Source organism: Micromonospora sp. TSRI0369 (assembly GCF_001905625.1).
Lineage (GTDB): Bacteria > Actinomycetota > Actinomycetes > Mycobacteriales > Micromonosporaceae > Micromonospora > Micromonospora echinospora_A.
In genome coordinates, this window is sequence record NZ_LIVU01000003.1 from 115,343 (window position 1) to 173,013 (window position 57,671).

At 73.0% G+C, this 57,671-nt stretch carries 41 protein-coding genes (2 of these 41 running past the window's edge); 30 read left to right on the forward strand and 11 right to left on the reverse strand.

The window, feature by feature from the left end:
- From AMK25_RS09530 to AMK25_RS09555, 6 genes are all read left to right on the forward strand, one after another.
- Positions 1-634 carry the 3' end of a type I polyketide synthase gene (locus AMK25_RS09530; RefSeq protein ID WP_073827817.1) on the forward strand. The gene continues 10,319 nt to the left of window position 1, outside the view, so 634 of the gene's 10,953 nt are visible here — the last part of the coding sequence; its start codon lies off the left edge, out of view; the stop codon is at positions 632-634.
- A gap of 36 nt (positions 635-670) precedes the next feature.
- Positions 671-5,665, forward strand: coding sequence for a type I polyketide synthase (locus tag AMK25_RS09535; RefSeq protein ID WP_073827818.1), 4,995 nt, complete (start codon positions 671-673; stop codon positions 5,663-5,665).
- A 46-nt stretch (positions 5,666-5,711) separates the two neighbouring features.
- On the forward strand, positions 5,712-15,206 hold the full coding sequence (locus AMK25_RS09540; RefSeq protein WP_073827819.1) for a type I polyketide synthase: 9,495 nt from the start codon (positions 5,712-5,714) through the stop codon (positions 15,204-15,206).
- A gap of 25 nt (positions 15,207-15,231) precedes the next feature.
- A complete protein-coding gene (locus AMK25_RS09545; RefSeq protein ID WP_073827820.1) occupies positions 15,232-20,700 on the forward strand; it encodes a type I polyketide synthase in 5,469 nt (1,822 codons plus the stop codon).
- 87 nt (positions 20,701-20,787) lie between these two features.
- Positions 20,788-21,840, forward strand: coding sequence for an ABC transporter ATP-binding protein (locus AMK25_RS09550; RefSeq protein ID WP_073827821.1), 1,053 nt, complete (start codon positions 20,788-20,790; stop codon positions 21,838-21,840).
- Positions 21,837-22,676, forward strand: a complete 840-nt coding sequence (locus AMK25_RS09555) for an ABC transporter permease (protein ID WP_030498870.1) — start codon at positions 21,837-21,839, stop codon at positions 22,674-22,676. Before AMK25_RS09550 ends, AMK25_RS09555 begins: the two co-directional genes overlap by 4 nt.
- A gap of 109 nt (positions 22,677-22,785) precedes the next feature.
- Here the strand turns inward: AMK25_RS09555 and AMK25_RS32965 are convergent, their stop codons facing one another.
- From AMK25_RS32965 to AMK25_RS31870, 3 genes are all read right to left on the reverse strand, one after another.
- On the reverse strand, positions 22,786-25,605 hold the full coding sequence (locus AMK25_RS32965) for a helix-turn-helix transcriptional regulator (protein ID WP_073827822.1): 2,820 nt from the start codon (positions 25,603-25,605) through the stop codon (positions 22,786-22,788).
- Between the two features lie 512 nt (positions 25,606-26,117).
- Entirely contained in the window at positions 26,118-28,973 is a 2,856-nt protein-coding gene (locus tag AMK25_RS09565; protein ID WP_073827823.1) for a helix-turn-helix transcriptional regulator, read from the reverse strand.
- 469 nt (positions 28,974-29,442) lie between these two features.
- A complete protein-coding gene (locus AMK25_RS31870; RefSeq protein ID WP_143194718.1) occupies positions 29,443-29,757 on the reverse strand; it encodes a hypothetical protein in 315 nt (104 codons plus the stop codon).
- A 497-nt stretch (positions 29,758-30,254) separates the two neighbouring features.
- Here AMK25_RS31870 and AMK25_RS09570 point away from each other — a divergent pair, with 497 nt between their 5' ends.
- On the forward strand, positions 30,255-31,628 hold the full coding sequence (locus AMK25_RS09570) for an AMP-binding protein (RefSeq protein WP_073827824.1): 1,374 nt from the start codon (positions 30,255-30,257) through the stop codon (positions 31,626-31,628).
- Between the two features lie 42 nt (positions 31,629-31,670).
- Here AMK25_RS09570 and AMK25_RS09575 read toward each other — a convergent pair whose 3' ends face one another.
- Entirely contained in the window at positions 31,671-32,168 is a 498-nt protein-coding gene (locus tag AMK25_RS09575) for a cold-shock protein (RefSeq protein WP_073827825.1), read from the reverse strand.
- A 156-nt stretch (positions 32,169-32,324) separates the two neighbouring features.
- Here AMK25_RS09575 and AMK25_RS09580 point away from each other — a divergent pair, with 156 nt between their 5' ends.
- A complete protein-coding gene (locus AMK25_RS09580) occupies positions 32,325-32,987 on the forward strand; it encodes a 4'-phosphopantetheinyl transferase family protein (protein ID WP_073827826.1) in 663 nt (220 codons plus the stop codon).
- Here the strand turns inward: AMK25_RS09580 and AMK25_RS09585 are convergent.
- The gene (locus AMK25_RS09585; RefSeq protein ID WP_073827827.1) at positions 32,984-34,396 is read right to left on the reverse strand and encodes an acyl-CoA synthetase; all 1,413 of its coding nucleotides are present in this window, start codon (positions 34,394-34,396) and stop codon (positions 32,984-32,986) included. The two genes, AMK25_RS09580 and AMK25_RS09585, sit on opposite strands and share 4 nt — an antisense overlap.
- Before the next feature lie 199 nt (positions 34,397-34,595).
- On the opposite strand from AMK25_RS09585, the gene AMK25_RS09590 reads away from it, so the two are divergent.
- The 6 genes from AMK25_RS09590 to AMK25_RS09615 all read left to right on the forward strand — a co-directional run bounded on the left by AMK25_RS09590 (position 34,596) and on the right by AMK25_RS09615 (position 39,221).
- Positions 34,596-35,261: an HAD-IA family hydrolase gene (locus AMK25_RS09590; RefSeq protein ID WP_073827828.1), complete on the forward strand. Its 666-nt coding sequence runs from the start codon at positions 34,596-34,598 to the stop codon at positions 35,259-35,261.
- Positions 35,262-35,564: 303 nt separating this feature from the next.
- Complete coding sequence (locus AMK25_RS09595; protein ID WP_073827829.1) at positions 35,565-36,506, forward strand: ABC transporter ATP-binding protein; 942 nt, start codon at positions 35,565-35,567, stop codon at positions 36,504-36,506.
- Positions 36,503-37,240, forward strand: coding sequence for an ABC transporter permease (locus tag AMK25_RS09600; protein WP_073827830.1), 738 nt, complete (start codon positions 36,503-36,505; stop codon positions 37,238-37,240). Before AMK25_RS09595 ends, AMK25_RS09600 begins: the two co-directional genes overlap by 4 nt.
- 253 nt (positions 37,241-37,493) lie before the next feature.
- Positions 37,494-37,736, forward strand: a complete 243-nt coding sequence (locus AMK25_RS09605; RefSeq protein ID WP_030498879.1) for a DUF5988 family protein — start codon at positions 37,494-37,496, stop codon at positions 37,734-37,736.
- Positions 37,737-37,756: 20 nt separating this feature from the next.
- Positions 37,757-38,137, forward strand: coding sequence for a VOC family protein (locus AMK25_RS09610; RefSeq protein ID WP_064445437.1), 381 nt, complete (start codon positions 37,757-37,759; stop codon positions 38,135-38,137).
- Positions 38,138-38,657: 520 nt separating this feature from the next.
- Positions 38,658-39,221, forward strand: a complete 564-nt coding sequence (locus AMK25_RS09615; RefSeq protein ID WP_073827831.1) for a dihydrofolate reductase family protein — start codon at positions 38,658-38,660, stop codon at positions 39,219-39,221.
- Between the two features lie 469 nt (positions 39,222-39,690).
- On the opposite strand, the gene AMK25_RS31875 is transcribed toward AMK25_RS09615, so the two are convergent.
- A complete protein-coding gene (locus AMK25_RS31875; RefSeq protein ID WP_143194719.1) occupies positions 39,691-39,990 on the reverse strand; it encodes a hypothetical protein in 300 nt (99 codons plus the stop codon).
- 11 nt (positions 39,991-40,001) lie between these two features.
- Positions 40,002-40,877: an alpha/beta fold hydrolase gene (locus tag AMK25_RS09620; RefSeq protein WP_241826308.1), complete on the reverse strand. Its 876-nt coding sequence runs from the start codon at positions 40,875-40,877 to the stop codon at positions 40,002-40,004.
- 85 nt (positions 40,878-40,962) lie between these two features.
- On the opposite strand from AMK25_RS09620, the gene AMK25_RS09625 reads away from it, so the two are divergent.
- A complete protein-coding gene (locus AMK25_RS09625; protein ID WP_073827833.1) occupies positions 40,963-41,523 on the forward strand; it encodes a CGNR zinc finger domain-containing protein in 561 nt (186 codons plus the stop codon).
- 65 nt (positions 41,524-41,588) lie between these two features.
- On the opposite strand, the gene AMK25_RS09630 is transcribed toward AMK25_RS09625, so the two are convergent.
- Positions 41,589-41,777 carry a response regulator transcription factor gene (locus AMK25_RS09630; protein ID WP_241826309.1) on the reverse strand — a complete coding sequence of 63 codons (189 nt, stop codon included), beginning with the start codon at positions 41,775-41,777 and terminating at the stop codon, positions 41,589-41,591.
- A gap of 108 nt (positions 41,778-41,885) precedes the next feature.
- Positions 41,886-42,518: a hypothetical protein gene (locus tag AMK25_RS09635; protein ID WP_241826310.1), complete on the reverse strand. Its 633-nt coding sequence runs from the start codon at positions 42,516-42,518 to the stop codon at positions 41,886-41,888.
- 398 nt (positions 42,519-42,916) lie between these two features.
- On the opposite strand from AMK25_RS09635, the gene AMK25_RS09640 reads away from it, so the two are divergent.
- Genes AMK25_RS09640 through AMK25_RS09665 form a run of 6 tightly spaced genes read left to right on the forward strand, consistent with a single transcriptional unit; the run spans position 42,917 to position 47,500 of the window.
- Positions 42,917-43,219: an urease subunit gamma gene (locus AMK25_RS09640; protein ID WP_073827834.1), complete on the forward strand. Its 303-nt coding sequence runs from the start codon at positions 42,917-42,919 to the stop codon at positions 43,217-43,219.
- Positions 43,216-43,611 carry an urease subunit beta gene (locus AMK25_RS09645; RefSeq protein WP_073827835.1) on the forward strand — a complete coding sequence of 132 codons (396 nt, stop codon included), beginning with the start codon at positions 43,216-43,218 and terminating at the stop codon, positions 43,609-43,611. The genes AMK25_RS09640 and AMK25_RS09645 overlap by 4 nt, the downstream gene beginning before the upstream one ends.
- Positions 43,608-45,311 carry an urease subunit alpha gene (locus AMK25_RS09650; protein ID WP_073827836.1) on the forward strand — a complete coding sequence of 568 codons (1,704 nt, stop codon included), beginning with the start codon at positions 43,608-43,610 and terminating at the stop codon, positions 45,309-45,311. The genes AMK25_RS09645 and AMK25_RS09650 overlap by 4 nt, the downstream gene beginning before the upstream one ends.
- Complete coding sequence (locus tag AMK25_RS09655) at positions 45,311-46,003, forward strand: urease accessory protein UreF (RefSeq protein ID WP_073827837.1); 693 nt, start codon at positions 45,311-45,313, stop codon at positions 46,001-46,003. The genes AMK25_RS09650 and AMK25_RS09655 overlap by 1 nt, the downstream gene beginning before the upstream one ends.
- On the forward strand, positions 45,993-46,763 hold the full coding sequence (gene ureG / locus AMK25_RS09660) for an urease accessory protein UreG (RefSeq protein WP_083664689.1): 771 nt from the start codon (positions 45,993-45,995) through the stop codon (positions 46,761-46,763). Before AMK25_RS09655 ends, ureG begins: the two co-directional genes overlap by 11 nt.
- Positions 46,763-47,500 (forward strand): urease accessory protein UreD, encoded by a 738-nt coding sequence (locus AMK25_RS09665; protein WP_073827839.1) that lies wholly within the window; start codon positions 46,763-46,765, stop codon positions 47,498-47,500. The genes ureG and AMK25_RS09665 overlap by 1 nt, the downstream gene beginning before the upstream one ends.
- Here AMK25_RS09665 and AMK25_RS09670 read toward each other — a convergent pair.
- Positions 47,487-47,963: a MarR family winged helix-turn-helix transcriptional regulator gene (locus tag AMK25_RS09670; protein ID WP_073827840.1), complete on the reverse strand. Its 477-nt coding sequence runs from the start codon at positions 47,961-47,963 to the stop codon at positions 47,487-47,489. The genes AMK25_RS09665 and AMK25_RS09670 overlap by 14 nt on opposite strands.
- Before the next feature lie 96 nt (positions 47,964-48,059).
- Here AMK25_RS09670 and AMK25_RS09675 point away from each other — a divergent pair, with 96 nt between their 5' ends.
- The 8 genes from AMK25_RS09675 (at position 48,060) to AMK25_RS09710 (ending at position 56,271) form a co-directional block, all read left to right on the forward strand.
- A complete protein-coding gene (locus tag AMK25_RS09675; RefSeq protein WP_073827841.1) occupies positions 48,060-49,145 on the forward strand; it encodes a substrate-binding domain-containing protein in 1,086 nt (361 codons plus the stop codon).
- A gap of 442 nt (positions 49,146-49,587) precedes the next feature.
- Positions 49,588-50,793, forward strand: coding sequence for an urea ABC transporter substrate-binding protein (gene urtA, locus AMK25_RS09680; RefSeq protein WP_225980764.1), 1,206 nt, complete (start codon positions 49,588-49,590; stop codon positions 50,791-50,793).
- A 76-nt stretch (positions 50,794-50,869) separates the two neighbouring features.
- On the forward strand, positions 50,870-51,757 hold the full coding sequence (urtB, locus tag AMK25_RS09685) for an urea ABC transporter permease subunit UrtB (RefSeq protein WP_073827843.1): 888 nt from the start codon (positions 50,870-50,872) through the stop codon (positions 51,755-51,757).
- The gene (urtC, locus tag AMK25_RS09690) at positions 51,754-52,890 is read left to right on the forward strand and encodes an urea ABC transporter permease subunit UrtC (RefSeq protein ID WP_073827844.1); all 1,137 of its coding nucleotides are present in this window, start codon (positions 51,754-51,756) and stop codon (positions 52,888-52,890) included. Before urtB ends, urtC begins: the two co-directional genes overlap by 4 nt.
- Complete coding sequence (gene urtD / locus AMK25_RS09695; RefSeq protein ID WP_073827845.1) at positions 52,887-53,663, forward strand: urea ABC transporter ATP-binding protein UrtD; 777 nt, start codon at positions 52,887-52,889, stop codon at positions 53,661-53,663. The genes urtC and urtD overlap by 4 nt, the downstream gene beginning before the upstream one ends.
- Positions 53,663-54,355 (forward strand): urea ABC transporter ATP-binding subunit UrtE, encoded by a 693-nt coding sequence (urtE, locus tag AMK25_RS09700; protein WP_073827846.1) that lies wholly within the window; start codon positions 53,663-53,665, stop codon positions 54,353-54,355. Before urtD ends, urtE begins: the two co-directional genes overlap by 1 nt.
- A 178-nt stretch (positions 54,356-54,533) precedes the next feature.
- Positions 54,534-55,601, forward strand: coding sequence for a lytic polysaccharide monooxygenase auxiliary activity family 9 protein (locus AMK25_RS09705; RefSeq protein WP_073827847.1), 1,068 nt, complete (start codon positions 54,534-54,536; stop codon positions 55,599-55,601).
- Between the two features lie 94 nt (positions 55,602-55,695).
- Complete coding sequence (locus AMK25_RS09710) at positions 55,696-56,271, forward strand: hypothetical protein (RefSeq protein WP_073827848.1); 576 nt, start codon at positions 55,696-55,698, stop codon at positions 56,269-56,271.
- 110 nt (positions 56,272-56,381) lie between these two features.
- Here AMK25_RS09710 and AMK25_RS09715 read toward each other — a convergent pair whose 3' ends face one another.
- Positions 56,382-56,981: a TetR family transcriptional regulator gene (locus tag AMK25_RS09715; RefSeq protein ID WP_073827849.1), complete on the reverse strand. Its 600-nt coding sequence runs from the start codon at positions 56,979-56,981 to the stop codon at positions 56,382-56,384.
- 129 nt (positions 56,982-57,110) lie between these two features.
- On the opposite strand from AMK25_RS09715, the gene AMK25_RS09720 reads away from it, so the two are divergent.
- On the forward strand, positions 57,111-57,671 hold the beginning of the coding sequence (locus AMK25_RS09720) for an alkane 1-monooxygenase (RefSeq protein WP_073827850.1). It continues 621 nt past the right edge of the window; 561 of the gene's 1,182 nt are visible here — the first part of the coding sequence; the start codon lies at positions 57,111-57,113; the stop codon falls past the right edge of the window.

Here is a 57,671-nt window from a genome sequence, read left to right on the forward strand (position 1 = left end):
CGGGACGCTGCGCGGGCAGGCGGAGACCGGCACCCTCGCGCCCATGCTCCGGGCCCTGGTCCGGGTGCCGCTGCGACGCTCCATGGACGCCACCGGTGCCCGCTCCGGCGGGGTGCAGCTCGGCCGGCGGCTCGCCGGCCTGGCCGCCCCGGAGCGGCTCAAGGTGGTGCTCGACGTGGTACGCGCGAACATCGCCGCTGTCCTCGGCCACGCCGGCTCGGACGCGGTCGACCCGAACCGGCTCTTCACCGACCTGGGCTTCGACTCGCTCACCGCCGTCGACCTGCGCAACCGGCTCAACAGCCTGTCCGGCCTGCGGCTGCCGGCGACGCTCGTGTTCGACTACCCGACGCCGACGGCGCTCGCCGAGAAGCTGACGAGCGAGATCGCCGCCGACGCGGCGCCCTCCACCCAGCCGCTCTTCCAGGGCATCGACACGGTGGAGAGCCTGCTCACCGCCATCCCGCTCGACCCGGCGGCCCGCGCCCGGTTCACCGCCCGGATGCAGGACCTGCTCGCCAAGGCGTCCGACCTGGCGGCCGGGCCCGCCGTCGAACCGGACCGGCCAGACCTCGACTCGGCCAGCGACGACGAGATCTTCGACTTCATCAGCAAAGAGTTTGGAATCTCCTGAGATGACCAACCTTCGGATCGAGGCAGGGGCCACCCGATGAGCGACGACAAGCTGCGGTACTTCCTGAAGCGGGTGACAGCCGACCTGCACGACACCAAGCGCAAGCTGCAGACCGTCGAGGCCCGCGACCAGGAGCCGCTGGCCATCGTCTCGATGAGCTGCCGCTTCCCGGGTGGCGTGCGGTCGCCGGAGGACCTGTGGGAGCTTGTCGCCGACGGCCGGGACGCGCTGACCGAGTTCCCGGACGACCGGGGCTGGGACCTGGAGGCGCTCTATGACCCCGACCCGAACAAGCCGGGCAAGAGCTACACCCGCATCGGCGGGTTCCTCGACGGCGCCGGTGACTTCGACCCGTCCCTGTTCGGGATCTCGCCGCGTGAGGCCCTCGCGATGGACCCGCAGCAGCGGCTGCTGCTGGAGACGTCCTGGGAGGCCGTCGAGCGGGCCGGCATCGACCCGCTGTCGCTGCGCGGCAGCTCCACCGGTGTCTTCGTCGGGCTGAGCACCTCGAACTACGGCATGGGTCTGCCGAACGTGCCCGAGGGCGTCGACATGTACATCGGCACCGGCAACACCACGAGCGTGGCGTCCGGCCGGATCTCGTTCACCCTCGGCCTCAACGGCCCGGCCGTCACCGTGGACACCGCCTGCTCCTCCTCGCTGGTGGCCCTGCACCTCGCCGTGAACGCCCTGCGCCGCGGCGAGTGCGACCTGGCCATCGCCGGTGGCGTCACCGTCATGGTCACCCCCGGCGTGTTCGTCGTCTTCTCCCGGCAGCGCGGCATGTCCGTCGACGGCCGGTGCCGGGCCTTCGCGGCCGGCGCGGACGGCACCGGCTGGGGCGAGGGCGGCGGCGTGCTCGTCGTGGAGCGGCTGGCCGACGCCGAACGCAACGGCCACCCGGTCCTCGCCGTGATCCGGGGCAGCGCCCTCAACCAGGACGGCGCCTCCAACGGGCTCACCGCCCCCAACGGCCCCTCTCAGCAGCGGGTCATCCGCCAGGCCCTCGCCAACGCCCGGCTCGGCTCCGCCGACGTCGACATGGTCGAGGCGCACGGCACCGGCACCACCCTCGGCGACCCGATCGAGGCGCAGGCGCTCATCGCCACGTACGGGCAGGACCGCCCGGCCGACCGTCCGCTGTGGCTGGGCTCGGTGAAGTCGAACATCGGCCACACCCAGAGCGCCGCCGGCGTCGCCGGGCTGGTCAAGATGGTGATGGCGCTGCGTAACGGCGTCATGCCGGAGACCCTGCACATCGACGAGCCGTCCCCGCACGTGGACTGGACGGCCGGGGCGGTCTCCCTGCTCACCGAGTCCAAGCCGTGGCCGGAACTGGACCGCCCCCGCCGCGGCGGCGTCTCCTCCTTCGGGGTCAGCGGCACCAACGCCCACGTCATCCTGGAGGAGTACCGCCCGCGCGTCGCCGAGGCGGCGACCGTCGACGGCGGGCAGGCGGACGGGACCGGCGCCGTCGAGCCTGCGCGCCGGCCGGGCCTGGTCGCCTCGGACGTGACCCTCTGGCCGGTGTCGGCCCGGTCGAGGACCGCCCTGGGCGGGCAGGCGGCCCGGCTCGCGGACTTCCTGCGCAGGCGCGGCGAGATCGATCCGGCGGCGGTCGGCTGGTCGCTGGCCACCACCCGCTCGACGTTCGACCACCGTGCCGCCGTCGTCGGGTCGACCGCTGACGAGCTGCTGGCCGGGCTGGACGCCCTCGCCGCCGGCCAGCCGGCGGGGAACCTCGTCACCGGTACGGTCACCAGCGCCGGCGCAGGTCCCGTCTTCGTGTTCCCGGGTCAGGGGGCGCAGTCGGCGCGGATGGCGGCCGGGCTCGTCGGTCGTACGCCGGTGTTCGACGCGAAGCTGGCCGAGTGCCAGCGGGCCCTGGCGCCGTACCTCGACGTGGACCTCGTCGCGGTGTTGACCGGTGACGACGGGTCGTGGCTGGAGCAGGTCGAGGTCGTGCAGCCCGTGCTGTGGGCCGTCGGCATCGCCCTGGCGGCCGTGTGGCGCGCGGCGGGCGTCGTCCCGGACGCGGTGATCGGTCACTCCCAGGGCGAGATCGGCGCGGCCTGTGTCGCCGGGATCCTGAGCCTGGAGGACGCCGCGAAGGCAGTGGCGTTGCGGTCGCGGGCGCTGACGGTGCTGCGGGGGACCGGGACGATGGCGTCGATCGACCTGTCGGCCGACGCGGTCACCGAGCGCCTGGGGGAGTTCCCGGGCGTCGGCGTCGCTGCCGTCAACGGGCCGTCCACCGTCGTGGTGTCCGGCCCGCCGCAGCCCGTGGCCGACCTCGTGCAGGCGTGCCAGGCGCAGGGCGTCCGCGCCCGGCTGATCCCCGTGGACTACGCGTCGCACTCCGAGGCCGTGCGGCAGGTGGCCGAGCAGCTCCGCGCGGACCTGGCCGGCGTCACCCCGCGGGCCGGCCACACCCGGCTGGTCTCCACCCTCACGGGCGAGTGGGCTGACCCGCTCACCATGGGTGCGGAGCACTGGTACGACAACCTGCGGCAGACCGTGCAGTTCGACGCCGCCGTCCGTACGGCGGTCGCCGCCGGGCACACCACGTTCGTCGAGATCAGCCCGCACCCGGTGCTGACGATGCCGGTCACCGCGATCCTCGACGACACCGGCGCGAGCGGGCACACCCTGGGCAGCCTGCGCCGGGGCGACGACGACGCGACCCGGCTGCTGACCAACCTCGCCACCGCGTACGCCGTCGGCCTGCCCGTCGACCTGGCGGACGTCCTCGCCGAGACCGAGGTCGCGCCGCTGCCCACGTATGCCTTCGACCACCAGCGGTTCTGGCTCGACGGCAGCGGCGGGCCCGACCTGGAGACCCTGCTGTCGGGCATGAGCGGCGACCCGGGCGACGCGGGCTTCTGGGCCGCCGTCGAGAGCGGGGACGTCACGGCCCTCGCCGAGACCATCGCCACCGAGGAGACCCCGGCACACGAGGTTCTCGACGCGCTGCTGCCGGCCCTGCCGATGCTCACCTCCTGGCGCCGGCAGCGGCGCCGGCAGGCCGACATCGACAGTTGGCGCTACCAGGACACCTGGAAGCCCCTGACCGGCGTCGCCAACCGGGGCATGGACGGCACCTGGGTCGTGGTCATGCCGACCGGCGACATCATCGAGCCCTGGCAGGACGCCTGCGTCGAGGCGATCGCGGCGGCCGGCGCGACGCTCGTGCCGGTGGCCGTCTCCACGCCCGACGTCGACCGCGACCAGTTCGGCAAGCTGCTGCAGGAGGCGCTCGCCGCCGCACCGGGCGGCGACGCCACCGCCGACGTCGCCGGCGTGGTCTCGCTGCTCGCCTTCGACGAGCTGGCCCACCCGCTGTACCCCTCCGTGCCCGGCGGCTTCGCCGCCACCGTCGCGCTCTTCCAGGCCCTCGGCGACATCGGCCTGCGCGCGCCGATGTGGAGCGTCACCTCCGGCGCCGCGTCGGTAGGCATGGCCGACCTGCTGCGCGCCCCGGCGCAGTCGCTGGTCTGGGGCTTCGGCCGGGTCGCCGCGCTGGAGCACCCGCAGCGCTGGGGCGGCCTCGTGGACCTGCCCGAGGCCGTGGAGGACCGCTGTGCCGACCTGCTGGTCGCCGCCCTCACCACCGCCGGGGACGAGGACCAGATCGCGGTACGCCCGAGTGGCCTGCTCGCCCGCCGGCTCACCCGCGTCCCGCTCGGCGACAGTCAGCCCGCCAACCCGTGGCAGCCGTACGGCACGGCGCTCGTCACCGGCGGCACCGGCGCGCTCGGTGGGCACGCCGCCCGCTGGCTGGCCCGCAGCGGTGTGGAGAACATCGTCGTCGTCAGCCGGCGGGGCATGGCCGCGCCCGGCGCGCAGCAGCTCGTCGACGACCTCACCGCGCTGGGCGCCCAGGCCACAGTGGTCGAGTGCGACGCCTCCGACCGCGACGCCCTGGCCGAGCTGATCGAGGCGATCCCCGCCGAGTACCCGCTCACCGCGGTCGTGCACGCCTCCGCGGTCCTCGACGACGCCATGATCAACGACATCCGGCCCGAGCAGATCGAACGGGTGCTGCAGGCCAAGGTCGACGTCGCGTACAACCTGCACGAGCTGACCCTCGACCACGAGCTGTCCGCGTTCGTCATGTTCTCGTCCTTCGCCGGCAGCGTGGCCAGCTCCGGCGTCGGCAACTACGCCCCGAGCAACGCGTTCCTCGACGCGCTCGCCCAGCACCGCCGGGGCCTCGGCCTCACCGCCACCTCCGTCGCCTGGGGGGCGTGGGCCGGCGGCGGCATGGCCGACGGGCCGCTCGGCGAGCTGCTGCACCGCCACGGCGTACCCGAGATGACCCCGGAGGCGGCGATCACCGCGCTGCACCAGGCCGTGGACCATGGAGAGGCGTTCCTCACCATCGCCGACATCGCCTGGGAACGGTTCTCCGTCGCGTTCACCGCCACCCGGCCCGGTCCGCTGATCAGCGACCTGCCGGACGTCCGGCGGCTCGCCGCCGCCGAGGCGATGGGCAGCGTGGAGGCCGGCGACGGCCCGGAGTCGTTGCGGGAGCGGCTCGCGGGGCTGCCCGCCGCCGAGCGGTTCGCCGTGCTGCTCGGCCTGGTCCGTGGCCAGGTCGCCGCTGTGCTCAACTACCCGTCCGCCGACTCCGTGGACGAGCATCGGGCGTTCCGGGAGCTGGGCTTCGACTCCGTCACCGCCGTCGAGCTGCGTAACCGGCTCGGCGCGGCCACCGCCGTGGCCCTCCCGGTCACCCTGGTCTTCGACTACCCGACCCCGACGACCCTGGCGGAGTACCTCTACGCCGAGGTCGCCCACGACGACGTGGTCACCCCGAACGCGCTCCTCGACGATCTGGACCGGATCGCCGAGGGCCTCGACGTGGTCGCCCGGGACGAGGCGGCCCGGGTGCGGGCCACCGTACGCCTGCAGGCGATGCTCTCCCGGCTCGGCCAGGACAGCGGTGGCGCCGACATCGGCCGGCACCTCGACGACGCCACCGACGACGAACTGTTCGCGATGGTGGACAAGGACCTCGGCATCTCCTGACCCAGCTTCAGCTCTCTCCCGTCTCTTTCGAGGAAGCGGCACTCCGATGGCCAACGAAGACAAGCTCCGCGACTACCTCAAGCGGGTCATGGCTGATCTCCACGACACCCGCCGCCGACTCAGCGAGGCCCAGTCCCAGGAACTGGAGCCGGTGGCGATCGTGGCGATGAGCTGCCGGTTGCCGGGCGGGGTGCGCAACCCCGACGACCTGTGGGAGCTGTTGCGGGACGGCCGGGACGCCGTCGCGCCCTTCCCCGACGACCGGGGCTGGGACCTGGAGCGCCTCTACCACCCCGACCCCGACCACCCGGGCACCTCGTACGCCCGGGAGGGCGGGTTCGTCGACGGGGCCGGCGACTTCGACTCCGCCTTCTTCGGCATCTCGCCGCGCGAGGCGCTGACCATGGACCCCCAGCAGCGGCTGCTGCTGGAGACCTCCTGGGAGGCGGTAGAGGCCGCCGGCATCGACCCTGCCTCGCTGCGCGGCAGCCGGACCGGGGTGTTCGTCGGCACCAACGGGCAGGACTACGGCACCCTGCTGATGATGTCGCCCGACGGCGACGAAGGGCACTCGATGACCGGGGGCGCGGCGGCCGTCGCGTCGGGCCGGGTGTCGTACGCCCTCGGGCTCGAAGGACCGGCCGTATCCATCGACACGGCCTGCTCGTCGTCGCTGGTGGCGCTGCACCTCGCCGTGCAGGCGCTGCGGGCGGGGGAGTGCGACCTGGCGCTGGCCGGCGGGGTGACCGTGATGGCCACCCCGGGCCTCTACATCGGATCCAGCCGGCAGCGCGCACTCTCCACCGACGGGCGTTGCCGGTCGTTCGCCGCCGCCGCCGACGGCGCCGGGTTCTCCGAGGGGGTCGGCTGGCTGCTGGTCGAGCGGCTGTCGGACGCCCGCCGCAACGGCCACCGCGTCCTGGCTGTGGTCCGCGGCACCGCCGTCAACCAGGACGGCGCGTCGAACGGGCTGACCGCGCCCAACGGGCCGGCCCAGCAGCGGGTCATCAGCCAGGCCCTCACCTCCGCCCGGCTCTCCACCGCCGACGTCGACGTGGTGGAGGCGCACGGCACCGGCACCAGGCTGGGCGACCCGATCGAGGCGCAGGCGCTCATCGCCACGTACGGGCAGGACCGTGACGAGGCCCCGCCACTGCTGCTCGGCTCGGTGAAGTCGAACATCGGTCATGCCCAAGCCGCCGCGGGCGTGGCCGGCGTGATCAAGCTGGTGCTCGCCATCCGGCACGGCCTCGTGCCGGCGACGCTGCACGTCGACGCGCCGTCGCCGCACGTCGACTGGACGGCCGGTGCGGTGGAACTGGTGACGGAGGCCCGCCCGTGGCCCGAGACGGGCCGGGTACGCCGGGGCGCCGTCTCCTCGTTCGGCATCTCCGGCACCAACGCTCACGTGATCATCGAGCAGTCGGCTGAGCCGGTCGAGTCGGGTGCGGGTGGGCGTGGGGCGGGGTTGGTCGCTTCGGATGTGGTGGCCTGGCCGGTGTCGGCGCGGTCGGGGACGGCGTTGGCCGGTCAGGTTGCCCGGCTTGCGCGGCACGTGCGTGAGCGGGGTGGGATCGATCCGGTGGAGGTGGGCTGGTCGTTGGCGGCTACCCGGTCGGCGTTCGATCATCGCGTCGTTGTCGTCGGGTCGTCCGTCGAGGAGTTGCTTGCCGGGCTGGATGCCTTCGCTGCCGGTCAGCCGGCGGGGAACGTGGTCACGGGGGTGGCGTCGAGTCCGGGTGCGGGGCCGGTCTTCGTGTTTCCGGGTCAGGGCGCGCAGTCGGCGCGGATGGCGGCGGGGCTGGTGGGTCGTACGCCGGTGTTCGACGAGTGTCTGGCGGAGTGCCGGCGGGCGTTGGCGCCGTATCTCGATGTGGATCTCGTGTCGGTGCTCACGGGCGAGGACGAGTCGTGGCTGGACCGGGTCGAGGTGGTGCAGCCGGTGCTGTGGGCCGTCGGTGTCGCTCTGGCGGCGGTGTGGCGTGCGGCGGGTGTGGTTCCGGACGCGGTGATCGGTCACTCGCAGGGTGAGATCGGTGCGGCGTGTGTGGCGGGCATTCTGAGCCTGGAGGACGCGGCGAGGACGGTGGCGTTGCGGTCGCGTGCGCTGGCGGTGCTGCGGGGTACCGGGACGATGGCGTCGGTGGACCTGTCGGCCGAGGCGGTGGCCGAGCGGCTGCCCGCGTTCCCGGGTGTCGGGGTCGCGGCGGTCAACGGCCCGTCCACCGTCGTGGTGTCGGGTCCGCCGGAGCACGTCGCCGGCCTTGTGCAGGCGTGCGGGGCCGAGGGTGTTCGTGCCCGGCTGATCCCCGTGGACTACGCGTCGCATTCGCCCGCGGTGCAGGAGGTCGCCGAGCAGCTTCGGGCGGACCTGGCCGGTGTCAGTCCGCGGGCCGGTCATACCCGGCTCGTGTCCACTCTCACCGGGGACTGGGTGGATCCGGCGGCGATGACCGCTGACTACTGGTACGACAACCTGCGACGGACTGTGCTCTTCGACGCGGCCGTGCGGACGGCTGTGGCTGCCGGGCACACCACGTTCGTCGAGATCAGCCCGCATCCGGTGCTGACGATGCCGGTCACCGCGATCCTCGACGACGCCGGTGTGAGCGGGCACACCATCGGCAGCCTGCGTCGTGGTGACGACGACGCGACCCGGCTGCTGACCAACCTCGCCACCGCGTATGCCGTCGGCCTGCCCGTCGACCTGACGAGGGTGCTGCCCGCCGCGGCCACCGTCGACCTGCCCACGTACGCCTTCGACCACCACCGGTACTGGCCCGCGCCGCCGCTCTTCCTCACCGCGGCCGACGCCGCCCCGGACATCGACCGCTGGCGCTACCGGGTCACCTGGCGGGCCCTGCCCGACCTGCCGCTGACCTGGCTCGCCGGCACCTGGCTCGTGCCGGTGCCCGCGGCGCTGGGCGACGACCCGCTGGTCACCGACGTGCTGTCGGCCCTCGGCAACTTCGGCGCGGACGTCGTCCCGGTGGAGCTGGACGTCACAGACGACCCGGCGGCGCTGGCCGAGCGGCTGAGCGCCGCGCTCACCGGCCCGGACGGACCCGTCGCCGTGCTCTCGCTGCTGGGTCTGGACGAGCGGGCGCACCCGGAGCACCCGGCCACCTCGCTGGCCGTCTCGGGCACCGCCCTGCTGGTGCAGGCGCTCGGGCTGCTCGGCGTCGAGGCGCCGCTGTGGTGCGCCACCCGGGGAGCCGTCGTGGCCTGCGCCGACGACCCGGCGCCGCGCCCCGCCGCCGCCTCCGTCTGGGGGCTCGGCCGCGCCGTCGCCCTGGAACACCCCGCCCGCTGGGGCGGCCTGCTCGACCTGCCCGACGTGCTCGACGCGCAGGCCGGCGCGCTGCTCTGCGCGGCGCTCGGCGCCAGCGGTGGCGAAGACGCCTTCGGCGACGACGGCGCGGAGCAGTCCGGCCGGGGCGAGGACCAGCTCGCCGTCCGCGCCTCCGGCGTCTTCGTCCGCCGCCTCACCCGGATCACCGAACCCGAGCCGGTCGACTCCGGCGACGCGGACGACACCCGGCGGATGCGCGGCACCGTGCTGATCACCGGTGGCACCGGCGGACTGGGCGGGCATCTGGCCCGCTGGGCGGGCCGCTCCGGCGCCGCGCACGTCCTGCTGGCCAGCCGGCGCGGCCCGGACGCCCCGGGCGCCGCCGAGCTGGAGGCGGAGCTGACCGGCCTCGGCGTACGGGTCACAGTGGCCCGCTGCGACGTCGCCGACCGGGCACAGGTGGCCGACCTGCTCGCCGCCGTCCCCGCCGACGCCCCGCTGAGCGCCGTGCTGCACACCGCCGCCGTCCTCGACGACGGCATCGTCGACACCGTCACCGCGCAGCGCCTGCACACCGTCGCCGCGTCGAAGTGCGTCGCCGCGCTGCACCTGGACGAGCTGACCCGCGACCTCGACCTGGACGCCTTCGTGCTCTTCTCCTCGGTGGCCGGAACCACCGGCAACGCCGGGCAGGGCGCGTACGGGGCGGCCAACGCCTTCCTCGACGCCCTCGCCGAGCGGCGCCGGGCCGAGGGGCTGCCAGCCCTCTCGGTGGCCTGGGGCGCCTGGCGCGGGGCCGGCCTGCCCGCCGAGAACGAACGCGCCCAGGAACGGCTGCGCCGGGGCGGCATGATCGGCATGGACCCGGAACTGGCCGTCGAGGCCCTCGCCCGGGCGCTGCGCCGCGACGAGCCCACCACAGTCGTCGCCGACATCGACTGGGCCCGTTTCGCCCCCGCGTTCACCCTGGTGCGGCCCAGCCCGCTGATCGGCGACCTCGCCGAGGCCCAGGAGGCGACGCAGCCGGCCGGGCAGGAGGCCGCCGAGGAGGAGACGGGCGTGCCATCGGCCCTCGCCCGGCGGCTCGCCGCGCTCGCGCCGGGGGAGCGCACCGCGACACTGCTGGAGCTGGTGCGGCAGTGCGCGGCGACGGCCCTCGGCTACGGCGCCGCCGACGACATCCCGGCCACCCAGCCCTTCCGCGACCTCGGCCTGGATTCGCTGACGGCAGTCGACATGCGCAACTTCCTGGCCGCCGCCACCGACCTGCGGCTGCCCGCGACGCTCGCCTTCGACTATCCGAACCCGACGGTGCTCGCCGCGCACCTCGGCGAACTGCTCACCGGGATCGTCCCCGACGCGACCACCCCCGCCCCGGCCGCCGCGGCCGAGGACGACGACCCGATCGCCATCGTGGCGATGAGCTGCCGCCTGCCCGGTGGGGCGGACACCCCGGAGCAACTGTGGCAGCTCCTCGCCGCCGGCGGCGACGCCATCGGGGAGTTCCCCACCGACCGGGGCTGGGACCTGGACCGGCTCTTCGACTCCGACCCGGAAAAGGAGGGCACCAGCTACGCCCGTGAGGGCGGCTTCGTCACCGGCGCCACCGACTTCGACGCCGGCTTCTTCGGCATCAGCCCCCGCGAGGCCCTCGCCATGGACCCGCAGCAGCGGCTGCTGCTGGAGGCGTCCTGGGAGGCGGTCGAGCGGGCCGGGATCGACCCGCACACGCTGCGCGGCAGCGCCACCGGCGTATTCGTCGGCACCAACTACCAGGACTACCGCAACCTGATGTTCAGCGCCGAGGGCGCCGAGGGGCACCTGATGACCGGCAATGCCGGCAGCGTCCTGTCGGGCCGGGTGTCGTACACCCTCGGGCTGGAGGGGCCCGCCGTCTCGGTCGACACCGCCTGCTCGTCGTCGCTGGTCGCGCTGCACTGGGCCTGCCAGGCGCTGCGCCGCTCGGAGTGCTCACTCGCCCTGGTCGGCGGCGTCACCGTCATGTCCACCCCCGGGGTGTTCGTCGGCTTCAGCCGGCAGCGGGGCCTCGCCCCGGACAGCCGGGTCAAGGCGTTCGCCTCCGCCGCCGACGGCACCAGCTGGGGCGAGGGCCTCGGCCTGCTGCTCGTCGAGCGGCTCTCCGACGCCCGCCGCAACGGTCACCCGGTGCTCGCGGTCATCCGGGGCAGCGCCGTCAACCAGGACGGCGCTTCCAACGGCCTCACCGCCCCGAACGGGCCGTCGCAGCAGCGGGTGATCCGGCAGGCGCTCGCCAACGCCGGCCTCGCCCCGGCCGACGTGGACGCCGTCGAGGCGCACGGCACCGGCACGAAGCTCGGCGACCCGATCGAGGCGCAGGCCCTGCTCGCCACGTACGGCCGGGAGCGGCCCGCCGAGCAGCCGCTCTGGCTCGGCTCGATCAAGTCGAACATCGGCCACACCCAGGCCGCCGCCGGTGTCGCCGGGATCATCAAGATGGTGCTGGCGCTGCGGCACGGCTACCTGCCGCAGACTCTGCACGTAGACGAGCCGACCGACCAGGTGGACTGGAGCGTCGGTGCGGTCGAACTGCTCGGCGAGGGCCGCCCCTGGCCGGTCACCGACCACCCGCGCCGCGCCGCCGTCTCCTCGTTCGGCATCAGCGGCACCAACGCGCACACCATCCTGGAGCAGGCCCCGGAGCCGGTCGAAGCCGAGCAGCCGACGGGTGACCCGGCGCGGCTGCCGGTGGTGCCGGTGCTGCTGTCGGGCCGTTCGGCGTCCGCGCTGGCCGCCCAGGCGCAGCGCTGGTCCGAGCAGCTCACCGGGCTGGAGGCGCCACGTACGGTCGACGTCGGCTGGTCGTCGGCCGTCGCCCGGGCCGCCCTGGAGCACCGGGCCGTCGTGCTGGCCACCGACCGGATCGCGCTGGATGCCGGGCTGCGCGCCCTCGGCACCGGCAAGGACGCGCCGCTGGTGGTCACCGGCGTGGCGGTGCCCCGGCCGAAGGTGGCGTACCTGTTCTCGGGGCAGGGCGCCCAGCGGGCCGGGATGGGTCGCGAGCTGGCCGAGGCGTTCCCCGTCTTCGCCGCCGCCCTGGACGAGGCCTGCGCCGCCCTCGACGCGCACCTGCCCCGCCCGCTCAGGCCACTGCTCTTCGCCGAGCCCGGCACGCCCGAGGCCGAGGCGCTGGACCGCACCGAATTCACCCAGCCGGCGCTGTTCGCCGTGGAGGTGGCGCTGTTCCGGCTGTTCGAGGCGTGGGGGGTCCGTCCCGACGCCGTCGCCGGGCACTCGATCGGCGAGATCGCGGCCGCCCACGCCGCCGGTGTGCTCTCCCTGGCCGACGCCGCCGAGCTGGTCGCCGCCCGGGGCCGGCTGATGCAGGCGCTGCCGGCCGGCGGGGCGATGCTCGCCGTCGCCGCCACCGAGGCCGAGGTGACCGCCACGCTCGGCGAGCGGGCCGACCGGGTCTCCGTCGCCGCCGTCAACGGCCCCTCCGCCGTCGTGGTGTCCGGGGCCGGCGACGCCGTCGAGGAACTGGCCGCCCAGTGGGCCGCCCGGGGTGTCCGGGTCCGGCGCCTGGCGGTCAGCCACGCGTTCCACAGTCCGCTGATGGATCCGGTGCTCGACGACCTCGCCGCCGTCGCCGGACGGCTGCGGTACGCGGCTCCGAGCATCCCGATGGTCTCCACCGTCACCGGCGCGCCGGTCGACGCGGCGGAGATCGGCGCGCCCGGTTACTGGGTGCGCCACGCCCGCGAGGCGGTACGCTTCGCCGACGCCGTCGTGGCACTGCGCGAGCGCAACGTCACCGGCTACGTCGAGATCGGCCCGGACGGGGTGCTCACCGCCCTCGCCCAGGCCGTCCTGGCCGAGGCCCCGGCCGGCGGCCGGGCCCCACTGGTGGTGCCCGCCCTGCGCCGGGACCGCGCCGAGCCGAGCACCCTGCTGCGCGCGCTCGCCGCGCTGCACACCCACGGAGTCTCCCCGGACTGGTCCGCCCTCTACGCCGGTACCGGCGCCCAGCGGGTCGAGCTGCCCACCTACGCGTTCGACCGGCAGCGCTACTGGCCGGAGCCGCCGCCCTGGGCCGCCCTCGTGGCCGCCGACGAGGCCCCCGAGGTCGAGCGCCGCTTCTGGGCCGCGGTCGAGGCCGAGGACCTGGAGTCGCTGGCCCGCGACCTCGACGTGCACCGCGACCAGCCGTTCGGCACCGTGCTGCCCGCCCTGTCGGCGTGGCGCCGGCGCGGCCGGGAGCAGGCCCTGGTCGACGGCACCCGCTACCGGGCGGTCTGGGAACCCATCGCGGAGACCTCGCAGGAGCAGGACCCCGGCCGGTGGCTGGTGCTGCTGCCCGCCGACCGGGCGGACGACCCCGACCTGCACTCCTGCACCTGGGCCCTGGGTGCCGAGGTGAGCATCGCGCCCGTGGACACCGCCGCCGACTCCGAGGAGCTGTGCGGCGGGTTCGCCGACGTGCTCACCGAGGCGCTCGGCGCGGGCGACGGGCCGCTGTCGATCCTGTCCTTCCTCGGCCTGGACGACGCCCCGCACGCCGAGCACCCGGCGCTGCCGCGCGGCCTCGCCGCGACCGTGCACCTGCTCCAGCAGCTCGTCGACCTCGACGCCTCGGTCCGGCTCTGGTGCGTCACCCAGGGCGCCGTCGGCCTCGGCGACGGCGACGCCCCGGCCAACCCGCGGCAGGCGATGCTGTGGGGCCTGGGCCGGGTGGCCGCGCTGGAGCAGCCCGCCCGCTGGGCCGGGCTGGTCGACCTGCCCACTGACCTGGAGCCGTGGACGGCGATGCGTCTCGGCGGCATCCTCACCGGCGGCGGCGTGGAGGACCAGCTCGCCGTCCGCGAGTCCGGGGTGCTGGTGCGGCGGCTCGTACCGGCCACCACCACCGACGGGGAGCTCACGCCGTGGCAGCCCCGGGGCACGGTGCTGATCACCGGAGGCGCCGGTGCGCTCGGTGGGCACGTGGCCCGCTGGGTGGCCGCCGAGGGCGCGCAACGGGTGGTGCTGACCAGCCGGCGGGGGACCGGCACCCCGGGCGCCGCCGAGCTGATCTCCGAGCTGGCCGGGCTCGGCGTGGACTGCCGGGTGGTCCGCTGCGACGCCGCCGACCGCGCCGCCGTGACCGACCTCCTGGCCGATCTCCGGCGGGAGGGGCCGCCGCTGCGCGCGGTGGTGCACGCCGCGGGGGTCAGCGAGGTGGTGCCGCTGGCCGACACCACCCTGGAGGACCTGGCGTACGTCATCGCCCCGAAGGTCTGCGGCGCCGAACACCTCGACGAGCTGCTCGGCGACGCCGAACTGGACGCGTTCGTGCTCTTCTCGTCCATCTCGGCGGTGTGGGGCAGCGGCGGACAGGGCGCGTACGCGGCCGGTAACGCCTACCTGGACGCGCTCGCCGAGCGGCGACGCGGCCAGGGCCGGGCGGCCACCTCCATCGCCTGGGGACCGTGGACCGAGTCGGGCATGTACACCGAGGGTGCGGCGGAGCAACTGCGTCGCCGCGGCCTCCAGGTGATGCCGCCCGGCGTGGCGATGGCCGGGCTGCGGCACGCCCTGGCGGTCGGCGACAGCTGCGTCACCGTCGCCGACGTCGACTGGGCCACCTTCCAGCCGCTGTTCACCTCGCTGCGGCCCAGTCCGCTGCTGGCCGACCTGCCGGCCGTACGCGGGCTGGCCGCCGCCCCCGCCGAGGCGCCGGAGGCGGTCGCGCCCGGCGCCCGGGACCTGCTCGCCGGGCTGCGGGCACTGCCGGACGACGAGCGGCGGGCCGCACTGCTGGAGATGGTGCGGGTCGACGCGGCGAAGGTGCTCGGCCACCCCTCCGCTGACGCGATCGAGACCGACCGGGGCTTCCTGGACCTCGGCTTCGACTCGCTCACGGCCGTGGAACTGCGCAACCTGCTCACCGCGGCGACCGGGCACGACCTGCCCACCACCGTCGTCTTCGACTACCCCACCCCGGACGGCCTGGCCGGCCACCTGTACGAGCAGCTCTTCGCGGGCGCTGCGGGGGACGACGGCGACGGCGGCGACGAGGAGTCCGTGCGCCGGGCCCTCGCCGCGATCCCGCTCGACGAGCTGCGGCAGGCGGGCCTGCTCGACCAGCTGCTCCAGCTGGCCCGTACGAGTGCCGGCACGCCGGCCGTGGCGTCCGCTGCCCCGGTCACGTCGTCCGCACCCGAGACCCAGATCCGCGAACTCGACGTCGCCGGCCTGGTCCGGATGGCCCTGGAAGGCTCCGACTCGTGACCCGGCCGGCCCTGAGGAGCGCCCGATGAATGTTTCCCTGGACGAGGTCGTCGGCGCGCTGCGTGCGTCCCTGCTCGACAACCAGAAGCTCAAGCAGCAGAACCAGCAGCTCACCGCCGCGCTCAGCGAACCGGTAGCGATCATCGGCATGAGCTGCCGGTTCCCCGGCGGTGTCGGGTCACCCGAGCAACTGTGGGACCTGGTGGCCGCCGGCGGCGACGCGATGTCGGCGTTCCCGGACGACCGGGGCTGGAACCTGGGCGCGCTCTACGACCCGGACCCCGACCCCGACAGCCGGGGCACGTCGTACGTGCGTGAGGGCGGGTTCCTCTACTCCGCCGGGGACTTCGACCCGGCGTTCTTCGGCATCAGCCCCCGCGAGGCCCTCGCCATGGACCCGCAGCAGCGGCTGCTGCTGGAGACCGCCTGGGAGGCGTTCGAGCGGGCCGGCATCGACCCCACCCGGCTGCGCGGCGCGCCCACCGGTGTCTACGCGGCCACCAGCAGCCAGGGTGACTACGCGGCCCTGCTCACCGGGGTCACCGGCGGCGTCGAGGGCTACCTCGGCACCGGCAGCGCCGCAGCCGTGGCGAGCGGCCGGATCTCCTACGCTCTCGGGCTGGAGGGGCCGGCGGTCACCGTGGACACCGCGTGCAGCTCGTCGCTGGTCGCGCTGCACCTCGCCTGCCAGGCGCTGCGGCTGGGCGAATGCACGATGGCGCTGGTCGGCGGGGTGTCGGTGATGGCCACCCCGACCGTCTTCGTGGAGTTCTCCCGGCAGCGGGGCCTGTCCACCGACGGCCGGTGCAAGTCGTTCGCCGCCGCCGCCGACGGCACCGGCTGGTCCGAGGGGGCCGGCATGCTGCTCGTCGAGCGGCTCTCCGACGCCCGCCGCAACGGCCACCCGGTCCTCGCCGTGCTGCGCGGCAGTGCCGTCAACCAGGACGGTGCGAGCAGCGGGCTGACCGCTCCGAACGGCCCGTCGCAGCGCCGGGTGATCCGGCAGGCTCTGGCGAACGCGGGGCTGGGTGCCGACCAGGTGGATGTCGTCGAGGCGCACGGTACGGGCACCACGTTGGGTGATCCGATCGAGGCGCAGGCGCTGATCGCGACGTATGGGCAGGGTCGGTCCGCGGAGCGGCCGTTGTGGCTCGGCTCGGTGAAGTCGAACATCGGGCACACGCAGGCGGCGGCGGGTGTGGCCGGGGTGATGAAGATGGTGCTGGCGATGCGGCACGGGGTGCTGCCGCCCACGCTGCACGTGGACGAGCCCACCCCGCACGTCGACTGGTCGGCCGGGGCGGTGTCCCTGCTGACCGGCCCGCAGCCATGGCCGGAGACCGGGCAGCCACGCCGGGCCGCGGTCTCCGCGTTCGGCATCAGCGGCACCAACGCACACGTCGTCATCGAGCAGGCCGCCGCGACGGACACCGACGACGTCCGGCCGGCCGGTACGCCCGCCCCGCCGGTACCGTGGATCGTCTCGGCCCGCTCCGCACCGGCCCTGGCCGGGCAGGCGCGGCGGCTGCTGGCGCATCTGGCCGATCACCCCGACCTGACCCCCGCCGACGTGGCGTACTCGCTGGTCACGACCCGGGCGGCCCTGCCGTACCGGGCCGCGGTGATCGGCGGGGACCGCGACGCGCTGCGGGCCGGCCTGCACGCGGTCGCCGAGGAGCGCGACACCCCCGGCGTGGTGCGAGGCGTGGCCCGCCCGGCCGGCAAGGTCGCGTTCCTCTTCACCGGGCAGGGCGCCCAGCGCCTCGGCATGGGCGCCGAGCTGTGCCGCCGGTTCCCGGTCTTCGCCGCCGCCTTCGACGAGGTGGCCGGGGAGCTGAACCGGCACTTGAGCCGGCCGCTGCGGGAGGTGGTCTTCGCCGAGGCCGACTCGCCCGGCGCGGATCTGCTGGACCGTACCGAGTTCACCCAGCCGGCGCTGTTCGCCTACGAGGTCGCCGCATACCGGCTGGTCACCGCCTGGGGGCTACGCCCGCAGTTCCTGCTCGGCCACTCGGTCGGCGAGCTGGCCGCGGCACACGTCGCCGGGGTGCTGTCGCTGGCCGACGCGGCGACCCTGGTGGCCGCCCGGGCCCGGCTCATGCAGCAGTTGCCGCCCGGCGGGGCGATGCTGGCGGTGCAGGCGTCCGAGGCGGAGGTGGTCCCGCTGCTCGACGAGCGGGTGTCTCTGGCCGCCGTGAACGGCCCCCGGTCGGTGGTGCTCTCCGGCGACGAGGAGGCCGTGCTCGCGGCGGGGCGGCGGCTGTCCGCCGAGGACCGGCGGTCCCGTCGGCTGCGGGTCAGCCACGCCTTCCACTCCGCCCGGATGGACGCCATGCTGGCCGACTTCCGGATCGTCGCGGAGAAGGTCGCGTGGCACCCGCCGAACCTTCCGATCGTCTCCGACCGCACCGGCGAGCCGCTCACCGCCGCCCAGGCCACGGACCCGGGCTACTGGGTCGACCACGTCCGGGACACCGTCCGCTTCCACGCGGGCGTCGCCACCCTCGCCGCCGGCGGCGTCGGAACCTTCGTGGAACTCGGCCCGGACAGCGCCCTGACCGTGCTGGCCCGGGAGTGCCTGCCCGACATGGAACCGGCGGCCTTCGTGCCGCTCGCCCGCCGGGACCAGCCGGAGGCGACCACGCTGCTCGCCGCGCTGGCCGCGGTCGACCTGCGCGGTGCCGGGGTCGACTGGGCGGCTCCCTTCGGCGGCAGCGACGCCGCGCGCGTCGAGCTGCCCACCTACGCCTTCCACCGCGAGCGTTTCTGGCCGGACCCGCCCACAGTGGATCTCGTCCCGCCCGCCGCGACCGGAGAGGACGAGGAGTTCTGGGCGGCCGTGGCGCAGGGACGACCGGCCGACCTGGCCGCCGCGCTCGGCCTGCCCGCCGACCGGCAGGACGCGCTCGCCGACGTGCTGCCCGCCCTCGCCTCCTACCGGGACCGGCGGCGTCGCGGATCGGAGCTGGACGGGCTGCGCTACCGCGCCGACTGGGAACGCGTCGACCTGTCCCCCGCCCGTACCACGCCGACCGGCCGATGCCTGCTGGTGGCCGGGGCCGGCACCGACGCCACCGCGGTGCTCACCGTGCTGCGCGCCGAGGGCCTGGACCCGACGCTGGTCACGGTCGGAGACGACCTGGACGCTGTCGCCCGGGCCTCGCTCGCCGACGGCACCTGGTCGGTCGTGGTCTCGCTGCTGGCGGCGGAGGACCCGGCGGCCGGCGCGCTCGCCGGGACGGCCGCGCTGGTGCGGGCCCTCGCCGCTGCGGGGAACGGCACGCCGATGTGGACCGTGACCCGGGGCGCGGTGGCCGTCGACGCGCACGACGCCGCTCCCGGCGTGGCCGGGGCGTACCTCTGGGGCCTGGGCCGGGTGCTGGCGCTGGAGCAGCCGCGCCTGTGGGGCGGGCTGGTCGACCTGCCGGCGGAGCCGGACGACGTCGCGCTCGCCGCGCTCGCCCGGGTCGTCGCGTCCGGCGGCGACGAGGACCAGGTGGCGGTACGCGCCGGCGGGGTGTATGCCCGGCGGCTCCGCCGGGCCCCGGCCGGCGCCACCGATACGGACTGGCGGCCCCGCGGCGCGGTCCTGGTGCACGGGTCCGCGCAGGTGCGTACCCCGCACCTGCTGCGCTGGCTCGCCGAGCGCGGCGCGTCGCACCTCGTCCTCGTGGGGCCGGTGGCGGATGCCGACCCGCCCGGCCCGGACGTCACAGTCACCGCCGTCGGCGACCTGGACGGGCTGCCCGAGGTGCTGGACCGGCTGGCCGCCACCGGCAGCGAGATCCGCACCGTCCTGCACGTCGCCGACTCCGACGGGGCCGGCGACCCGGTGGCGGTGCTGGACCCGCACGACCTGGCCGACGCCGTGGCCGCCCGTACCGCCGCCGTGGAACTGCTCGGGCGGGCCTGCGCCGGCCTACCGGTCGACGAGTTCGTCGTCTTCGCCTCGACGGCCGCCGTCTGGGGCAGCGGGGGAGCGGCGGTCTCCGCCGCCGTGGGCGCCGGGCTGGCGGCGCTGGCTGCGGGCTGGCGTGCCGCCGGCCGCCCGGCCACCGTCGTCGCGTGGGTGCCCTGGGCGGACGAGATCACCGACGCGGCGCAGTTGCGCCGCCGGGGGGTCCGGCCGCTGCCCGCCGACGTGGCCCTGTCCGCGCTGGGGCAGGCTCTGGTCCGCGGCGACGACCAACTGGCCGTGGCCGACCTCGACTGGCCCGCGTTCGTGCCGGCCTTCACCGCCGTACGGCCCAGCGCGCTACTGCGCGGCGTGCCCGAGGCGACGGCCGGCGCGGAGCCGGAGGCCGGCGATGCCGCGACCGATCCCGCCCGCGCGCTGCGCGAGCGGCTGGCCGGCGTTCCGGCCGGCGACCGGCACCGGATCCTGCTGGACCTGGTCCGGGCCCGGGTGGCCACCGTCCTCGGGCACGCCTCGCCCAACGCGGTCGAGGCCGACCGGGACTTCCTGGAACTCGGCTTCGACTCGCTGACCGCACTGGAACTGCGCGACGCGCTGCGCCAGGAGACCGCGGTGGAGCTGTCGGCGACCCTGCTCTTCGACCACCCCACCCCTACGGCGCTGGCCGTTCACCTGCTCGGCCGGCTCCTCGGCGCGGCGGCGGCCGGGGACGGCGCGGACGACGCCGGTGGACCTGCCGGGGAGAGTGCCGGCGGCGGACTGCTCGGCGGGTTGTTCAACCAGCCCAAGGCGCGCGAGGACCCGGCCGGGTATGCCGAACTGCTGGTCAAACTCGCCCAGTTCCGCCCCCGCTTCCGCGAGCCGGCGCAGCTCACCCGCCCGGCCGGTATCCTCCGGCTGGCCGAGGGCGGCGCCCGGGCGCAGTTGGTGTGCTGCTGCACGATGTCGCTGCTCTCCGGCGCGCACGAGTACGCCCGGCTGGCCGCCGGCTTCCGGGGCGTACGTGACGTGTGGGCCCTGCCCAACCCCGGGTTCGGCGTGGGCGAGGAGCTTCCCGCCGACCTCGACGCGCTGCTGCGGGTGCACGCCGACACGGTGCTGCGTACCGTCGGTGCCGGCCCGTTCGTGGTGGCCGGTCACTCCGGTGGTGCGATGGTGGCCAACCTGCTCGCCGGGGAGCTGGAACGCCAGGGCCGCCCGCCGGACGCGGTGGTGCTCATGGACACCTACCCGGCCGACAGCGAGGTGCTCGGCGGGTGGGTGCCGCAGCTTCTCGACGGGATGATCGACCGGGACACCGCGTACACGCCGATGGACGACTGGCGGACGACGGCGTGGGCGGGCTACCTGCCGCTGTTCCTGGACTGGCAGCCGACCGAGATGGCGGCGGCGACCCTGCTGGTGCGGGCCACCGAGCCGCTGGGGGAGTGGGCCGGCGAACCGGACGGCTGGCGGTCGCGCTGGCCCTACCCGCACGAGGCTGTTGACGCGGCTGGCGACCACTTCAGCATGGTCGCCGACCGGGGGCCGGAACTCGCCGGCACGGTCCAGCGCTGGCTGGCCGCGCGGGGCCTGTGACCGGTTCCGCCCCTGGCGTGCCCCTAGCGCCCCCTATCGGCGCACATACATCTATCGGACCGACGTTCCAGGACGGAGCATGACGACGTGGACGAGGCAGTGGTGGTCACGGAGCTGGTCAAGCGGTACCAGCCCAACATGCCACCGGCGGTGGACGGGCTGAGTTTCTCCGTCGCCGCCGGTGAGGTCTTCGGCCTGCTCGGGCCGAACGGTGCGGGCAAGACGACGACGATCGGGGTGCTGACAACACGGGTGCGGGCCACCTCGGGCCGGGCCCGGGTGTGCGGCGCGGACGTGATCGGCTCGCCCGCCGCCGCCCGGCAGTTGCTGGCGGTCGTACCGCAGCGGGTGAACCTGGACCGGGCGCTGACCGTCCGGCAGAACCTGCTGTTCCACGCGGCCTACCACCGGGTGCCCCGGGCGCAGCGCATCCGGCGGGCGGACGAGTTGCTGGACCAGATGGGGCTCAAGGACTTCGCGAACCACCGCACCGACTTCCTGTCCGGCGGCCTCGCCCAGCGCACGATGATCGCCCGCGCGCTGATGCACTCGCCCCGGGTGCTCTTCCTCGACGAGCCGTCCGCGGGTCTCGACCCGCAGTCCCGGCTCTTCGTGCACGACCGGGTCGCCGAGCTGAAGCGGTCCGGGGTGACCGTGGTGGTCACCACGCACGACATGGACGAGGCGGAGAAGCTCTGCGACCGGGTCGGCATCGTCGACCACGGCAAGCTGCTCACCCTGGACACCCCGTCCGCGCTGACCCGTACGCTGCCGGGCAGCAGCACCCTGACCCTCGTGGTGACCCCCGGCGCCCCCGCCGAGCAGGTGCGGGCCGCGCTCGACGCGATCCCGGACGTGGAGCAGGTGGAACACTTCAAGGTGACCGCCCCGGCGCCCGTCGCCGCGCCGGCGTTCCCGGGCATGCCGGCGATGCCGATGCCCGCGCCGGCCCCCGACGCCCCCACCGACCCGGACGCCCCGCTCTCCTTCCGGGTCTACACCAGCGGCCAGCCGGCCAACGCCATCCCGATGGCGATGAAGATCCTCGCCGACCTGGGTTGCGAGGTTCGTGACCTCAACATCGGCCAGCCCAGTCTGGAAGATGTCTTCATCCACCTGACCGGAAGGGAACTTCGGTGAGCGTCACCGCCCCCGCCCCCCCGTCCGCGCCGTCACCGCCCGCGGCGCCGCCGCCGGTGCGCGCGCTGGACCAGCTCGCCACCTTCCGCGCGGTGCTCTCGCGGGACCTGTTCGTCACCGGCCGGGAGCTGGTCGGCTTCCTGCTCCAGGTCTTCATCCAGCCGCTGTTCATGCTGCTGATCTTCGGCAAGGTGCTCAGCGACCTGGGCTACGCCAGCGACGACTTCTCCAACGTGCTGCTGCCCGGCGTCATCGCGCTGAACGCCTTCCTGATCGGCCTGGAGAACACCGCGCTGCCGATGATGATGGACTTCTCCTTCACCCGGGAGATCGAGGACCGCCTCCTGGCGCCTATGGCGACCCCGCTGGTGGCGCTGGAGAAGATCGTTTTCGGGGGCATCCGTGGCCTGATCGCCGGTGTGGTGCTGATCCCGGTCGGCATGCTCATGCTCGGCGTCACCTGGCCCTGGGCGGTGGTGCTCAAGGTGGTCGGGGTGTTGGCGATCGGCGCGCTGGTCGGCGCGGCGGTCGGTCTCGCCTTCGGCACCCTGGTGCCCACGCAGCACATCCAGATCATGTTCACCGTGGTGATGACCCCGATCATGTTCACCGGTGCCACCCAGTTCCCGCTGCTCGGCCTGGACTCGCTGCGCTGGTATCAGGTGATCTGTTCGCTGAACCCGCTGACCTACATCAGCGAGGCGACCCGGTCGCTCGTCGGCCCGCCGGGGGTCGAGTCGCTGCCGCTCTGGCTGTGCATGTGTGTCCTCACCGGGGTCTTCGTGGCGTTCTCGGCGATCGGCATGCGTGGCTTCATGCGTCGCGCCATGGACTGACCGCCCCGGACGCGGTCCGCCGAGGGCCCGAACCGCACCTGCGGTTCGGGCCCTCGCTTTCGCCCCGTGTCGCAGGGGGCCGGTGGTCACCGCGCCCCTGCGACAGCCGTCAGGACGTGGCGCTCTGTGTCTCGTCGGCCAGCGTCTCGGCGTACACGACGAGCCGGGACGGCAGGTCGGTCCGGCGCTTCACGTCGAGCTTGCGGTAGACCCGGGTCAGGTGCTGCTCGACAGTGCTCACCGTGATGAAGAGCTTGCTGGAGATCTGGCGGTTGGTGTGGCCGTGTGCGGCCAGCGCGGCAACGCGCCGCTCGGCGTCGCTCAGCCCGTCGTCCGGTTCCTGGAGTTCGGCGGCGGCCGGGTACGCCGGCAGTCCACTGCCCGGCTCCCGGCGGATCAGCCGCTGAGCCAGCACCGACGCCCCGCAGTCCTGCGCGAGCTGGTAGGCGCGGCGGACGAGCAGCCGGGCGCGGGCGGAGTCTCCGGCGCGCTGTAGCGTCTGACCGGTGTCGCCGAGGGCGCGGACGAGCTCCAACCGGTCGCCGCTGGACTGGAGCAGGTTGACCGCCTCGGAGAGCAGCTTGCGCCGGTGGTCGTGGGCGGCGGTGGTGGCGAGCAGGCGCAGCGTACGGCCCCGGGTCCGGTCGTCGACCCCGTGCGGCACCCGCAGTTGCTCCTGCAGGAGCTGCATGGCCTGCGTCTTGTTGCCGACGCTGAGCTGCACCCGGGCCAGCTCCAGCCGCCACGGCACCAGTCCGGCCGCGTCGATCCCCCACGTGCGCATCAGCTCGCCGCAGCGTCGCAGGTCGGTGGTGGCGGCGTGCGGCCGGCGTACGGCCAGGTGGTGCCGGCCGCGTGCGGCCAGGTAGTGCAGGCCCAATGGGGTGCGGAACATGCCGGGCGGGGTCGGGTGGGCCAGCCACCGGTCGGCCTCGGCGAACCGGCCCGACTCGGTCGCGGACGCGATCAGGGTAGACAGCGGTCCGGCGATCGCCACTCCCCAGGCGGGGGCTGGCATGTCCTCCAGGGCCGCGCGGGCGTGGTGCTCGGCACCGGGCAGATCGCCGACGCGCAGGGCCGCCTCCGCCCGGATCGCCCGGATCACCGCCCGCCAGCCCGGCGCGTGCTGAACCACCGGCCGGTCGAGCAGCACGTCGCCCCAGACCGCGGCCTGGTCCGACCGGCCGGCCCAGAGCAGCGCCAGCAGGGGCGCGGTCAGCAGGCCGAGGGCGCCGTCGTCCGTGTGGTGGCGCTGCAGGATCTGCTCGGCGGTCGGCACCGTGTCGTTGTCGGCGGTCGGCGTCAGCGCGGTGCCGAGCACCGTGACCGCCTGCAGGAGCGGGCTGACGGTGGTCGGGGCGCCGGCCGCGCGGCTCCAGGTGGCCGGGGTCTGCCGTACGCTCGCCAGGTGGTCCGGGTGGGAGAGGGAGACCAGAAGCTGCATGATCCGCAGGCGGCCCGGGGTGGCCGGAGCCTGCTCCTCGTCCGCCGAGAAGCCGCTGACGGCCTCGGCAGCCTCGTCGACGCGGCCCTGCCAGAGCAGGTACGGCACGGCGGAGAGGCTCGCATCGGTGGACCAGCCGGCGTCCCGCGCCGTCTGCACCAGCTCCGTCAGCTGCCCGTTCACCGTCAACGGGTTGAGCTGCCAGCGGGCATTCACCAGCATCTCGGTGGTGGCGGTGCGTTGCCGCTCGTCCACCGGCGCGCTGGCGAGCAGCCGCAGGCAGGCTGCCGCCACGTCGGGCCGGCCGGACGAGAGCGCGTGACCGGCGGCGTCCTGGAGCACCGGCACCCGCCAGCCGGCCACCGTCGAACCGGCGGCCACGAGGTGCTCGGCTACCACGCTCGCCTCGGCGCCGCGGTCGTGCAGCACCTCGGCGGCCCGCTGGTGCAGGCCGCGCCGCTCGTCGGCCGACATGTCAGCGAGGATCGAGTGCAGGATACGCGAGTGGCGTAGCTGGTCGGACTCCATCAGACCCGAGGTACGCAACACCCGCACCGCCGGGACCGTGGTCGCGGGCATCACGTCGAGGAGGTGGCCGAGCAGTTCGGTCGACGCGGGCCGGTCGAGCACGGCGAGCGCCTGGGCCACCCGGCGTACCCCGGGCTCGTGGCGGTAGAGGCACCCGAGCACGGCCTGGTCGAACGCGTCGCCGACGGACGGAAGGTCGTGGTCGCTGCCCTCGCTACCGGCCCGTTCGTCGAGCAGCGCCCGGGTGAGCAGTGGATTGCCTCCGGTCATCCGTACGTAGTGTTCCGCGGTCCTGCGGGTGTCGGCGTCGTCGACGGCGCCCTCGACCAGCCGGGCGACGGCGTCGACGGTCAGTGGTGGCAGGCTGATCCGGGAGAAGTGCGGCTGGCTGAGCAGCTCGGCGCGGAACAGCGGGTGCGGCGGGCGCAGCGTCGACGCCTCCGCGAACACGACCATGATCCGGGCGTGGCGCAGCCGTCGGGTCACGTAGAGCAGGCAGTGCAGCGAGGCCGGGTCCGCGTGGTGCACGTCGTCGACGAGGAGGACCAGGGGCCCGTTGGCCGTCAGATCGATCAGGGTGGTGAAGAGGCCGTGTAGCAGAGGTGCCCAGGCCCGGTCTCCGTCGGACGCCTCGCCGCCGACTTCGGGCAACGGCACCGCGGAGGTGGCGTCGCGCAGCAGCTTCTCGACGTGGGCGGCGGCCTCCGGAGCGAGTCGTGCACTGTGGAACAGCTGCCTGACGACTCCCAGGTGGAGACCGCGCTCCGCCCGCGAGCCGGTCGCGCTCATCACCTGCCCGCGGGAGCCGGCCGTCCACTCGCCGAACGACTCCAGCAGGCTGGTCTTGCCGCTGCCCACGGCACCGGTGACCAGCGCGACGTGTCCGCGCTGCTGCTCTTCGCACGCGTGGAACACGCGCCGCAGACGGGTGATCTGTTCCTCTTGCTGAACCAACACCTGCGCGTAAGCCCTCCTTGTACGCGGCGCGGGCCTGGAAACGCCGGTGCGGCCCGACACCGCCACCCCTGCCGGAGACAGCCGCCCCTCCGCCCGCGTCTCGACGGGTGGGGGTGGAGCGCGCCGGGCGGCCACGCCGGGTGGACCTGAAATCCTTCGTCGGACCGGTCTTCTCGCCGTACGGTCCGCGTGTCGAGGCGAGTCTGGCACCGGCATGATGGTGCGACAACGGGCGTGAGACCCCATCGTTTCGCATCCAAACCTGCGGCCCCAGAAGGCATTTAGGGGTTGCGCGATTCGGGGTGAGGGGTGTTGGAGCCGATCGGCCCGGGGGAGGCGACACGCCGGTGAGCGGCTGGTGTCGGGGCGTACGGCTTGATGGTGCCACACCGCGACTCCCGGCGCACGCCGGCGGTACGCACAGTGGTGGTGAGCGAACTCTTCGCGACGGTCGGCGAGGGCGACGGTCGTGTGACGCCCGGCGGCTGTTCCGTGCGGAAGCCCGACCGGGATCAGCGCGGCTGAGGGCCGGACGGACGGCCGCCCGGGGGGTCCGTGCCCCGCGTCAGCGGATCCAGCACCGTCGTACCGGGGCGGTCGAACCGCAGCCGTCCGGCGAGTTCGCCGCGCGAGTTGACGTCCAGCTTCCGGTAGATGCGCGTCATCCGCTGTTCGATCGCGCTGACCGTCAGGAAGAGCTTCTCGGCGATCTCACGATTGGTGTGACCCTGGGCGGCCAGGGTGGCCATCCTGGATTCGGTGTCCGTCAGGCCCTGGACCAAGACCGCCGCACCCGCCCGGCTGCCGGTGGCACCATCCCTGGTGGACAGGGCGCTGGGCCACAACGTCGGGATGCCGCACTCCTCCGCGAGAGCCCGGGCCGACCGGGTCGCGGCGCGGGCCTGCCGCCGGTCGCCGGCCTGCTCGTAGGCGTGACCGAGGTCGGCAAGGTTGTGCGCCAGTTCCATCCGGTCGCCGCACTGCCGCAGCAGCCGTACGGCGCTGCGCAGGTGCGGGATCCGTTCCTGTCCCTCCTCGGTCGCGGCCAGAACCCGCAGGGCCGCGGCCCGGTACCGGACATGGACGGGCCGCAGCCGGGCCAACTCGTCGCGCACCAGCTTGCGCGCCTGCTGACGGCGGCCCATCCGGAGCAGTGCCCGAGCCGACTCGGTGCGCCACGGCACCAGGCCCGAGAAATCCAGCTGCCACCGCTGCATCAGCTGCCCGCAGAGCTGGAAGTCGGCCAGCGCGGCCTCGGGGCTTCCCGCGGCGAGGGCGTGCGTCCCACGGGCGTGCAGGTAGTGCAGCCCGAGCGGGGTCTCGAAGATCGCCGGCGGCACCGGCACCTGAAGGCAGGCGGCCGCCGTGTCGAGCTGGTCCATAAAGGTCAGGGCCCGTATCCGGACGGCGAGAGGTATCCCGATCACCACCCCCCAGCCTTTCGGCGAGAGCTGCCCCAGTGCCTCGTCGGCCAGCTTGCCGGCGCGGGGGAGGTCGCCGAGCCGGCCGGCGACGGCGGCCCGCAGGGCGGTGAGCGTGGCCGAGGGGGTGGGGTGGTGCGGGGTGGCGAGGTGGCGGTCCAGCCGGTTGCACCAGTCGTCGGCCAGGTCGAGCTGGTCGGCGTAGATCATGGCGATGAGGGCGCAGATGACCCTCCACATGTGCGGTTCGTCGTCCGGCCCGGTGGTCGACAGTGTCCGCTCGGCCTTCTCGACCACGCCCGCGTCACCCCGGGCCAGCACGCCGGACAGCAGGATGACTCCGCTGAGCCCGTGCTTGACCCGGGCCAGCGTGAGCGGATCCCGCGCGGCCACGGCGGGCGCGGGCCGGTCGACCATGACCCCGGGATAGAGCGTCGAGATCCAGCCGGTGATGATGAGCAGCTCGGCCACGGACTGCGGATCGGCGGGATCCGACCGCTCGCTCAGGTGCCTGACCAGGTCGACGGCCTTGTCGATCTCACCGTGCCAGAGGAGGTACTGGATGGGACCGGCGGCCTGTTGGCTGCCGAGGTGCCCGGCCCGGATGGCGGTGGCGACGCTGACCAGGTGGGGGATCGTGGCCTGCGGGTCGAGTCGCCACTCGGCGCGCGCCAGCGCGGAGCGGATCCGCGCCCGCAGACACTCGCCGACGCCACTGCGGTGCGCCCGGCGCAGGTACCGCAGGGCGGTCTCCACCTCGCCGTCGAGCAGCGCCTGCTCGCCGGCGTCCAGCAGGGTCTGCGCCATCCAGGGTTCGGCCAGCTCGCCGATGTCCACCAGGTGCGGCGCGATCCGGGCCGGGGGCGCGCCGTCGTCGTGCAGCAGGCGGGCTGCTCCCAGATGCAGCCGTACGCGTTCCTCGGCGGTCATCCCGTCGATCACGGCCTGGGTCACCGCCGGATGGCGCAACCCCTGTTCGTCGATCAGCCCCGCGCTGGTCGACTTGTCGACAGCGCCCAGCGCGGGGTGCAACCGGGCGTCGACGAGATGCGGCAGCAGGCTGCCGTGCAGCGGCTCGCCGGTCACGGCGAGCACCCGGGCGGCGTTGAGCACCAGGCGGTCGCAGCGGTACAGGCAGCTCAGCACGGCCTCCCGGAACGACTCGCCGACCGCCGGGGCGTCGGCGGACCGTGGCGCGGCTGCCTGGTCATCGGCGAGCGCATGCACCAGGAGCGGATTCCCGCCGCTGATCCGGTGGCTCTCCTCGGCGATGCTGCGGGCGAGCGGGATGTCGAGCCGCTGGGCGAGCAGCTGGAACGTCCCCTCGGCGGTGAGCAGCGGCAGGCGGATGCGGTGCAGCTTCGCCGGTTGCAGCATCTCGGCGTGCACGTCCGCCTGCCACGGCCGGGTGCGTGGCGCCTCCGTCAGGACCATCAGCACGGATAGGCCGGAGAGCCGCCGGGCCACGTAATCGAGACAGCGCAGCGACGGCACGTCCGCGTGGTGGATGTCGTCCACCACGATGACCAGCGGCCCCCGCGAGGTCAGTTCGAGCAGGGCGCGCCCGATGGCGGCGGTGAGCCGGGCGTTCTCCGCGTCCGCCGGATCGGCGTCGCTCCATGCGAGGGCGCCCGCGTCCAGCAGCCGGGCGAGGCGGGCCCGGATGTCGGGGGCGTCCGCGGCGCACGACGGCACCGCGCGGACGAGCTGCCGGACGACCTCCAGCGGTACGCTGCGCTCCGCGCGGGAGGCGCTCGCGCCGATGACCCGTGCTCCGGCGTCGCAGGCGCGCCGGGCGAAGGCCTGTGAGAGCGCGGTCTTGCCGGAGCCGACCGGGCCGGTCAGCACGGTCACCGGCCGGTCGGTCGGCGAGGTGCCGCCGCGGAGCAGGTCTGCGAGTCGGCGCTCCAGCAGGCCGAGCTGGCTTGAACGCTCGGTCAGCTCCATCACCGCCCCCTCCGGGGGAGGGCCGCGTGCCCGGTGCGGCCCGACAGCTCGACCAAATTGGAGACCGGCAATTCTTGACCCATTCCATTATCGGCAACTATCGACTGGCGTCGAGCTTTGCCGGTGCGCCATCGACCGACTTGACCGGTTGGCTGCTGCGAGCCGTGTTCCCGTGTGCGTCGGCGATAATTCCCCAGCTCTCTCGGGGTCGACACTTCCTATCGACCTCCTTGATGGTGGGAGTATGGCAGTTGGGCAATTGGGCGGCAAGCCGAGTTGTGTAAAGGATGAGCAAACATGGGTCACTTGTCTCGGGTGACCCGGCCGGGGGTGGCGACGGAAAGTCGCTGGCTGATCCCGTACCGTGACAGAGCGCTCCCATGAGCCGATGGTTCCGCTTATTCGGTTCGCCTGCTGATTGGCGAATCAGCTCTTCCGTGCTAATCCGGCCTAATCCGGCGTCCGGGCGTTACCGGTCGCTCTGGCCGAGAGGTTCGAAGCTGCCGCGGTTGCGGCGTGCGGAGAGGTCGAGCTGAACGTCATCGTCGTTGAACTCGGCGTTCGTGACCCCGCCCGTGCCGATCCCGGCGCGGGCGGGCGTGGTGCCGGAAGCTGGTGTGGAGGTGTCGTCCGCCCCCGGGGTGGGGCTGTGGGGTCCGGTCGGGGCTCCGGCAATTGCCGGAGACGCTCGATTGTTGCGATGTAAGGCATCGATGCCGGAACTGCGATCGATGCCTGTCCGATCCTGCCGGCGGTCGAGGCTTGGTGTGCGTCGGCGGGCCACGATTCGGACGTTTGGGAGATTCTGCGATTATGTATGAAAAAGAATTATGCATCCGAGTGTCCTGTTGGTTGCGGAGGTCTGCGGCCCCATTCGGCCTGAAGGCTGATCCATGCGGCACACGCCAATGCGATAAAGTCGTGACGGCGAGCTGCCGGGCATTGAGAAAGACGTTTTATGGTCAATTTTCGCTCGCTGAGGACAAATGCGGTCTCTGCATTGTTCGCCGAGCCGGAGTGAGCGCTCGGGCCGGCCGTTGTGTCAGGACGGCCGGGATCCGGTCCTAGCTGGCCAGTAGGCCCGGACAGGGGGATTCGGACTCGGCGGCTAGGGGTTGTGCCCGACGATAGCCCGGCCCTAATTTCGGGGCACCCGGTCTCCACCGTTTGGATAGCCGGACATGGGGCCGTGCAGGCCCGAGACATGAAGGGTTCTGTGGCCGTCGTGATGTCCCAGCTGCCGCCGCGACTCGTTGCGGCCCCGCGCAGGGGATAGCGGAGATGACACTGCTGCCGGTGCTGCGTGGATTCGGTGCGGATCGGGCCGACGCGGTCACGGTGGCCGGAAAAGCCCTCTCCAGCGAGGCCCTGCTGGGCTGCGTCACCGCCGTCGCTGATCGGATCAGGGGCGCGACCGCGGTCGCGGTCGACGGCACACCGACGCTGGAAGCGCTGGTCGGAATGCTCGGCGCCCTCCTCGCCGGGGCGCCGCTCGTACCGCTGCCTCCCGGCGCCGACGAACGCGAACGCCGCCGTATCCTGCGGCAGTCCGGAGCGACGGTGATCCTCGGCCGTGCCCCGTCCGGGGCCGACGGCCTGTCCACGATCCCGGTCGACCTGCGAGAACACGCCTCGACGCGGCATCCCGAGCCCGCCCCGGGCAGCGACGCCGTCATCCTCTACACCGGAGGCGCATCAGGGCCGCCACGAGGGGTGCGCATCTCGCGCCGCGCCATCGCCGCCGACCTCGACCTTCTGGCTCGTGCGTGGCACTGGAGCGAGGAGGACGTGGTCGTCCAGGGCACCCCGCTGTTCCGGGCGTACGGTCTGGTCGTCGGCCTGCTCGGCGCGCTGCGGGCCGGTAGCCGTTTCGTCCACCTCGACCACGCCGGCACCGGGCCGGTCGGCTCCGTGCACCTGGCGTCGCCCGACCAGTGGGCGAGGATAGCGCTGGACGGCCACCGGGCCCGGCCGCTGTCCGCGGCGCGGATCCTCGTTTCCGCGGACGGCCCGCTGGCCCGCGCCGTGGCCGAGCGGCTCCGACTGCTCACCTCGCACCGGCCGGTGCAGGCCTACGGCACCACCGAGACGCTCGTCGCGCTGACCGGGCGCCCCGGTGACCGTACGGTTCCGGGCGCTGTCGGCACCCCCCTGCCCGGCGTCGAGACGCGCGTGCTGGACCGCGAGGACCGGCCGGTGCCGGCCGACGGCCAGTCGGCGGGCGAGCTGAGCGTCTGCGGGCCGATGCTGTTCAGCGGGTACGTCGGCGGGCGGAGCCTCGCCGCCGGTCGCTGGCACGCCACCGGGGACCTGGCCAGCGTGGCCCCCGACGGCACGTACCGGATCATCGGGCGACGCGGGCTCGACGTGGTGCACAGCCGGGGCCGGCGGATGTCCGCCGGGCAGATCGAGGAGGCGTTGCTGAGCCACCCCGGCGTGCGCGACGCCGCCGTCGTCGGCACGCCGCACCACGCGCTCGGCGAGCAGGTCACCGCCTACGTCGTCGCCGAGGGGGTGACCGCGCAGGTGCTCATCGACCACGTCGGCCGGCACCTCTCGGCGGGCCAGCGCCCCCGGCGGGTGCACTTCGTCGACGAGCTGCCGCGCAGCGCCTTCGGGCGGATCAGGAAGTCCCTGCTGATCGCCGGCGGCTGAGACGGCCGGACAGCGGGCAGCGGTGACCCGCACTCGCCACGGTCAGCCCTCCACCCAGCCGTGCCGCCGGGCCAGCTCCAGCATCCTCGCACGTACCGCCACGATCTGCGCTCCGGTCAGGTCCGACACGGAGGTCACCAGCGCCTCGGTGGTCTCCGCGGAGAAGGCCCGCTCGGAGAGGACGTCGCACAGGCCCTCGTCGTCCTCCGCGCCGCCCGTGGCCTGCCCGCTGTCCCTGCTGCGCCCGCCGCCGACCGTGACGCCGGCCCGGGCGGACAGCCCGGCACCGGCCGTCGGGACGCGATCCGCACCCGGGGCGACGCCGGACACCCGCACCAGCACGGCCTTGGGCCCACGCTCGGTCTCCACCGCGTCGTACTCGACCGGGACGCCGGGCGTCAGTGTCCACTTGTCGCCGTCGAGCATGTTCGCGTGCACGAACACGTCGTCGCTGCCGTCGTCCGGGGCGATGAACCCGTAGCCCCGCACCTCGTCGAACCGCACCACTTTGCCAGTAAGCATCGCCATTCCCGCGTCCATCCGCCCCAAATCCAGGTGCCCCGCCCGCAGGACCGGGACGGCGCCCAGAGTGGCACCTGTCCCGTGCAGGCCGGCACCCGTACCCGACCCCTATGGTGCACCTATCGCCGAGGCCCGCCGCGGCGAGGGGTGCCGCAGCGCCTACCATCGGCCAACGTGATCGAGCAGATCCTGCCCCCCACCGTGGCGGTGTCCGAGTCCTTCACCGATCCCGCCGGCGTGACCCTGTTCCCCGAGGAGGAGGCGCTGGTGGCACGGTCGGTGGAGAAACGACGCCGGGAGTTCGCCACCGTGCGGCACTGCGCCCGGCTGGCCCTCGGCGAGCTGGGCCTCGACCCGGCGCCGATCGTCTCCGGCGCACGCGGTGCCCCGCTCTGGCCGGACGGCGTGGTCGGCAGTATGACGCACTGCGACGGCTACCGGGCGGCGGTCGTCGGCCGTACGGCGGCGTTCGCCAGCCTCGGGGTGGACGCCGAGCCGCACGCCCCGCTGCCCGACGGGGTGCTTGGAGCGATCGCCCTGCCGGCCGAACGGTCGCGCACCGTCACGCTGGGCGCGGCCAGCCCCGCCGTCTGCTGGGACCGCCTGTTGTTCAGCGCCAAGGAGGCGGTGTACAAGGCGTGGTTCCCGCTCACCGGCCAGTGGCTGGACTTCTCCGAGGCGGACATCGTGTTCGACCCGGCCGGCACGTTCGAGGCCCGGCTGCTGGTGCCCGGTCCGGTGCTCGGCGGGGCCGAGGTGCGGGCGTTCGCGGGCAGGTTCCTGGTCGAGCGGGGGCTGGTGGTCACCGCGATCAGCATCCCGGCGGTCGCGTCCTAACCGTCTGCGCTGAGCCGCGTCTTCTGCACCTTGCCCAGGGCGTTGCGGGGCAGGGCGTCGACCAGGCGCACCTCGCGCGGTCGCTTGTGCGCCGAAAGGTGCCGGGCCACGAAGTCGATCAGCTCGGCCTCGCCCACCCCGTCGCCCACCACGTACGCGGTGACCTGCTGACCGAGGTCGGGGTGCGGTGTGCCCACCACGGCTGCCTCACGGACCCCCGGGTGCGTCAGCAGGGCGTCCTCCACCTCCCCGGCGCCGATCCGGTAGCCACCGCTCTTGATCAGGTCGGTCGACGCCCGGCCGACGATCCGGTGCCAGCCGTCCGGGTCGACGGTGGCGACGTCCCCGGTGCGGAACCAACCGTCCGGGGTACGGCTCGCCGCGTCGGCGTCCGGACGGTTGAGGTAGCCGTCGAACAGCGTGGGGCCGGTGACCTGAAGCTCGCCCATCGTCGCCCCGTCGGCCGGGAGCGGGGTGCCGTCGTCGGCGACCAGCCGCGTACGGACCCCGGGCAGCGCCAGCCCGACGGTGCCGGGCCGGCGTGGGCCGTCCGTCCGGGCGCTCACAGTGATCAGGGTCTCGGTCATCCCGTACCGCTCGACGACCCGGTGACCGGCGAGGGTGGCGAGGTCGGCGAAGACCGTCGCCGGCAGCGCCGCGCTGCCCGACACCAGCAGCCGCGCCGGACGCAGCGCCCGGGCCGCATCCGGGTCGGCGGCGATTCGGGACCACACCGTCGGCACCCCGAAGTACATCGTGCCGTTGGCGGCGGCGTACCGGTCAGGGCGGGGGCGGCCCACGTGGTGCAGCCGGCCGCCCAGCCGCATCGGTCCGAGCACGCCGAGCACCAGCCCGTGCACGTGGAACAGCGGCAGGCCGTGCACCAGCAGGTCGTCCGGCGTCCATGCCCAGGCGTCGGCCAGCCCGTCGAGGCAGGCGGCGATCGCGCGGCGGGAGATCACGGCGCCCTTCGGGGCGCCGGTGGTGCCGCTGGTGTAGAGGATCACCGCGGTGCAGGCCGGATCCGGCTCGGGGTGGACGGTGTCCGACCGGCGATTCAGGTCGACGGGTACGACGGGCCGGCCGGCGTCACCGACGGTGCGTTCCGCGCCGGCCGGGGCCAGCAGCGCCGTCGCGCCCGAGTCGCGCAGGATGTGATCGCGCTCCATCGGCCCGGCGTCCGGCGGGATCGGCACGACCGCAACCCCGGCCGTCAGCGCGCCCACCACGCCGACCACGGTCTCCAGGGTGGCGGTGGCCTCGATCGCCACCCGGTCGACGCCGCGCAGTTCGTCGGCCACCGCCGTGGCAAGGCGGCGAAGCTCCACCCAGGACGCCGCCCGGCCGTCGACCCGGATCGCGTCCGGGCGCTCGTCGGTGCCCTTCGTCAGCCAGCCCAGCAGCGGCATGGTGCGATCCTCTCAGCGGCCCGGTCCGAGCCCTGCCGGGGGCCGCGACGCCGGTAGGGTCGTGGGGTACCGCCGGATCCGGGTGGGCGAGTGCGCCGCGCCGGTGGGCCGGGAGAACGGTCCTGACCGTAGTCGGGGGTCTCCGCGGCCTGCCACCCCTACCGGCCGTGGCGGTCGTGCGGGCGGGGAGGTGACATCGGTGGTCGCGAGGGCGACGGCGGCACCCGACGGTGTCCGGGCGGTGGTGTTCGACCTCGACGGGGTGCTGGTCGACAGCCTCGCCGTGGCCAGAGAGGCGTTCGCCCTCGCCTACGCCGAGGTGGTCGGCGACGGCATGGCCCCGGTCGAGGAGTACTGCCGCCACCCGGGCCGGTACCTGCCGGAGGTGCTGGAGCTGATGGGTCTGCCGGCGGCGCTCGCCGAGCCGTTCGTGCGGCAGAGCAACCGCCTTGCACACCGGGTCAGCCCGGTCGTCGGCGCGGCGGAGCTGCTGCGCACCCTGCGTCGGCGGGGGATCGGGCTCGCCGTGGCCACCGGCCGCAGCGGCGTACGCGCCCGGGACCTGCTCGGCCGGCTCGACCTGTTGCCGCTCGTCGACCACGTGGTGGGCTCGGACGAGGTGCCCCGCCCGAAGCCCGCGCCCGATATCGTACGGCGGGCGCTGCACCTGCTCGGGGCCCGGCCGGAGGAGGCGCTGATGGTCGGCGACGCGCCCAGCGACCTGGCCAGCGCGCGGGCGGCGGGGGTGACGGCGGTGGCCGCGCTGTGGGGCGAGTCCGACGAGGAGACGCTGCGCACGGCCGGCCCGGACGTCGTTCTGACCCGGCTCGACGAGCTGCTGCCGCTCTGCCCGGCACGGCGGTGACGAGCCACACCGGAGCCGTGGGCGAGAAGCCGCCCGGAGCCGCCGCCCGCCCGGACGGACGCCCGGACACCTGGCGTGACCGGGCGACACCCCTGTCGCCGGGCGGCACCCCTGTGGAGGATGGTTTCCCGCATCGACACCCCCGATTCGTCACCTGATCAGTTGATCGGCGCATCGGTTGCGCGGATGATGTCGGGCGTCGGTCGGCCCGGGTCCGGCCCGTTGCCGCGGACCGACGCCGCGATCAGCCGAGGGGTCCGCCCTTCCCGGCGGCAAACCGCACATGAAGGAGGACCATCCCGGATGCCGGTCATCGAGGTCGATCATCTGCAGAAGCGGTACGGCGAGAAGGTCGCGGTCGACGACGTTTCCTTCACCGTCGAGCAGGGCGAGATCTTCGGCGTCCTCGGCCCGAACGGCGCCGGCAAGACGACCACTGTGGAGTGCGTGCAGGGGTTGCGCCGTCCCGACGGCGGGACCGTCCGGGTGTTCGGGCTGGACCCGGTGCGCGACCGCACCGAGGTGCGCCAGCGCGTCGGCGCCCAGCTCCAGGAGAGCCAGCTGCCGGACAAGGTGCGGGTGCGGGAGGCGCTGGACCTGTACCGGTCCTTCTACCGCAACCGGGCCGACATCGACGAGCTGCTGACCGACCTCGGCCTGGCCGAGCAGCGCAACACCTACTTCCAGAAGCTCTCCGGCGGGCAGAAGCAGCGACTGTCGGTGGCCCTGGCGCTGGTGGGCAGGCCGGAGGTCGCCATCCTCGACGAGCTGACCACGGGCCTCGACCCGCAGGGCCGCCGGGACACCTGGGATCTCGTCGAGCGGATTCGCGACCGCGGCGTCACCGTCGTGCTGGTCACCCACTTCATGGAGGAGGCGCAACGACTCTGTGACCGGATCGCGATCATCGACAAGGGGCGGATGGTGGCCATCGACAGCCCCGCTGGCCTGCTCGCCCGGGTCGGCAGCGAGCACCGGGTGCACTTCCGCCCGGCGGAGCCGGTCGAGGATGCCCTGCTGCTCGCCGCGCCCGACGTGACCGGGGTCAGCCGCTACGGGGCGGAGGTGACGGTGACCGGCACGAAGGACGTGCTCCAGTCGGTCCTGGCAGTGCTCAACGGGCGCGGGACGACCTACACGGACCTGCGGGTCGAGCAGCCCACCCTCGACGACGCCTTCGTCGCCCTGACCGGCCGCGGCGGCCGGGCCGCCGCGCAGTCCCCGACCGACGGGAGGTCGTCGTGAGCGCCCTGTCCAAGCTGATCGCCGTCGAGACGAAGCTGTTCCTCCGGGAGCCCGTGTCGTTGTTCTTCGTCTTCGCCCTGCCGATCGGCCTGATGCTCGTCTTCGGCCTGCCGCAGCGTGCCGGTACCGCCACCGACACCGGCCAGCACGCCGAGCAGACGTTCCTGCCGTCGCTCGCGCTGGCTCTCACCATCGGCATGCTCGCGCTCTTCACCCTGCCGATGGCGCTGGGCATCTACCGGGAACGCCGGATCCTGCGCCGTCTGGCGACCACCCCGGTGCAGCCCGCGCTGCTGCTGGTCGCCCAGGTCGTGGTCAACCTCGTGATGGGCGTGCTCGGTGCGGTGGTCACCTCGATCGCCGTGCGGTTCCTGCTGGACCAGCCGGCGCCGGCCAACCTGCCCGGGTTCGTGCTGGCCTTCCTCCTCGGGGTCGCGTGCCTGTTCGCCGTCGGCCTGCTGATCGCGGCGCTGGCGCCGTCGGCCAGGGCGGCACAGTCGATCGGCCCCGCGCTGTTCTTCCCGCTGCTCTTCCTGGCCGGCGCCTGGCTGCCCCGCGACCGGATGCCGGGTGCCCTGGCGGCCGTGGCCGACTACTCGCCGCTCGGCGCGACCGTCGACACCATCGGCGCGGCGTGGGCGGGGGCCGACCCCGAGCTGCCGCAGCTGATCGCCCTGGCCGTCACGGCCGCCGTCGCCGCCCTGGGGGCGACGCGGTTCTTCCGCTGGGAGTGAGCCCGCCTCCCGACCGGGCTGGTCCGGGCATCGTCGCTGCCCAGGGCCGTTTCTAGGGGTGCGCTAAGGGTGCTCACGAAATGTGATCTGCACTACGTTCGGAGCTGAACGGGTGGCCGCTCACCGGACAGCGACGTTCGACCGCGGAGCGTCCGTTCACCCGGCAACGGGTGTCGTTGGGCCTGTGTGGACCGAACCGCGTCGCCCCTGCGGCGGCTCGTGGGGGTGTGCGGAATACGACGGAGGTCGTGCCATGAAGGACGTTTCGCAAGCTGATCCGGTCGCCCGGGACGCCGCCGGCGTCATCGATGTCGTCCTGGAGGGCGGCCCGGCCGGCCTGCCGGCCGATCTGCGCAGCCGTCGGGTGTCCAGGGCCGAGAAGAAGATCAAGATCCTGTACTACGGCGGGTACGAGCACTTCGAGCGGGGCACCGCCGCCGCGACGGTCGAGCCGGTGGTCTTCCGCTGGACCGGCCGGACCCGGATCGCCGAGTAGCGAAGGGACGCAGCAGTCTCATGCGGGCACAGGACCAGCGGACGGGACCGCACCTGACGGTCAGCGACACGAGCGAGGCGATCGCCTTCTACACGGACGTCTTCGACGCCGTGGCCATCCAACGGGAGTGCCTGCTCGACGGGCATGTCGTGCACGCGGAACTGGCCGTCGGCGGTCATCGCCTGATCGTGAGCGAGTGGTGGGAGGCGGGCGACCCGTCGGTGGCCGCGAACCGTGACGAGGTGTTGACCATCGAGCGGACGGACCCCGAGTCGGTGCTGCGGCGGGCGGTGGCCGCGGGCGCCCATGTCGAGCCGCCGGCTGCCCCGTCGCACCAGGTCACGTTGCGCGACCCTGCCGGCCTCTGCTGGACCGTCGTCGGCCCGCAGCGGGCGGGGTAGGGCGAGTCCCGGCGGACCCGGGACAGGCCGCGGGAACCCGTGCGTACGGCGCGGGTTCCCGCCCGTCCGGCGGGACGTCGCCGGAGTCCGCGCGGTGCGCGGCGCCTGGGCGCTCCTCCGGTCTCCTGGTCAGCCGCGCGGCGGTCCCGCCGACAGTCCGGCTTCCGCCGTCAGGTCCTGAGTCGCACGCGGGCCGGCGGGGGCGACGATCACCTGATCGTCTGCGGGGCCGACGGTTCCCTCAGCGCCTCCACCAGCGTACGCAGCCGCCCGGCGGTCGCCCCGGCCGGCACACGCGGCGGTGGGCGTGCACCGTTCGCTGTTGGTGTCGGCCGGAGGTGTCGGATTCGGGCAGGGGTGTTCGTAGTCAATGTGCGGGGCAGCCCACGAGGCTGCTGGGTGATGCGCCCGTGCGTGAAGGACGGCTCCTTCGCGGGCCGGGCTCTGTTCGCCGGCCCCAGGTGTTCACCACGCTGATGAGCGTCCAGGCTGTTGCGGTTGATCATCGAGAGGTAGGGGCATGGCAAAGCTGATTTATGTGAATAACGTGTCGCTTGACGGCTACATGGAGGACGAACGCGGCGCGTTCGCCTGGTTGCCGATGGACGACGAGGTGTTCGTTGTCTACACCGATCTCCTGCGGTCCGTGGGCACGTTCCTCTACGGGCGGCGACTGTACGAGGCGATGGCCGTATGGGAAACCGACGCCGCTCTGGCCGCGCAGTCCGACCTCATGGCCGACTTCGCAAGCGCCTGGCAGGCAGCGAGAAAGGTCGTGTACTCCACGACCCTCGTCGCGGTGTCGACTGCCGACACCCGCCTCGAACGCCGCTTCGACCCCGCCGCGGTACGCGAACTGAAGGCCACGGCCAGCAGCGATCTCACCGTTGGAGGTGCAAACCTCGCGGCGCAGGCTCTTGAGGCCGGGCTGGTCGACGAGTGCCAGCTGTTCGTCTGGCCCGTGGTCGTCGGCGGGGGTAAGCCGGGCCTGCCGTCCGGCATGCGCGTCGACCTTGAACTCCTCGACGAGCGCCGATTCCGAAACGGCGTCGTACACCTCCGCTACCGCCCTCTCGGGCAGTGAACGACGGCCCGTCCGATCGCCTGCGCTTGCATGAAGGTGGGGCGCTGACGGCTGATCCGACCGGATGAGGTCGACCATCACCCGCTCCGGCTGCGTCACGTCGCAGTGTGCGGAGGCGTCGAACGCCGCGTCGGGACGGCGGTGGCGACAGCGAACCTCAGTCCGGGGAAAACGCTGCCCTGGATCCATCGACGTTGAGAGATCCTGGCCTCCGGGCTGGCCTCGACCGGCCGAGGTGGACTGCTGGTCAACCACCTCCAGGACCGGGTCGTGGTCGGCGTCGGCGATCCCCGACGCACGCCCTGGTCGGCTTCGTCGGGTGCGCCCCGCCCCGCGCCGATGGGTCTGTGCCGTCGTGATGGCGTCGGTGTGGATCCCGTGAGCTGAGATCCGAATCCCACCGGCACACCCGTTGAGCAGGGCTTCCTGAACGGTGACCACTTCGGCGAGCCCGAAGAGGTCACTCCAGCTAGGCATGTGAGAGCCGCAGGGTTGCGCTGAGCGTCATCGGCGGTGGGGCAATGGGCCGTGTCGCCCCTCGGACACCAGCTGAATTCCAGCGGTGCGCGGCAAGGTCAACACTTGCCCGCACCGTTTGCGTTTCCGGCTGGGTTGCGGCTGCGCTGCCGGACGTGTTGTCCACCAGGGCGTGGCTCATCGCCGGCAGCGGGCCCGTCGGCAGGGTCTCGGTGGTGATCGTGGTGAACGCGGCGGTGAACAGCACGGCCAGGCCGAGGAGCGGTCGGCGGGGTACGGGGGCGGTGCGCACGCCGGGTTCTTCTAGTTCCAGGTGCGGTCGAGGAAGTCGGCGATGAGCGGCGCGATCTCCGGCAGGTGGTCTTCGAGGGCGAAGTGGCCGGTGTCGAAGAGGTGGAGTTGGGCGTCGGGCAGGTCGCGACGGTAGGCACGGGCGCCGGGCTCGGGAAAGAACGGGTCCCTGCTTCCCCAGATGATGAGTGTGGGCGGGGTGTGCCTTCGCAGCCAGGCCTGCCAGTGCTCGTAACGCTCCAGGTTGGAGTGATAGTCGAACGCTAGAGCCACCTGCGCCTCCTTGCGGCCCGGCAGGTCTAGGAAGTGCTGGTCGAGGGTCCAGCCGTCCGGGGCGAGCAACTCGGGATCGGCGACGCCGGTCTCGTACTGGCCGCGGGTCCCAGACAGGGTGAGCAGGTCGCGGATGGTGTCCTCGGCGCCAGGTGTCTCGGGACGCAGGGCGATGAAGTCCCGGGCGTCGTCCGACAGCCCCTCGGCGTAGGCGTTGCCGTTCTGTACGACCAGCCCCGCGATCCACTCGGGGTGCCGCTCGGCGAGCCGGAAACCGACCGGCGCTCCGAAGTCGAAGACGTACATCATGAACCGCTCGAGCCCGAGCCGCTGGACGAAGCCCTCGGTGATGTCGGCGAGCCGGTCAAAGGAGTGGATGAAGCCGTCGGGGGTCTGGGTGTGGCCGAAGCCTGGGTAGTCCGGGGCGATCAGCCGGAACCGGGAGCCGAGTGCGTCGATGAGGCGGCGGAACTGGTGCGAGGCCGAGGGGAAGCCGTGCAGGAGCAGCAGCACCGGCGCGTCGGGGCGGTCGGGGAGCGACTCGCGGTAGAAGACGTGGACGCCGTCAACATCGAGGTGGCGATGGAAGGTGCGGGTGATCGGGGGGATGGACACGCCTAATGCCTTTCTGTTGTTTCCAGGCATTAGGTATAGCGATCATGAGTTTAATGCGTCAACCCGGACGTGTAGCATTAGTGACATGGATCTTGTCCCCCTGACCGGGGAACCGCTGGCGCTGGACCTGGTCAACACCCGCCCCGCCACCGGCGATCTGCTGGTCACACCCGACAACCTGCGTGCCTGGCTGGAACTCCAGGCCGACCGGCTTCCGGAGGCGCGGGAACTCGCCGCCGCACTCACCGCCGCTGACCTGACCGCCGTCCACGCAGTCCGCGAACACACCGCCCAGGCCGTCGACCATGTGCGCCGAGGGGAGCCGCCATCCGCGACCGCCCTGGAGTCGCTCAACCAGGCCCAACGCGGCGCGCCCGCCATCAACGAGTTGGCCTGGGACGGCACCTCGATCACGGCCGTCCGTCGACGCACCGGTCCCGCCGGACCGCGCCTGGCCGCCCGGCTCGCCGAGGCCGCCGCCGAGTTGCTCACCGATCCGGCGATCGTCAAGATCCGCCAGTGCGAGGCCGACGACTGCGTGATGCTGTTTCTGCCCGCCCACCCCCGCCGCCGCTGGTGCTCGGCCACCCGCTGCGGCAACCGCGTCCGCGTCGCCCGCCACTACCAACGCCACCGGCCCGACTGAGACTACGCGTAGATCTACTCAGCTGGTTCGGCCCGGACGCCGCCCGCTCCCACGGGCGGCCGTCCTCACTGGGCGGACGCGACCCCGACCAGCGTCGCCAGCTGAGCCCGCGACGTGATGCCCAGCTTGGGGAACGCCTTGTAGAGGTGGTAGCCCACGGTCCGTGGACTGAGGAAGAGCTGGGCGGCGATGTCGCGGTTGGAGGCGCCGGTGGCGGCCAGCCGTACGACCTCGCGTTCCTGCGCGGTGAGCACGCTGAGCGGGTCGCCGGCCCGGCGCGGCGCGGCCGGTACGTCCCCGGTCGCGCGCAGCTCGGTGCGGGGGCGACAGAGTGCCTTGGGCAGGCATGACCTGCTGGTGACTCAGACGACCGGATCGCTGGCCACCGTCGTTTTTCGATCCTCGGGCCTCTCGGTCAGCCACTTGGACATCTGCCACTCGTACGGTGCCGAGGACTCGTCGAACTTGACACCCAGGTCCCGGCGAGCCGCAGTGTAGAAGCGGCCGCGTGCCTGGCCGGTAGCCCGAACCGCCTCGTTCCACGTCAGGTCACTGGTCTGGCCCAGCGCCAGTCGCATGAGGCGGAACGCCACATCGTGCCACTGGCGGGCAGCTGCAACCACCGCATCGTCGCCCAGCATCAACACCGCCTCCCACCGGGTCGTGCGTTCCTCCTCTGCCATGAGGAGATCTGCTTCGGTGATCTCTCCACCGAACCAGAAGTCGTCCTCATAAACACCCCGTTTGGCCGCGAGGGGCACCGCGACGGAGATGACCCGCTTGACGGCGTGTGCATAGTCCGTGTACGCGGCTATCCGCCGCTCATCCCAGCGAGCCGCCTGCTGACGGCGCCAACGGTTCCGCTCCTGGACTGTCGTCGTGATGAATGTGGCCAGCGCACCGATAAGCACACCGATGAGAGCGGGCAATTGCAGCAGGAACAAGCGCATGCCGCTGAGCTGTCTCCAGAGCTCGACGTCAGCCGTGATACCCACCGCCGCGATTATCTGGCTTGTCGAGCCGCTGCCGAGAAGGGGACGACCGCGCCATGACCTTCCTCGACTACCTGCTGCGCCAGCGGGAGGTGCAGGGTACGGAGGAGGGGGAGGCTGAGGGCGGGGCAGACTGAAATCAACACATCCCGAGCACACTGTTGCCCCCGCCGACGGCGATCCTCTACCTTCTGCTGAAGCGGTGGGCGGTGCGGTCCGCATCCGACCGACACCGCCGGGTGCCCGTCGCGCGGGCCGGGATGGTGGAGTCCCGGGCCACCCCGTCGGCGGTGTCGCGGCGGTCGTGTGACCCCAGCTCGTACTCCGGGTGGTGCTGCCCGGCGTGGCTCCGCGCGGAGCCGACGGCGAGCGGGCCACGCCGATCCCCACCGGAGAATCCCGTGTTCCTCAGCCCGCACGAGCAGGACCGCCTGCTCGTCCACGTCGCGGCCGACGTCGCTCGCCGCCGCCGCGAGCGCGGCCTGCGACTCAACTATCCCGAAGCCGTCGCGATCATCGTCGCCTTCCTGCTCGAGGGGGCCCGCGACGGCCGGTCGGTGGTCGACCTCATGTCCGCCGGCCGGACTGTGCTCGGCCGTGAGGACGTCCAGGACGGCATCCCCGAAATGCTGAGGGAGGTGCAGGTGGAGGCGACGTTCCCGGACGGTACCAAGCTCGTGACGGTGCACCACCCGATCCCGTGATCCCCGGGGAGATCCTGCCCGCGGCCGGCCCGGTCGAGATCAACGTGGGTCGGCCGGTGACCACAGTGGTCGTGGTCAACACCGCCGACCGTCCGGTGCAGGTCGGCTCGCACTACCACTTCGCCGAGGCCAATCCGGCCCTGATGTTCGACCGTGCCGTCGCCTGGGGGCAGCGTCTCGCCGTTCCGGCGGGTACTTCGGTCCGGTTCGAGCCGGGCGTGAGCCGCGACGTCGAGCTGGTCCCGCTCGGCGGCGCACGCGTCGTGCCCGGCCTGCGCGGCGAGTGCGCCGGGCCGCTGGACGAAGCGCCCCTGACCGCACCGGAAACAGACGTGCCAGCGAGCGGGGCGCAGACGAGCGGGGCGCCGACGACCGACGGGCCGGCGCGGTGAGCGCCGTGCGGCGGGACCGCTACATCGACCTGTACGGGCCGACCACCGGCGACCGCATCCGGCTGGCAGACACGAGCCTGCTGATCGAGGTGGAGACCGACCACTGCGTCGGCGGCGACGAGGCGGTCTTCGGCGGCGGGAAGGTGATCCGCGAGTCGATGGGCCAGTCGCGGGCGACCCGCGCCGAGGGCGCCCTCGACACCGTCATCACCGGCGCGGTGGTGCTCGACCACTGGGGCGTGGTCAAGGCCGACGTGGGCCTGCGTGACGGGCGGATCGTGGCGCTGGGCCGGGCCGGCAACCCGGACACCATGCCCGGCGTCCACCCCGAGCTGGTCATCGGCCCGGCCACCGAGGTCATCGCGGGCAACGGCCGGATCCTCACGGCCGGCGCCGTCGACACGCACGTGCACTTCATCTGCCCGGAGATCGTCACCGAGGCGCTGGCCAGCGGCATCACCACACTCGTCGGTGGCGGCACCGGCCCCGCCGAGGGCACCCGGGCCACGACTGTCACCCCGAACGCCTGGCACCTGGCCCGTATGCACGAGGCGCTGGACACCCTGCCGGTCAACGTGCTGCTGCTCGGCAAGGGCAACACCGTCTCGCAGGAGGCGCTGTGGGAGCAGTTGCGCGCCGGCGCGGGCGGTTTCAAGCTGCACGAGGACTGGGGCACCACACCGGCGGCGATCGACGCCTGCCTGCGGGTGGCGGACGCCTCCGGGGTGCAGGTGTCCATCCACACCGACACCCTCAACGAGGCCGGTTTCGTGGCCGACACGCTGCGGGCGATCGCCGGCCGGGCCATCCACTCGTACCACACCGAGGGCGCGGGCGGCGGGCACGCGCCGGACATCATCACGGTGGCCGGCGAGCCCAACGTGCTGCCGTCGTCGACCAACCCGACCCGGCCGTACACCGCCAACACCCTCGCCGAGCACCTGGACATGCTGATGGTCTGCCACCATCTCAACCCGTCGGTGCCGGAGGACCTGGCCTTCGCCGAGAGCCGCATCCGACCGTCCACCATGGCCGCCGAGGACCTGCTGCACGACCTCGGCGCGATCTCCATCATCGGCTCCGACTCGCAGGCGATGGGCCGGGTGGGCGAGGTGATCCTGCGTACCTGGCAGAGCGCGCACGTCATGAAGGAGCGGGTCGGCGCGCTGCCGGGCGACGGCGCGGCCGACAACCACCGGGCCCGCCGGTACGTGGCGAAGTACACCATCTGCGCGGCGATGGCGAACGGGCTGGACCGGGAGATCGGCTCGGTCGAGCCGGGCAAGCTGGCCGACCTGGTGCTGTGGGATCCGGCGTTCTTCGGGGTACGACCGCACCTGGTGCTCAAGGGCGGCATGATCGCGTACGCCCAGATGGGTGACGCCAACGCGTCCATCCCGACGCCGCAGCCGATGCTGCCGCGGCCGATGTTCGGGGCGTACGGCGCCGCGGCATCGGCCACCAGCCTGGCGTTCGTCGCGCCGGCCGCCCTCGACGCGGGGCTGCGCCTCGACGTGCGGCGACGGGTGGTGCCCGTCGCGGACGTGCGCTCGCGGGGCAAGGCCGACCTGCCGGAGAACGACGCGATGCCCCGGATCGAGGTGGACCCGGACACCTTCACGGTACGGATTGACGGTCAGGTGGTGGAGCCGGACCCGGTGCCACGCCTGCCGATGGCCCAGCGGTACTTCCTGTTCTGATGGCGACGTCGAGCCTGCTCCTGCTGGTGGCCGACGGTCGCTTCCCGGCCGGCGCGCACGCCCACTCCGGCGGCCTGGAGGCGGCCGTCGCCGCCGGCCGGGTCACCGACCTGGCCACGTTGGAGGCGTTCCTGGCCGGCCGGCTGGCCACCGCCGGGCTGGTCGGTGCGGCGTTCGCGGCGGCGGCGCACCGGGCGGTGACCTCGGCCGGTTCCGCCGTACGCGGGTCCACGCTGGCATTGCTCGACGCGGAGCTGGACGCCCGGACGGCGGCGCCGGCGCTGCGCACGGTGTCCCGTCGCCAGGGACGGGCTCTGCTGCGCGCGGGCCGGGCCATCTGGCCGGAGGCGTCCTTCGACGACCTGCCCTCCGCACCTGGCGGACCGCACCAGCCGTTGGTGCTCGGGCTGCTCTGCGCCGCAGCCGGCCTGAGCCGCGCCGAGACCGCCACGGTCGCCACCCACGGGACGGTGACCGGTGCGGCCAGTGCGGCCGTACGCCTGCTCGGCCTCGACCCGTACCGGGTCCAGGCCCTGCTGGTCGGTCTCGCCGGCCTGTGCGACGGCACCGCCGCCGAGGCGGCCCGGGCCGCCGACGACCCACCCGAGCGGCTGCCCGCGGCGGCCGCCCCTCTTGCCGACATCCATGCCGAAGCTCATGCCACCTGGGAGGTGCGTCTCTTTGCGTCCTGACACCGTTGTGCCGACCGCTGCGCCCACTGCCGAGAAGAATCCTGCCCCGCACGACGAGACCGTTCCGCACACCCACCCCGAACCGGGGGTGGACCCGCATCCGCCGCTGGCACTCCCCGGCCGGGCGCTGCGCGTCGGCATCGGCGGGCCGGTCGGGTCCGGCAAGACCGCCCTGGTGGCGGCCCTGTGCCGGGCGTTCGCCGGGGAGCTGCGACTCGGCGTGGTCACCAACGACATCTACACGACCGAGGACGCCGACTTCCTCAAGCGGGCCGGCGTGCTGGACCCGGCCCGGATCCGCGCCGTGGAGACCGGCTGCTGCCCGCACACCGCCATCCGGGACGACATCGGGGCCAATCTCGACGCCGTGGACGAGTTGGCCGAGGCGGTCGGCCCGCTGGACCTGGTGCTGGTCGAGAGCGGCGGGGACAACCTGACCGCCACGTTCAGCCGGGGCCTGGTGGACCGGCAGATATTCGTGGTCGACGTGGCCGGCGGGGACAAGGTGCCGCGCAAGGGCGGACCCGGTGTGACGTCCGCCGACCTGCTCGTGATCAACAAGACCGACCTGGCCCCGATGGTGGGCGCGGACCTGGCCGTCATGGACCGGGACGCGCGGGCCCGGCGCGGCGACCTGCCGACCGTGTTCCTGTCGATCGTCGGCGACCCGGCGGCGGGGCGGGTCGCCGACTGGATCCGCCACGAACTGGCCCACCACGCGGCAGTGCACCCGGCCGCCGCGCGGGGCGGCCCGGCCTGATGCGCGCGTACGCCCGGCTGGTGGCCCGGGCCGACGGCCGGGGCGGCACGGTCCTCGCCGAGCTGCGCGGTGAGACGCCGCTGCTGCTGCGACAAACGCCCGGCAGCGGCCGGGCCGTGACCGTTTACGTCGTCGGCGGTGCGGCCGGCCCGCTCGCCGGCGACGACCTGCGGCTGGAGATCGACGTGGGACCGGGGGCGGCGGTGCGGGTACACACAGTCGCCGCCTCGGTCGCCCTGCCCGGCCGGCCCGGCGTCGTGTCGCGGATGGCGGTCCGCGCCGTGGTGCACGACGGCGGCGCACTGCACTGGCTGCCCGAGCAACTGGTCGCGGCGGCCGGCTGCGCCCACCTCGCCGAGTCCCGGGTCGAGCTGGCCGCCGGGGCGAGGCTGACCTGGCGCGACGAGGTGATCTGCGGCCGGTACGGCGAGGCGCCGGGCAGCGCGGTCGTGCACACCCGGGTCGACTACGACGGCCGTCCGCTGCTGCGCCAGTCGCTTGCCGTGGGGCCGGGCGCGCCCGGCTGGGCCGGCCCCGCGGTGCTCGGCGGCGCGCCGGCCACCGGGTCACTGCTGGTGGTGGACCCGTCGCTTCCCCACGAGACCGCGACTGTCGAGGGCACCGTCGCCCGGCTGCCCCTGGCGGGCGGTCCGGCGACACTGTGGACCGCCACCGCTGCCGACGCGCACACGCTGCGCGCCCACCTCGAAGGCGAGCCGCTGCTCACCGAGGCGTAGTGAGGCGAACGCCGGCCGCCTCGGCGTTGTCGCGCCGAACCGCCGGGTCGAGCCGGGCGATCAGGTCGGCGAGGTAATCGAGCAGGACGGTGCCGGCGGGTACGCCCGCCTCGGCGAGGCTGGTCCGGACCCGCTCGTCGAGGCGGGCGTGCTCGCGGCGGCCACGGGGGGTCAGGTAGGCCCGGATACGCCGGCGGTCCAGCGGGTCGATCCGCCGGAACACGAGGTTACGGTCGACGAGCTGGTCGACCAGCTTGGTGAGGGTCCCCGGCGGCAACGACGCCTCGGCGGACACCTCGCTCATCGGATGGCCCTGACCGTCGGCGAGCAGGCAGAGCACCCGCCACGCCTCGGTGGTCAGGTCGTCGTCGGCCAGAACGGCGGCCATGCGGCGGGAGAGCAGCCGTTCGGCGCGGGTGAGCGAGCGCAGCAGATCGGCTGGCGCCCCGGGCACGTCTGACATGGAACTCCCTGGGCCGGTGGCCCTGTCATGGTAGCGACTCGTCCCGCTCCATGGAGAGCTATGGTTTTCCCACGTCGGCCGGGCAATCATGGGCTCATGTCCGCGCCGGCACCGCCGTGGCTCACAGTCGATCGGGCCGTGGTCAGCATCGCGCTGGTCTATCCGATGCGCGGGCCGGCGGGAATGTTCGGCCCGACCTGCGAACTCTGCGCCCAACTCGCGGTCGAGGAGATCAACGCCGGTGGCGGGGTGCTGGGTCGCGAGGTGCGGCTGGTGCCCGTCGACGGTGGTGGCGCCCCGCCGGCCGAGGTGGCCGCCCAGGTGGAGGCGCTGGTGTCGGTGGGCGCCGTGCAGGGCGTGACCGGTTGGCACATCTCCTCGGTGCGGCAGGCGCTCGCGCCCCGGGTCGCGCACCGCGTGCCGTACGTCTACACCGCCCTGTACGAGGGCGGTGAGCGTACCGAGGGGGTCTATCTGACAAGCGAGACGCCGGACGCGCAGCTGTGGCCCGCGATGCGGCTGCTCGCGGGGGAGCAGGGCGTGCGCCGCTGGTTCGTGGTCGGCAACGACTACGTGTGGCCCCGGCGCACCGCGCGGGCGGCCCAGCGGTACGCGCTGCGCGGCGGTGGTCGCGTGGTGGGGCAGGCGTTCCTGCCGTTGGAGACGCACGACTTCGACGACGTGTTGCGCCGGATCGAGCGCAGCGCGGCCGACGCCGTCGTGATGCTGCTCGTGGGCGCGGACGCGGTGCGGTTCAACAGGGCGTTCGCGCGTGCCGCGATGGACCAGCGCTGCCTGCGGCTGAGCACCCTGATGGACGAGAACATGCTGCTGGCCAGCGGGGCGGGCGCGACGCGGCGGCTCTACAGCACGGCGGGCTTCTTCGCCGGCCTCGTGACGCAGGAGAACCTCGACTTCCACGGCGAGTTCGCCCGCCGGTTCGGGGTGGAGGCGCCACCGCTGGGCAGCCTGGGGGAGTCCTGCTACGAGGGCGTGATGCTGCTGGCCGCCCTGATCGGGCAGGCCCGCACCCTCGACGTACGGGCGATCGAGACGGCTGCCGACACGGTGGCGTACCACGGGCCGCGCGGTCGGCTGCAGCTGCGTCGACGGCACGTGCGCCAGCGGATCTACCTCGCCGAGGCCGACGGTCTCGACTTCACAGTGCTCGCCCAGATCTGACCGCCCGGTACAGACCCTTGACACGTCCACCCGGCGCGGCCATAAGATGCTTCCTGCGTGAAGTATCTACCCCTGGGGGCGGATACCACGATCGTCTGTCCACCGTCGGCGGAATCTGTCCGCCGACCATTGTGGTGGCAATTCTTCACCGAATTAGTCACGGCTGAAACCGTCTTACGTGCGACGGTGTCAGCCGTTGTGTCATGCGTTCTCTCCAGGTGCGCGGGAAACAGTCAATTAAGGACTGGGAAACGTCCGCGCAATCATGCCGGTCAACGCTTTGCGTGCCCGTAACCGATGCGATGACCACAGGCGACGTCCACCCGTCGACCTCGGCATCGCCAACTCCACCGGACCGCACCGACCGTCCTTTCGATACTTGAGTGCACCGCAGGGAGATTAGATGTCAGTTCTTTGGGGCCGCCGTATCCTGGCGGGTGCCATGACCCTCGTCGCCGCGGCGGCCATGACCGCGTGCGGCAGCAAGACCAGTGACGAGGGCGGCGCGGCCGGCGTCACCGCCGACGTCTCCGGCAACACCGTCAAGGTGGGCCTGCTCAACTCGCTCTCCGGCACCATGGCGATCAGCGAGGTCACCGTCCGCGACTCCATCATGCTCGCCGTCGAGGAGATCAACGCGGCCGGCGGCGTCCTCGGCAAGAAGATCCAGCCGGTCGGGGAGGACGGCGCCTCGGACTGGCCCACCTTCGCGGAGAAGGCCGAGAAGCTCATCTCCGAGGACCGGGTCGCCGCCGTTTTCGGGTGCTGGACGTCGGCCAGCCGCAAGGCGGTCAAGCCGGTGTTCGAGAAGAACAAGGCGCTGCTGTTCTACCCGGTGCAGTACGAGGGTCTGGAACAGTCGCCCTACATCTTCTACACGGGCGCGACGACCAACCAGCAGATCGTCCCCGGGCTCGACTATCTCAAGGCCCAGGGAACGAAGTCGGTCTACCTGGTCGGCAGCGACTACGTCTTCCCGCGGACGGCGAACAAAATCATCAAGGCGTACGCGGCGGCGAACGGGATGACAGTGGTCGGCGAGGATTACGCGCCGCTCGGGTCCACCGAATTCGGCACGATCGTCAACAAGGTCAAGTCGTCCGGCGCGAAGGCGGTCTTCAACACCCTCAACGGCGACAGCAACGTGGCGTTCTTCAAGGAGTACAAGTCGGCCGGGCTGACCGCCGCCGCGATGCCGGTGGTGTCGGTGTCCATCGCCGAGGAGGAGGTCAAGAGCATCGGCACCCAGTACCTGGAGGGTCAGCTGACCGCCTGGAACTACTACCAGACCACGCCCGGCGCGGCGAACGGCAAGTTCGTGGCCGCGTACAAGGCGAAGTACGGCGCGGACAAGCCGACGAGCGACCCGATGGAGGCCGCCTACGTCAGCGTCTACCTGTGGAAGGCGATGGTCGAGAAGGCCGGCGCGTTCGACGTGGAGAAGGTCCGCGGCGCCTCCGACGGAATCACCTTCGACGCGCCGGAGGGCCTGGTCACCGTCGACGGCAAGACCCAGCACATCGCCAAGACCGCCCGCATCGGCAAGGTCGGCGCGGACGGCCTGATCACCGAGGTGTGGAACTCCGGCAAGCCGATCGCGCCGGACCCGTACCTCAAGACCTATCCGTGGGCGAGCGGCCTGAGCTGACGACGCCGGCCCCGGGCGGGCACCGCGACGACGCGCCCCGCCCGGGTCCCCGACCAGCAGTACGGGAGTACCCACCGTGACAGTCCTCTTCGGTCAACTCTTCACCGGCATCAGCATCGGCGCGGTGCTGCTGCTCATCGCGCTCGGGCTGGCGCTGACCTTCGGCCAGATGAACGTCATCAACATGGCGCACGGCGAGTTCATCATGGCCGGCGCCTACACCACGTACGTGCTGCAACAGAGCATCACCGGCGCCGGCCTGTCGCTGCTGGTCGCGCTGCCGGTGGCGTTCGTGGTCGCCGGCACGATGGGGGTGCTGCTGGAGATCCTGCTGATCCGCCGGCTCTACGCCCGGCCCCTGGACACCCTGCTGGTCACCTGGGGCGTGTCCCTGATGCTGCAGCAGCTCGCCCGGGACGTCTTCGGCAGTCCGAACGTGCAGACCCGCGCGCCGGACCTGCTCACCGGCAACGTGGCGGTGCCCGGCGGGCTGACGGTCGCCAACAACCGGCTGTTCATCCTGGCCCTCGCCCTGGCCGCCGTCGCCGCCCTCACCCTGGCGCTGCGGTTCACCCCGTTGGGGCGCCGGATCCGCGCGGTCGTGCAGAACCGCGACCTCGCCGCGGTGTCCGGCATCCCCACCACCCGGGTCGACCGGACGACCTTCTTTCTCGGCTCGGGCCTGGCCGGGCTCGCCGGGGTGGCGCTCACCCTCCTCGGCCCGATCGGCCCGACCATGGGCACCAACCTGATCATCGACGCCTTCCTGGTCGTCGTGGTCGGCGGGATCGGTCAGCTCAAGGGCAGCGTGATCGTCGCCTTCGCCCTCGGGGTCCTCCAGGCCACCGGGGAGTACCTCACGACCCTCAGCGTCGCCAAGGTGATCGTCTTCGTGGCGATCGTCGCGTTCCTCCAGTGGCGGCCACAGGGCCTGTTCACCCTGCGGACCAGGAGCCTCGCATGACCGCCGTGACACCCGCGCCGCCGAGTACCGCCGGGGGCACACCGGCCCCGGCCGACATCGCGCCTCCGGGCCGGTCCGGTGACCGGTCGCGGCTGCGCACGGCGGCGGGGTTCGCGTTCGGCGCGGCGCTGCTGTTCGCCGTCGCGCCGCTGGCGCTGTCGGACTTCCGGCTGGCGCTGCTCGCCAAGTACCTCTGCGTCGCCATGGTGGCCGTCGGCATCGGCATCGCCTGGGGGCGCGGCGGCATGCTCACGCTCGGCCAGGGCGTCTTCTTCGGCCTGGGCGGCTACGCGATGGCCATGCACCTCAAGCTCGCCGACGCGGGTCCCGGTGGGATGCCCGACTTCATGCAGCTGCACGGGCAGCTCGACGAACTACCAGTCTGGTGGCGGCCGTTCGCCAGCCCGTGGTTCGCGCTGCCGGCCACGGTTCTGCTGCCGATGGCCGTCGCCTTCGGGCTCGGCTCGCTGGTGTTCCGCCGTCGTGTGCGGGGCGCGTACTTCGCCATCCTCAGCCAGGCTCTCGCCGCCGCCATGGTGATCCTGTTGATCGGCCAGCAGGGGACCACTGGTGGCACCAACGGGCTCACCGACATCCAGGGCTTCTTCGGTTACGACCTGGACGACCCGGTCAACCAGCGGATGGTCTACTTCATCATCGCCGGCGTCCTGCTCGGGCTGCTCGCGCTGGCCCGCCAGCTCATCCACAGCCGCTACGGGGAACTGCTGGTGGCGGTGCGTGACAGCGAGGAGCGGGTCCGTTTCCTCGGCTACGACCCGGCGTCGGTGAAGCTCGTCGCCTACGTGGTGGCGGCGGGTATGGCGGGCCTCGCCGGCGCGCTGTTCGTGCCGGCGGTGGGCATCATCTCGCCCGCCCTCATCGGCATCGTCCCGTCGATCGAGTTCGTCATCGGTGTGGCGGTGGGCGGCCGGGCCACGCTGCTCGGGCCGGTGCTCGGCGCGGTGGCGGTCGCCTGGGCGCGTACCGCCCTCTCCGAACGTTTCCCGGGCACCTGGACGTACCTGCAGGGTCTGCTCTTCGTGGTGGTGGTGGCGTTCCTTCCCGGCGGCCTGGCGTCGCTGTGGGCGCTGGCCCGCCGCCGCGCCGGACGGGCGGAGGTGGAGACGCGGTGAGCGACGACCGGCTGGACGGGCTGTCCGTCCGTGACGTGCGGGTCAGCTTCGACGGCTTCACCGCCGTCGACGGCGTCTCGCTGGAGGTGCCCGCCGGTGACATCCGGTTCCTGATCGGGCCGAACGGCGCCGGCAAGACCACCCTGGTCGACGCGATCACCGGGCTGGTGCGGGCCACCGGCTCGGTGCGCTTCGGCGACCAGGAGCTGCTGGGTCGCCCGGTGCACCGGATCAGCCGGCTCGGCGTCGGCCGGACGTTCCAGACGTCGACGATCTTCGAGGAGCTGTCGGTCGTGCAGAACCTCGACATCGCCGCGGGCGCCCGCCGGAGCTGGGCCACCCTGGCCCGGCGTCGGCGGGGGATCCCCGACGAGGTGGCCGCCGCGCTGGAGACCATCGGGCTGACCGGCCGGGCCGACCAGCTCGCCGGCACGCTCGCGCACGGCCAGAAGCAGTGGTTGGAGATCGGCATGCTGCTGGTGCAGGACGCGCGGCTGCTGCTGCTCGACGAGCCGGTCGCCGGGATGAGCCACGAGGAGCGCGACGCCACGGGCGCCCTGCTGGCGACGGTGAGCCGGGATCGCACGGTGGTGGTGATCGAGCACGACATGGACTTCCTGCGTCGCTTCGCGCGCAGCGTCACAGTGCTGCACGCGGGGAAGGTGCTCAGCGAGGGCACCGTGGCGCAGGTCCAGGCGGACCCGCGCGTGCAGGAGGTCTACCTCGGCCATCCGGTCGACGCCGGGCCGGTCCCCAGCGGTCTGGAGGCATGATGCTGACCCTGAGTGGGGTGCACGCCGGATACGGACGTTCCCGGGTGCTGCACGGCGTGGACCTCGCCGTCCCGCCCGACGGGGTGGCCGCGGTGCTCGGGCACAACGGCGCCGGTAAGAGCACCCTGCTGCGGGTCGCGGCAGGCCTGCTGCGCCCGACCGCCGGCACCGTCGAGCTGGACGGCGAGGACGTCACCCGTCTCGCGCCGCACGAGCGGGTGGCGCGCGGCATGGCGTACGTCCCGCAGGGCCAGCAGTGCTTCCCGCACCTGACGGCGGCGGAGAACCTGCGCCTCGTCGCCGACGCCCGGCGCGACGGCGCGGTGGCGACGGCGGAGGTGCTGGACCTGTTCCCGGCGCTGCGTCCGCTGCTGCGGCGGCGGGCCGGGCTGCTCTCCGGTGGTCAGCGTCAGCAGCTCGCCATCGCCCGCGCGTTGATCACTCGGCCGCGGCTGCTCATGCTCGACGAGCCGACCGAGGGCATCCAGCCGTCGGTGGTCGCCGAGATCCAGGAGCGGATCGTCGAGCTGACCCGGCAGTCCGGCTTCAGCGTGCTGCTCGTCGAGCAGCACCTCGGGTTCGCGCTGCGGGTGGCGAACCGCTACCACGTCCTCGAATCCGGCCGGGTCACCTCGCACGGCGACGGGGGAGTGACGGCGGAGCGGGAGGTACGGGCGGCTCTCGCGGTCTGATCCGGCCCGGTCCAATTTACATTGACAGCCATCTTTACTAACATCGTGGCTGGGAGTCGCCATGCGCTGTTGGGCAGCAGTGCCGTCCTCACGGACGGCTTGAATCGATCGGCGTCATCTTCTCCGGGGTGGGCACCCAGCGAGGGTCACTGGGCGCCGGCGCATCCACTGGAGCATCATGAAAATCTCACGGACAGCGCGCCGTCTGGGACTGGGCGCGGTCGTAGGTCTCCTCGCCTCGTTCACGATGGTCGTGGTCAACCAGGCCGGTCCGGCCTCGGCGCACGGATCGGTCACCAACCCGCCGTCACGCAACTACGGATGTTACGAGCGCTGGGGTTCCGACCATCTCAACCCCGCGATGGCCCAGAGCGACCCGATGTGCTGGCAGGCGTGGCAGGCCAACCCGAACACCATGTGGAACTGGAACGGCCTGTACCGCGAGAACGTCGGCGGCAACCACCAGGCCGCCGTGCCGGACGGACAGCTGTGCAGCGGCGGTCGCACCCAGAACGGCCTGTACGCCTCGCTCGACGCGGTCGGCGCGTGGACGGCGAAGCCGATGCCGAACAACTTCACGCTGACGCTGACCGACGGCGCCAAGCACGGCGCCGACTACATGTTGATCTACATCACCAAGCAGGGCTTCGACCCGACCACCCAACCCCTCACCTGGAACAGCCTCGAACTGGTGCTGCGCACCGGCAGCTACCCGACCACCGGGCTCTACGAGGCGCAGGTGAACGCGGGCAACCGCACCGGGCGGCACGTCGTCTACACCATCTGGCAGGCGTCCCACCTCGACCAGCCGTACTACCTCTGCAGTGACGTGATCTTCGGCGGTGGCGGCAACCCGCCGCCGACGACCCCGCCGCCCACCACGCCGCCGCCCACCACCCCGCCGCCGACGACTCCGCCGCCCACCACGCCGCCGCCGGCCGGCAACGGTGCCTGCACCGCCACCTACCGCAAGAGCAGCGAGTGGTCCGGTGGCTTCGGCGCCGAGGTCACCGTCAAGGCCGGCAACGCCGCCATCTCCGGATGGACGGTGGCGTGGACCTGGCCCAACGGCCAGAGCATCACCAACGCCTGGAACGCGACGGTCACCTCGAGCGGTTCGTCGGTCTCCGCGTCGAACGTCGCCTACAACGGTTCCCTGAGCGCCAACGCCAGCACCAGCTTCGGCTTCAACGCCTCCTGGAACGGCACCAACTCCACACCCACCCTCACCTGCACCGCCCGGTAACAGCGTCTGCGGTGGGGTGGCGCGGCACGCGCCACCCCACCGCAGGCAGGGCCCTGCGCCACCATCAGGAACCGCGACGAGGTGAGGAACGACCATGATTTCCCGGGTAGGCGTCAGCGGCTGGCACCGAAGCGTCTTCGTGTGGATCGAGGTGTGCCTGCTGGCCGCGTCGCTCGGTGTGGCCGCCCTGATCACCCCGAAGACGGACCCGGCAGTTCTCCGCCAAGAGATCCTGACCCGGATGCGTACGACCCTCGAGCAGGCGGACCCGAAAGATCATCAGCACGCCGGGCACACCGTCCCAGAGGCGCCAGCCGGAGAGCAGGCCGCGCCGACGATCGTCTGCGGAGTCCATGTCTACGGCTACGAGCCCGCCGGGGCCGCCACACTGGCCGACGTCGCGACGGTCTACGGCTTCCACCTCTGCGGCGTCGCCGAACAGAAGCGCCATTGGGACGGAGCGGTCAAACTCGTCGGCCCGCTGATCATGGACATGACCACCCAACCTCCCGGCATCGAGGTGGTCGAGGCGACCGCCGACGTCAGGTTCGTCGACCGGCTACGCGAGATGTTCCCCGACAAGTACGAGGAACTGGCACTCAGGGAAGCGTTGCCCGCATCGGAGATGGCCGACCTGCGGCGCCGGTACGACGACGCCGCCGGCCTCTGACCACGCCGGGCGGCCGACACCCGCCGGCGGGCAAGCGGCCTGGCCGGCAGCAGATCGTCAACGGTGGGGATGACTCTCCTTCCGCCGTCTGCGGCAGCTGTTGCGCCGGTTCACGCCCGCGGCGGGTCCAGGAAGCGTTGTGCCAGGTCGGCGAGGGTGTCGGCGGTGGTGTCGACGGGCGCGGTCGGCAGCACGATGTGGCTGACGACCAGTCGCGCGAGGGATTCGGCGCCGACGGTGACGTCATCGGGCGGCACCCGGGGCAGGTGCGTGCCCGCCCACTCTCTCAGCACTGTGACGGCGGCGGCCAGGGCCAGGTCGGCGCGGGTGGTCAGGTAGGGGAGCAGGGCGTCGGTGCCTCGGGCGCTGTTGAGGACGGCTTTGACCAGCGGGTCGGTGCCGGCTTGCGTCAACACGAACGTGACCGCGGCATGGACGGCGGCCCGCACGTCGCTGCCGTGTGCGGACAACGCCTCCCGTACGCCGTCCATGAACCGGTCGATCTCGCGGTGTGCGATGGCTTCGCCGAGTCCGGCCTTGTTGGTGAACTCGTTGTAGAGCGTCTGCCTGCTCACGCCCACGCGGGCCGCCACGTCGGCCATTCGTACCGCGTCCCAGCCGCGGTCGATCGCCAGGTCGCGGCCGGCCTTGATGACCGCGTCGCGCAGGTGGCGGCGCGCGGTGTGGCGATAAGGCGGAGGGTCGACCATGGTGCGCCGAGTCTATCGACTGGACACATGCGCCTTGCGTGCCCACCAAATTGACGCAGAGCAGGATATTGTCAAGCGTGGGTATCCGTGTGACAGTCGACGCAGCGCTCGACACTCCGGAGGCGGCACATGCAGACCTCGCTCGATGCTCCAGCGGTCGCCGCCGGTTGGCATGACGGCAAGAAGCACCTGTGGCCACTGGCTCTTCTCGTGCCGGTGCTGCCGTTCCTGGCGTACGCGTTGTGGAAGGCCGGCGCGGGACCCGCTGCCTGGTGGCTCACCCCGGCGGTGGTCTTCGGACTCATTCCGATCATCGACGTGCTGCTCGGTGACGACGGAGAAAACCCGCCCGACGACGTCGCCCGGCGGTTGCAGGAGGTCCGTTACTACCGCTGGATCACGTTCCTGTTCCTGCCGGTGCAGTACGCCGCCCTGCTGCTCGGAGCATGGGTCTGGACGCGTGGCGGCCTCGGTGTCGCCGGCGCCGCCGGCCTGGTCGCCACCATCGGAATCGTCAACGGACTGGCCATCAACACCGCACACGAGCTCGGCCACAAGCGCGAAACGGTCGAGCGGTGGATGTCGAAGATCGCGCTCGCGCCCACCGGGTACGGCCACTTCTACGTCGAGCACAACCGCGGACACCATGTCCGTGTCGCCACACCGGAGGACCCGGCCAGCGCCAGGCTG

What these genes read in the sequence shown, in the direction of transcription:
- AMK25_RS09665 (WP_073827839.1), top strand. Translation starts at nt 46,763, where the DNA reads ATGCGCGCGTACGCCCGGCTGGTGGCCCGGGCCGACGGCCGGGGCGGC.
- AMK25_RS09675 (WP_073827841.1), top strand. Translation starts at nt 48,060, where the DNA reads ATGTCCGCGCCGGCACCGCCGTGGCTCACAGTCGATCGGGCCGTGGTC.
- AMK25_RS09575 (WP_073827825.1), bottom strand. Translation starts at nt 32,168, where the DNA reads ATGGACGCGGGAATGGCGATGCTTACTGGCAAAGTGGTGCGGTTCGAC.
- AMK25_RS09655 (WP_073827837.1), top strand. Translation starts at nt 45,311, where the DNA reads ATGGCGACGTCGAGCCTGCTCCTGCTGGTGGCCGACGGTCGCTTCCCG.
- AMK25_RS09540 (WP_073827819.1), top strand. Translation starts at nt 5,712, where the DNA reads ATGGCCAACGAAGACAAGCTCCGCGACTACCTCAAGCGGGTCATGGCT.
- urtC (WP_073827844.1), top strand. Translation starts at nt 51,754, where the DNA reads ATGACCGCCGTGACACCCGCGCCGCCGAGTACCGCCGGGGGCACACCG.
- AMK25_RS09715 (WP_073827849.1), bottom strand. Translation starts at nt 56,981, where the DNA reads ATGGTCGACCCTCCGCCTTATCGCCACACCGCGCGCCGCCACCTGCGC.
- AMK25_RS09585 (WP_073827827.1), bottom strand. Translation starts at nt 34,396, where the DNA reads ATGCCGCTGCTGGGCTGGCTGACGAAGGGCACCGACGAGCGCCCGGAC.
- AMK25_RS09545 (WP_073827820.1), top strand. Translation starts at nt 15,232, where the DNA reads ATGAATGTTTCCCTGGACGAGGTCGTCGGCGCGCTGCGTGCGTCCCTG.
- AMK25_RS09595 (WP_073827829.1), top strand. Translation starts at nt 35,565, where the DNA reads ATGCCGGTCATCGAGGTCGATCATCTGCAGAAGCGGTACGGCGAGAAG.
- AMK25_RS09705 (WP_073827847.1), top strand. Translation starts at nt 54,534, where the DNA reads ATGAAAATCTCACGGACAGCGCGCCGTCTGGGACTGGGCGCGGTCGTA.
- AMK25_RS09625 (WP_073827833.1), top strand. Translation starts at nt 40,963, where the DNA reads ATGGATCTTGTCCCCCTGACCGGGGAACCGCTGGCGCTGGACCTGGTC.
- AMK25_RS09570 (WP_073827824.1), top strand. Translation starts at nt 30,255, where the DNA reads ATGACACTGCTGCCGGTGCTGCGTGGATTCGGTGCGGATCGGGCCGAC.
- AMK25_RS09670 (WP_073827840.1), bottom strand. Translation starts at nt 47,963, where the DNA reads ATGTCAGACGTGCCCGGGGCGCCAGCCGATCTGCTGCGCTCGCTCACC.
- urtA (WP_225980764.1), top strand. Translation starts at nt 49,588, where the DNA reads ATGACCCTCGTCGCCGCGGCGGCCATGACCGCGTGCGGCAGCAAGACC.
- AMK25_RS09535 (WP_073827818.1), top strand. Translation starts at nt 671, where the DNA reads ATGAGCGACGACAAGCTGCGGTACTTCCTGAAGCGGGTGACAGCCGAC.
- AMK25_RS09710 (WP_073827848.1), top strand. Translation starts at nt 55,696, where the DNA reads ATGATTTCCCGGGTAGGCGTCAGCGGCTGGCACCGAAGCGTCTTCGTG.
- AMK25_RS09605 (WP_030498879.1), top strand. Translation starts at nt 37,494, where the DNA reads ATGAAGGACGTTTCGCAAGCTGATCCGGTCGCCCGGGACGCCGCCGGC.
- urtE (WP_073827846.1), top strand. Translation starts at nt 53,663, where the DNA reads ATGCTGACCCTGAGTGGGGTGCACGCCGGATACGGACGTTCCCGGGTG.
- AMK25_RS09610 (WP_064445437.1), top strand. Translation starts at nt 37,757, where the DNA reads ATGCGGGCACAGGACCAGCGGACGGGACCGCACCTGACGGTCAGCGAC.
- AMK25_RS09615 (WP_073827831.1), top strand. Translation starts at nt 38,658, where the DNA reads ATGGCAAAGCTGATTTATGTGAATAACGTGTCGCTTGACGGCTACATG.
- AMK25_RS09565 (WP_073827823.1), bottom strand. Translation starts at nt 28,973, where the DNA reads ATGGAGCTGACCGAGCGTTCAAGCCAGCTCGGCCTGCTGGAGCGCCGA.